55 protein-coding genes and 3 tRNA genes (1 of these 58 only partly in view) are annotated in these 55,671 nt (G+C 67.4%); 17 read left to right on the forward strand and 41 right to left on the reverse strand.

Translation table 11 applies throughout. The features are described from left to right. The 3 genes from ACEQX1_RS00020 to ACEQX1_RS00030 all read right to left on the reverse strand — a co-directional run. Positions 1-126: GTP-binding protein (locus tag ACEQX1_RS00020; RefSeq protein WP_245396639.1), on the reverse strand; the 126-nt coding region annotated here is incomplete at its 3' end. A gap of 160 nt (positions 127-286) precedes the next feature. Further along, positions 287-360 (reverse strand) — tRNA-Gly (locus tag ACEQX1_RS00025). A gap of 27 nt (positions 361-387) precedes the next feature. Then, positions 388-472, reverse strand: a tRNA-Tyr gene (locus ACEQX1_RS00030). Between the two features lie 263 nt (positions 473-735). Between ACEQX1_RS00030 and rlmB the strand changes: the two genes are divergently transcribed. Continuing rightward, positions 736-1,590 carry a 23S rRNA (guanosine(2251)-2'-O)-methyltransferase RlmB gene (gene rlmB, locus ACEQX1_RS00035; RefSeq protein ID WP_370194240.1) on the forward strand — a complete coding sequence of 285 codons (855 nt, stop codon included), beginning with the start codon at positions 736-738 and terminating at the stop codon, positions 1,588-1,590. 25 nt (positions 1,591-1,615) lie between these two features. On the opposite strand, the gene ACEQX1_RS00040 is transcribed toward rlmB, so the two are convergent. Continuing rightward, positions 1,616-1,690 (reverse strand) — tRNA-Thr (locus ACEQX1_RS00040). A 157-nt stretch (positions 1,691-1,847) separates the two neighbouring features. Here ACEQX1_RS00040 and ACEQX1_RS00045 point away from each other — a divergent pair. Further along, positions 1,848-2,621: an NAD kinase gene (locus ACEQX1_RS00045; RefSeq protein WP_024351208.1), complete on the forward strand. Its 774-nt coding sequence runs from the start codon at positions 1,848-1,850 to the stop codon at positions 2,619-2,621. Positions 2,622-2,648: 27 nt separating this feature from the next. Here the strand turns inward: ACEQX1_RS00045 and ACEQX1_RS00050 are convergent, their stop codons facing one another. The 3 genes from ACEQX1_RS00050 to ACEQX1_RS00060 all read right to left on the reverse strand — a co-directional run bounded on the left by ACEQX1_RS00050 (position 2,649) and on the right by ACEQX1_RS00060 (position 5,156). Next, positions 2,649-3,788, reverse strand: a complete 1,140-nt coding sequence (locus ACEQX1_RS00050) for a DUF2336 domain-containing protein (RefSeq protein ID WP_370196377.1) — start codon at positions 3,786-3,788, stop codon at positions 2,649-2,651. A 160-nt stretch (positions 3,789-3,948) separates the two neighbouring features. Beyond that, positions 3,949-4,569 (reverse strand): flavin reductase family protein, encoded by a 621-nt coding sequence (locus ACEQX1_RS00055; RefSeq protein ID WP_370194243.1) that lies wholly within the window; start codon positions 4,567-4,569, stop codon positions 3,949-3,951. Positions 4,570-4,571: 2 nt separating this feature from the next. After that, positions 4,572-5,156 carry a nitroreductase gene (locus tag ACEQX1_RS00060; protein WP_370194238.1) on the reverse strand — a complete coding sequence of 195 codons (585 nt, stop codon included), beginning with the start codon at positions 5,154-5,156 and terminating at the stop codon, positions 4,572-4,574. Positions 5,157-5,318: 162 nt separating this feature from the next. Here ACEQX1_RS00060 and ACEQX1_RS00065 point away from each other — a divergent pair, with 162 nt between their 5' ends. Next, a complete protein-coding gene (locus tag ACEQX1_RS00065; protein WP_029703308.1) occupies positions 5,319-6,476 on the forward strand; it encodes a hypothetical protein in 1,158 nt (385 codons plus the stop codon). A 35-nt stretch (positions 6,477-6,511) separates the two neighbouring features. Here ACEQX1_RS00065 and ACEQX1_RS00070 read toward each other — a convergent pair whose 3' ends face one another. Next, the gene (locus ACEQX1_RS00070; RefSeq protein ID WP_370194237.1) at positions 6,512-7,366 is read right to left on the reverse strand and encodes a 1-acyl-sn-glycerol-3-phosphate acyltransferase; all 855 of its coding nucleotides are present in this window, start codon (positions 7,364-7,366) and stop codon (positions 6,512-6,514) included. Positions 7,367-7,469: 103 nt separating this feature from the next. After that, positions 7,470-9,446 carry a threonine--tRNA ligase gene (gene thrS, locus ACEQX1_RS00075; RefSeq protein ID WP_024351202.1) on the reverse strand — a complete coding sequence of 659 codons (1,977 nt, stop codon included), beginning with the start codon at positions 9,444-9,446 and terminating at the stop codon, positions 7,470-7,472. 154 nt (positions 9,447-9,600) lie between these two features. On the opposite strand from thrS, the gene ACEQX1_RS00080 reads away from it, so the two are divergent. After that, the gene (locus ACEQX1_RS00080; protein ID WP_024351201.1) at positions 9,601-10,092 is read left to right on the forward strand and encodes a Gmad2 immunoglobulin-like domain-containing protein; all 492 of its coding nucleotides are present in this window, start codon (positions 9,601-9,603) and stop codon (positions 10,090-10,092) included. A gap of 24 nt (positions 10,093-10,116) precedes the next feature. Here the strand turns inward: ACEQX1_RS00080 and yidD are convergent, their stop codons facing one another. Both yidD and ACEQX1_RS00090 read right to left on the reverse strand, forming a co-directional pair. Beyond that, positions 10,117-10,509 carry a membrane protein insertion efficiency factor YidD gene (yidD, locus tag ACEQX1_RS00085; protein ID WP_370196379.1) on the reverse strand — a complete coding sequence of 131 codons (393 nt, stop codon included), beginning with the start codon at positions 10,507-10,509 and terminating at the stop codon, positions 10,117-10,119. A 48-nt stretch (positions 10,510-10,557) separates the two neighbouring features. After that, positions 10,558-11,004 (reverse strand): iron-sulfur cluster assembly scaffold protein, encoded by a 447-nt coding sequence (locus tag ACEQX1_RS00090; RefSeq protein WP_024351199.1) that lies wholly within the window; start codon positions 11,002-11,004, stop codon positions 10,558-10,560. 259 nt (positions 11,005-11,263) lie between these two features. Between ACEQX1_RS00090 and folE the strand changes: the two genes are divergently transcribed. The 3 genes from folE (at position 11,264) to ACEQX1_RS00105 (ending at position 13,383) form a co-directional block, all read left to right on the forward strand. Then, positions 11,264-11,887, forward strand: a complete 624-nt coding sequence (gene folE, locus ACEQX1_RS00095) for a GTP cyclohydrolase I FolE (RefSeq protein ID WP_370194242.1) — start codon at positions 11,264-11,266, stop codon at positions 11,885-11,887. Between the two features lie 8 nt (positions 11,888-11,895). Next, positions 11,896-12,327: a phosphoribosyl-AMP cyclohydrolase gene (gene hisI / locus ACEQX1_RS00100; RefSeq protein WP_370194241.1), complete on the forward strand. Its 432-nt coding sequence runs from the start codon at positions 11,896-11,898 to the stop codon at positions 12,325-12,327. A gap of 111 nt (positions 12,328-12,438) precedes the next feature. Next, positions 12,439-13,383 carry a patatin-like phospholipase family protein gene (locus tag ACEQX1_RS00105; protein WP_188076754.1) on the forward strand — a complete coding sequence of 315 codons (945 nt, stop codon included), beginning with the start codon at positions 12,439-12,441 and terminating at the stop codon, positions 13,381-13,383. 51 nt (positions 13,384-13,434) lie between these two features. On the opposite strand, the gene ACEQX1_RS00110 is transcribed toward ACEQX1_RS00105, so the two are convergent. Both ACEQX1_RS00110 and ACEQX1_RS00115 read right to left on the reverse strand, forming a co-directional pair. Then, complete coding sequence (locus ACEQX1_RS00110) at positions 13,435-13,866, reverse strand: CBS domain-containing protein (RefSeq protein WP_024351195.1); 432 nt, start codon at positions 13,864-13,866, stop codon at positions 13,435-13,437. Positions 13,867-13,938: 72 nt separating this feature from the next. Then, on the reverse strand, positions 13,939-14,685 hold the full coding sequence (locus ACEQX1_RS00115; protein WP_370194234.1) for a rhomboid family intramembrane serine protease: 747 nt from the start codon (positions 14,683-14,685) through the stop codon (positions 13,939-13,941). A 406-nt stretch (positions 14,686-15,091) separates the two neighbouring features. Here ACEQX1_RS00115 and ACEQX1_RS00120 point away from each other — a divergent pair, with 406 nt between their 5' ends. The 3 genes from ACEQX1_RS00120 (at position 15,092) to ACEQX1_RS00130 (ending at position 17,580) form a co-directional block, all read left to right on the forward strand. After that, entirely contained in the window at positions 15,092-15,691 is a 600-nt protein-coding gene (locus ACEQX1_RS00120; protein ID WP_051141604.1) for a PilZ domain-containing protein, read from the forward strand. A gap of 285 nt (positions 15,692-15,976) precedes the next feature. Further along, complete coding sequence (locus ACEQX1_RS00125) at positions 15,977-17,239, forward strand: AI-2E family transporter (protein WP_370194233.1); 1,263 nt, start codon at positions 15,977-15,979, stop codon at positions 17,237-17,239. Between the two features lie 128 nt (positions 17,240-17,367). Continuing rightward, positions 17,368-17,580 (forward strand): hypothetical protein, encoded by a 213-nt coding sequence (locus ACEQX1_RS00130; RefSeq protein WP_187389459.1) that lies wholly within the window; start codon positions 17,368-17,370, stop codon positions 17,578-17,580. Positions 17,581-17,748: 168 nt separating this feature from the next. Here the strand turns inward: ACEQX1_RS00130 and ACEQX1_RS00135 are convergent, their stop codons facing one another. The 3 genes from ACEQX1_RS00135 to ACEQX1_RS00145 form a co-directional block, all read right to left on the reverse strand. After that, the gene (locus ACEQX1_RS00135) at positions 17,749-18,123 is read right to left on the reverse strand and encodes a hypothetical protein (RefSeq protein WP_370194232.1); all 375 of its coding nucleotides are present in this window, start codon (positions 18,121-18,123) and stop codon (positions 17,749-17,751) included. A gap of 45 nt (positions 18,124-18,168) precedes the next feature. Beyond that, positions 18,169-18,558 (reverse strand): hypothetical protein, encoded by a 390-nt coding sequence (locus tag ACEQX1_RS00140; RefSeq protein WP_187389457.1) that lies wholly within the window; start codon positions 18,556-18,558, stop codon positions 18,169-18,171. 132 nt (positions 18,559-18,690) lie between these two features. Then, positions 18,691-20,274: an AAA family ATPase gene (locus ACEQX1_RS00145; RefSeq protein WP_370196380.1), complete on the reverse strand. Its 1,584-nt coding sequence runs from the start codon at positions 20,272-20,274 to the stop codon at positions 18,691-18,693. A gap of 142 nt (positions 20,275-20,416) precedes the next feature. Between ACEQX1_RS00145 and ACEQX1_RS00150 the strand changes: the two genes are divergently transcribed. After that, the gene (locus tag ACEQX1_RS00150) at positions 20,417-20,767 is read left to right on the forward strand and encodes a c-type cytochrome (RefSeq protein ID WP_370196381.1); all 351 of its coding nucleotides are present in this window, start codon (positions 20,417-20,419) and stop codon (positions 20,765-20,767) included. A 42-nt stretch (positions 20,768-20,809) separates the two neighbouring features. On the opposite strand, the gene ACEQX1_RS00155 is transcribed toward ACEQX1_RS00150, so the two are convergent. The 4 genes from ACEQX1_RS00155 to ACEQX1_RS00170 all read right to left on the reverse strand — a co-directional run bounded on the left by ACEQX1_RS00155 (position 20,810) and on the right by ACEQX1_RS00170 (position 25,869). Further along, positions 20,810-23,503: a GNAT family N-acetyltransferase gene (locus ACEQX1_RS00155; protein WP_370196383.1), complete on the reverse strand. Its 2,694-nt coding sequence runs from the start codon at positions 23,501-23,503 to the stop codon at positions 20,810-20,812. Positions 23,504-23,610: 107 nt separating this feature from the next. Next, entirely contained in the window at positions 23,611-24,684 is a 1,074-nt protein-coding gene (locus tag ACEQX1_RS00160) for an NAD(P)-dependent alcohol dehydrogenase (RefSeq protein WP_370192774.1), read from the reverse strand. Positions 24,685-24,747: 63 nt separating this feature from the next. Beyond that, on the reverse strand, positions 24,748-25,005 hold the full coding sequence (locus ACEQX1_RS00165) for a hypothetical protein (protein WP_370192773.1): 258 nt from the start codon (positions 25,003-25,005) through the stop codon (positions 24,748-24,750). A 21-nt stretch (positions 25,006-25,026) separates the two neighbouring features. Next, positions 25,027-25,869, reverse strand: coding sequence for a universal stress protein (locus ACEQX1_RS00170; RefSeq protein WP_370196384.1), 843 nt, complete (start codon positions 25,867-25,869; stop codon positions 25,027-25,029). Between the two features lie 175 nt (positions 25,870-26,044). Between ACEQX1_RS00170 and xth the strand changes: the two genes are divergently transcribed. Next, a complete protein-coding gene (gene xth / locus ACEQX1_RS00175) occupies positions 26,045-26,875 on the forward strand; it encodes an exodeoxyribonuclease III (protein ID WP_370192771.1) in 831 nt (276 codons plus the stop codon). Between the two features lie 4 nt (positions 26,876-26,879). Continuing rightward, positions 26,880-27,320: a DUF1810 domain-containing protein gene (locus ACEQX1_RS00180; protein WP_370196385.1), complete on the forward strand. Its 441-nt coding sequence runs from the start codon at positions 26,880-26,882 to the stop codon at positions 27,318-27,320. Between the two features lie 19 nt (positions 27,321-27,339). Here ACEQX1_RS00180 and ACEQX1_RS00185 read toward each other — a convergent pair whose 3' ends face one another. The 5 genes from ACEQX1_RS00185 to ACEQX1_RS00205 form a co-directional block, all read right to left on the reverse strand. Then, entirely contained in the window at positions 27,340-28,284 is a 945-nt protein-coding gene (locus ACEQX1_RS00185; RefSeq protein WP_370196386.1) for an ABC transporter permease, read from the reverse strand. Then, positions 28,281-29,333 (reverse strand): ABC transporter permease, encoded by a 1,053-nt coding sequence (locus ACEQX1_RS00190; RefSeq protein ID WP_370192765.1) that lies wholly within the window; start codon positions 29,331-29,333, stop codon positions 28,281-28,283. The genes ACEQX1_RS00185 and ACEQX1_RS00190 overlap by 4 nt, the downstream gene beginning before the upstream one ends. After that, positions 29,333-30,856, reverse strand: coding sequence for an ABC transporter ATP-binding protein (locus tag ACEQX1_RS00195; protein WP_370192764.1), 1,524 nt, complete (start codon positions 30,854-30,856; stop codon positions 29,333-29,335). Before ACEQX1_RS00195 ends, ACEQX1_RS00190 begins: the two co-directional genes overlap by 1 nt. A 138-nt stretch (positions 30,857-30,994) precedes the next feature. Beyond that, on the reverse strand, positions 30,995-31,981 hold the full coding sequence (locus ACEQX1_RS00200) for a BMP family protein (protein WP_187389445.1): 987 nt from the start codon (positions 31,979-31,981) through the stop codon (positions 30,995-30,997). Between the two features lie 89 nt (positions 31,982-32,070). Beyond that, on the reverse strand, positions 32,071-33,372 hold the full coding sequence (locus ACEQX1_RS00205) for an amidohydrolase family protein (RefSeq protein ID WP_370196388.1): 1,302 nt from the start codon (positions 33,370-33,372) through the stop codon (positions 32,071-32,073). Between the two features lie 231 nt (positions 33,373-33,603). Between ACEQX1_RS00205 and ACEQX1_RS00210 the strand changes: the two genes are divergently transcribed. The 3 genes from ACEQX1_RS00210 (at position 33,604) to ACEQX1_RS00220 (ending at position 38,836) form a co-directional block, all read left to right on the forward strand. Beyond that, positions 33,604-36,087, forward strand: coding sequence for a cation:proton antiporter (locus tag ACEQX1_RS00210; protein WP_370196389.1), 2,484 nt, complete (start codon positions 33,604-33,606; stop codon positions 36,085-36,087). A gap of 170 nt (positions 36,088-36,257) precedes the next feature. After that, positions 36,258-36,764, forward strand: coding sequence for a CinA family protein (locus ACEQX1_RS00215; protein WP_370195417.1), 507 nt, complete (start codon positions 36,258-36,260; stop codon positions 36,762-36,764). Then, the gene (locus tag ACEQX1_RS00220; protein ID WP_370195418.1) at positions 36,761-38,836 is read left to right on the forward strand and encodes an NAD(+) synthase; all 2,076 of its coding nucleotides are present in this window, start codon (positions 36,761-36,763) and stop codon (positions 38,834-38,836) included. Before ACEQX1_RS00215 ends, ACEQX1_RS00220 begins: the two co-directional genes overlap by 4 nt. A gap of 87 nt (positions 38,837-38,923) precedes the next feature. Here the strand turns inward: ACEQX1_RS00220 and ACEQX1_RS00225 are convergent, their stop codons facing one another. The 9 genes from ACEQX1_RS00225 to ACEQX1_RS00265 all read right to left on the reverse strand — a co-directional run bounded on the left by ACEQX1_RS00225 (position 38,924) and on the right by ACEQX1_RS00265 (position 46,969). After that, positions 38,924-39,136 (reverse strand): hypothetical protein, encoded by a 213-nt coding sequence (locus ACEQX1_RS00225; RefSeq protein WP_370193751.1) that lies wholly within the window; start codon positions 39,134-39,136, stop codon positions 38,924-38,926. An 80-nt stretch (positions 39,137-39,216) separates the two neighbouring features. Next, positions 39,217-39,390, reverse strand: a complete 174-nt coding sequence (locus ACEQX1_RS00230) for a hypothetical protein (RefSeq protein WP_370193750.1) — start codon at positions 39,388-39,390, stop codon at positions 39,217-39,219. 67 nt (positions 39,391-39,457) lie between these two features. Beyond that, entirely contained in the window at positions 39,458-40,099 is a 642-nt protein-coding gene (otnC, locus tag ACEQX1_RS00235) for a 3-oxo-tetronate 4-phosphate decarboxylase (protein WP_024351171.1), read from the reverse strand. Beyond that, a complete protein-coding gene (gene otnK, locus ACEQX1_RS00240) occupies positions 40,096-41,352 on the reverse strand; it encodes a 3-oxo-tetronate kinase (RefSeq protein WP_370193749.1) in 1,257 nt (418 codons plus the stop codon). Before otnK ends, otnC begins: the two co-directional genes overlap by 4 nt. 310 nt (positions 41,353-41,662) lie before the next feature. Then, complete coding sequence (locus ACEQX1_RS00245; RefSeq protein WP_370193748.1) at positions 41,663-42,592, reverse strand: ring-cleaving dioxygenase; 930 nt, start codon at positions 42,590-42,592, stop codon at positions 41,663-41,665. A gap of 110 nt (positions 42,593-42,702) precedes the next feature. After that, the gene (locus tag ACEQX1_RS00250) at positions 42,703-43,395 is read right to left on the reverse strand and encodes an ABC transporter ATP-binding protein (RefSeq protein WP_024351168.1); all 693 of its coding nucleotides are present in this window, start codon (positions 43,393-43,395) and stop codon (positions 42,703-42,705) included. After that, on the reverse strand, positions 43,395-44,699 hold the full coding sequence (locus ACEQX1_RS00255) for a lipoprotein-releasing ABC transporter permease subunit (RefSeq protein WP_370196391.1): 1,305 nt from the start codon (positions 44,697-44,699) through the stop codon (positions 43,395-43,397). Before ACEQX1_RS00255 ends, ACEQX1_RS00250 begins: the two co-directional genes overlap by 1 nt. Next, positions 44,696-46,018: a proline--tRNA ligase gene (proS, locus tag ACEQX1_RS00260; RefSeq protein WP_370196393.1), complete on the reverse strand. Its 1,323-nt coding sequence runs from the start codon at positions 46,016-46,018 to the stop codon at positions 44,696-44,698. The genes ACEQX1_RS00255 and proS overlap by 4 nt, the downstream gene beginning before the upstream one ends. A gap of 441 nt (positions 46,019-46,459) precedes the next feature. Beyond that, entirely contained in the window at positions 46,460-46,969 is a 510-nt protein-coding gene (locus tag ACEQX1_RS00265; protein ID WP_370195384.1) for a TetR/AcrR family transcriptional regulator, read from the reverse strand. Positions 46,970-47,053: 84 nt separating this feature from the next. On the opposite strand from ACEQX1_RS00265, the gene ACEQX1_RS00270 reads away from it, so the two are divergent. Further along, positions 47,054-48,127, forward strand: a complete 1,074-nt coding sequence (locus tag ACEQX1_RS00270) for an alcohol dehydrogenase family protein (protein WP_370195383.1) — start codon at positions 47,054-47,056, stop codon at positions 48,125-48,127. Positions 48,128-48,205: 78 nt separating this feature from the next. Here ACEQX1_RS00270 and ACEQX1_RS00275 read toward each other — a convergent pair whose 3' ends face one another. The 7 genes from ACEQX1_RS00275 to nuoL all read right to left on the reverse strand — a co-directional run. Further along, positions 48,206-48,472, reverse strand: a complete 267-nt coding sequence (locus ACEQX1_RS00275) for a DUF1467 family protein (protein WP_024351163.1) — start codon at positions 48,470-48,472, stop codon at positions 48,206-48,208. A gap of 1 nt (position 48,473) precedes the next feature. After that, positions 48,474-48,878: a methylmalonyl-CoA epimerase gene (mce, locus tag ACEQX1_RS00280; RefSeq protein WP_187389434.1), complete on the reverse strand. Its 405-nt coding sequence runs from the start codon at positions 48,876-48,878 to the stop codon at positions 48,474-48,476. Positions 48,879-48,897: 19 nt separating this feature from the next. Continuing rightward, positions 48,898-50,508, reverse strand: coding sequence for a ribonuclease J (locus ACEQX1_RS00285; RefSeq protein WP_370196430.1), 1,611 nt, complete (start codon positions 50,506-50,508; stop codon positions 48,898-48,900). 140 nt (positions 50,509-50,648) lie between these two features. Then, the gene (locus ACEQX1_RS00290) at positions 50,649-51,437 is read right to left on the reverse strand and encodes a biotin--[acetyl-CoA-carboxylase] ligase (RefSeq protein WP_370196394.1); all 789 of its coding nucleotides are present in this window, start codon (positions 51,435-51,437) and stop codon (positions 50,649-50,651) included. Between the two features lie 2 nt (positions 51,438-51,439). Then, a complete protein-coding gene (nuoN, locus tag ACEQX1_RS00295; RefSeq protein ID WP_370196396.1) occupies positions 51,440-52,885 on the reverse strand; it encodes an NADH-quinone oxidoreductase subunit NuoN in 1,446 nt (481 codons plus the stop codon). A gap of 18 nt (positions 52,886-52,903) precedes the next feature. Then, positions 52,904-54,412 carry an NADH-quinone oxidoreductase subunit M gene (locus ACEQX1_RS00300; RefSeq protein WP_370196397.1) on the reverse strand — a complete coding sequence of 503 codons (1,509 nt, stop codon included), beginning with the start codon at positions 54,410-54,412 and terminating at the stop codon, positions 52,904-52,906. Beyond that, positions 54,412-55,671: the 3' portion of an NADH-quinone oxidoreductase subunit L gene (gene nuoL / locus ACEQX1_RS00305; protein ID WP_370196399.1), read on the reverse strand. The gene runs 729 nt beyond the window's last position; 1,260 of the gene's 1,989 nt are visible here — the last part of the coding sequence; its start codon lies off the right edge, out of view; it ends in the stop codon at positions 54,412-54,414. The genes ACEQX1_RS00300 and nuoL overlap by 1 nt, the downstream gene beginning before the upstream one ends.

The raw sequence follows: 55,671 nt of genomic DNA on the forward strand, positions 1-55,671 counted from the left end.
GTACGCACGGTACTCGCCGAAGTACTTCGTGATCGCCGCCGTCAGCGACGTCTTGCCATGGTCAACGTGACCGATCGTGCCGATGTTCACATGCGGCTTGTTGCGCTCGAATTTGCTCTTGGCCATCGTCGGCTCCCAACTTAGCGGATGCGTGAGTCCGGGCGCGACATAACGAGTGCGGCGGCCAATGACAAGCGCCGCGCAAACGTGTCGGGCACAAAGACGCCGCACGCGGACGCGCACGGTTTGATCAACACAGCGGATGAGATCGGGAAAGGCGGAGGTCTGGAGCGGGTAGCGGGAATCGAACCCGCAGATTCAGCTTGGAAGGCTGCTGCTCTACCATTGAGCTATACCCGCGCCTGCGCATCAGCGTTCGACCGGCAGTGGTGGAGGGAGTTGGATTTGAACCAACGTAGGCATAGCCAACGGATTTACAGTCCGTCCCCTTTAACCACTCGGGCACCCCTCCGGACTGCCGTCGAAGCATGCAGGCGCTTGGCCTGGCTGCTGGAAGCGTTCGGCGCGGGACCGAGCGTTTCCGAGCGGCCTTATGATGGCCTTGGCGCGATCTGTCAACGCCGAATGGCACCGGAAATCGCATCGAATCTCACCCGGCGGCCATCGCGGCCGCACGAAACCGGTTGTCCGACCCGCTGCGTCCCCCGCGAAGCAAGGGAGCCCGCGCGGGGATCGCCGCTTTCTTCGCATCGCCGGGTGGGATAGAGAGGCCGCATGAGCGACGATACGCCTTCGGGCACCCCCAAGGACACCCATTACGCCACTCTCAGGCGTGCCCACCGCGACCGCAAGCGCGCCGATGGCGGCGCGGCGCCGGCGGGCGCCCCCAGGCGGCGGCCGCAACCGGGGCGTCCGACACCTGCCGGACGGGTGCGCCTTTACGGCATCCATACGGTCGCGGCGGCTCTGAACAATCCTCGACGGAAGCTCCACTCCCTCTTGGTGACGCGCAACGCCCTCGCCCGCCTGGAGATCGCCGAGGACGCGATTCGCTGTCCGGTCGAGATCGTGGAGCCGAAACGCCTCGACGCCGAACTCGGCGGCGAGGCCGTGCATCAGGGCGTCATGCTGGAAACCGAGCCGCTGCCGGCGATCCGCCTGAGCGACCTCGGCACGGCCCGGCTGGTCATCGTCCTCGATCAGGTGACCGACCCGCACAATGTCGGCGCGATCCTGCGCTCGGCGACGGCCTTCGGCGCCGATGCGCTGGTGACCACGGCGCGGCACTCCCCGCAGGAAAGCGGCGTTCTCGCCAAGGCCGCCTCGGGCGCGCTCGAACACGTCACCCAGATCGAGGTGGTCAATCTCGCCGATGCGCTCAGCGCGCTGTCGAAGCAGGGCTTCCGCACCATCGGTCTCGATTCGGACGGCCCGGAATCGTTCGAGGCGAGCCTCGCCGGCGAGCGCATCGCCATCGTTCTCGGCGCCGAGGGCAAGGGCCTGCGCCAGAAGACCCAGGCGACTGTCGATGCCCTCGCCCGGCTGGAAATGCCCGGCGCGATCCGCTCGCTTAACGTCTCCAACGCCGCCGCCATCGCGCTCTACGCAACGCGGCGCCATCTCGGCTGAACGGACGCTCGACAGTCTGGATGAGTGGTGCCGGATGAGGGGATTGAACCCCCGACCTTCGGTTTACAAAACCGCTGCTCTACCGCTGAGCTAATCCGGCGCGGCTGCGCCATAGCATATCGATCGGCGATTTGCAGCGGGATTTTCGGCCGCGTGCGGACCATGGCCGCGCTTGGCGTGCGGGCCCGGACGGGTTACGTCCTCAGGGGACCCGCGCGCCTCGCCGCCTCATGCCTTCAGAAGTGCCGATCCCGTCCATGCCACGTCTGCCCCAGTCCATCAGCTTCCTGGCCAGCGAGGCCGAACCCGCGCAGGAAGCGGCCCAGCGCCTGTCGGCGCTCTATGGCAACGACCGCCCGGAGACCGCCGAGATCATCGTCGCGCTGGGCGGCGACGGCTTCATGCTGCAGACGCTGCACCGGTTCATGAACACCGGCACCCCGATCTACGGGATGAACAAGGGCACCATCGGCTTCCTGATGAACGACTATCGCGAGACCGGTCTGCGCGAGCGTCTGGCCGAGGCGGTGGAAAACACGATCCATCCGCTGACGATGACCGCGACCGATGCCGAGGGCGAGACCCACAGGGCACTGGCGATCAACGAGGTGGCCCTGTTCCGGCAGTCCTACCAGGCCGCCAAGCTGAGGATCACCATCGATGGTCAGGTGCGGCTGGAAGAGCTGGTCTGCGACGGCGTGATGGTGGCGACGCCGATCGGGTCGACGGCCTACAATCTGTCGGCCCAGGGGCCGATCATTCCGGTCGACGCGCCGCTCCTGGCGCTCACCCCGGTCAGCGCCTTCCGCCCCCGCCGCTGGCGCGGCGCGCTCCTCCCCAACCACCAGACGGTGGAGATCACGGTGCTGGAGCCGGAGAAGCGCCCGGTGAACGCCGTGGCCGACGCGACCGAAGTCAAATCGGTCCGGCACATCACCATCTGCGAATCGATGGACGACACCGGCCTGATCCTTTTCGATTCGGATCACTCGTGGGATGAGCGCATCCTGGCCGAGCAGTTCCGCTACTGACGCATCGGCGCTGGTTCTCGCTGCCGGCTAGGCAGCGAGTTGGCGGGCGTGCTGGCGCGCGGCCTCGCGGCTGGTTTCGCCGGCAAGGCGATGCAGGAAGCGCATGATCTCGTCGAAGCCCGAATCGCCCTGCGTGGTCGGGAACGACCCGGCGACCCGCTGCATGACGACCTGCGGCACGTCCTCGACCGCCACGGACAGGCGTCCGGTGGCGAGTTCACGCCACACCGCGACGGCGCAGCGAAACAGCGGGGCCGAGGCGACGGGAAGCCCGGCCGCCGTCATCAGCGTTCGGAAGGCGCTCTGGCGACCGTCGGCAAGGATTGTGCGGACGCGGCGGTCGGACATGGCCGAAAGCCGCACGAGGGCGGCGGCAAAGAGATCGATATTGCCGGTGCAGACCGTGCGCAGCAGGAAGGCGACGTTGAGCTGGCCGCTGGCGCGCAGATGCTCGACCAGCGCCGGCACTTCGGCCTCGCCGATAGTGTCGGCCAGGAGCGCCGTCGCCCGTTCGCAGGCCTCGAAGGCCAGCCGGTCGGCGCGGTCGCCGCCGACGAGATTGCGCAGCATCGGCAGTTCCGCCAGCGCCTGTCCGGTCCGCAGGATCAGGGTCTGGCGCACGGTGGACGGCAGGTCGTCCCGCGCCATCAGCGCGCCGCGCAGCGCTGCGACCTCGCCATGCCGCTCGGAGATCCGGCGGTAGCTGATGCTGGCGATCCCGGCACCCGGATTGCCGAGCAGCGTGATGCAGGTGTCGGCTGCGGCCAGTTCCGCCAAGGCCGCCGCGACCCGGGCCGAGACAAGGCGGCGCGCGGCGATGGCGCCCCGCAGGGCCTCGGAGCCGGTGGCGACAAGGTCGATCAGGTCGTCGTCGGACAAGGCCGGCGAGCGGCCGGCGACGATGCAGGCGATGCTGTCATTGTCCTCGCAGAGCGCGCGCAGGACGGCGCGCGGCGCCCCTCGCCCGTCGGCCAGTTCCAGCGCCATGGCCTGACGCACCTTCGGCGAGGGATCGTCGAGCATGAGCATCAGGGCCGCGTCGGCGCCCGGGCGCTCCTCGGCGGTGATGCGCCCGTCGAGCAACGCCCGCGACAGGATTGCGGCGCCTTCGGCCCGCTGCGTGCTGGTCGCCGTCTCACACCATTTGACGAACCGCTGAACGATCATGGAACTGGCGACCTCTGCTGCGCACCCAACTGTTGGAGAGGAGTGTGTCAGGCAAAGGTTTAGGCTTCGTTCACCATAACGATCGACGAAGCATCAACCATGTCGGCAGGTCGCCGCCCCGGCGACCGGTCTGTCGCAGGGGCGCGTTTCAGCGGCGCGGTCAGCTGTCGCTGGCATCCTCGAGCGTCGGCCGGCGCATCTGGAACACCTCGTCCGCGACGGCGTAGTCGAGATAGCCGAGCCGCGACAGCGGACGGGCGAGGCCCATGTCCAGCATGCCGTTCCGCAGCACCGATTCGGCGATGTGGATGCCGACGACCTGCCCGATGACCATCACCCAGTCCGACGGCTTGCCGTCGACATCGACCGGCTGGAACGACTGGGTCACCTTGCATTCGAGGGCCGCCGGGCTCTCGGCGACGCGCGGCGCGGCCACGAGGCGGCAGGGTGCCTCGGTCAGGCCGGCCAGCTCGAACTCGCTGCGACCGCGCGGTGCCGGCGCCGAGGTGCGGTTCACCGCCTCGGCCAGATCGCCGGTCGCCATGTTGGCGACGAACTCGCCGCTCTCGATGGCAAGGTTGGCCGAATCCTTGAAGCCGGCCGAGGCGAACATCACCAGCTTGGGATGGTCGCTGACCGCGTTGAAGAAGCTGTAGGGCGCGAGATTGACCGCGCCGTTCTTCGCGCGCGTCGAAATCCAGCCGATGGGCCGCGGGGCGACGATCGCCTTGAAGGGATCATGCGGCAGTCCGTGATCGCCGCGCTCGGGTTCGTAGAACAGCATCAGCCCGCCTCCCTCGCCCGTGCGTCGGTGACGATGTCGGCGAGGTCGGGCCGCGGACGTTCCGTCGGCGCCTCCTGCGGGGTGCCGACATGCACGAAGCCGACGACCTTCTCGTCCGCCGCGATGCCGAGAAGCGCCTTGGCATCTTCGTCATAGGCGATCCATTCCGTCACCCAGTTGGCGCCGTAGCCGCGCGCATGCACCGCGGTGACGAGGTTCATCGCCGCCGCGCCGGCGGACAGCACCTGCTCCCACACCGGGATCTTCACATGCTCGCGGGCCGTCGACACGATTCCGATGACGAGCGGGCTGCGGCTGAGCCGGGTCGATTCGGCGCGCTGGCGCGCCTCGCTCAGCGGTGCGCCCTCGCGTGCCTCGGCCAGTTCGGCGAGCGCCTTGCCCAGGTCGATCGCCGCGTCGCCGCGGTAGAGGATGAAACGCCACGGCGCCAGCTTGCCGTGATCGGGAACGCGCGATGCGATCTGCAGGATCCGGTCGAGCTCGGGCCCTTCGGGCGCCGGTGCCGCGAGCAGCGGAATCGGGATCGAGCGCCGGGTGGCGAGGAATGTCGTCGTGTCGGTCAAGGCAGCGTCCTTACGTGATGGCGCGTTCCAGCTAGCCCCTGGCGGCCGCCAGATCAAACCGGCCGCGCCGCGCGAAACGGCGGATCGGCGCGGCGAATTCGCCGTGGCATGAGCATTCGCCTTGAATTCGTCCATCATCTGGGGTCATGAGAGACGGGGTTTGTGAAAGCAGGGGTCTGGTTCGTGGCGGTCGATGCCCGTCTTGTGGCGATCATCAGTTCGATAGTGGTCGCGACGAGTCCGGGGCTGGCGCAGGATATCCCGATTCCGTCGCTGCTCGATCGCGGCGGCGGCCTGTTCGGCGGCGAGCCGCGCAAGCCGGGCGCCTATGTTTCCCCTTCGGCCAGCGAGTTGCTGCCCAATGCCGCGGATGTGGGCGCAGCGCCGACCCGCGGCCTGCAGCGGTTCGACCCAATCGCCCTGCCCGTCGCGCCCGGCATTCCGAAGGCGCCGAAGATCGAGCTTCCGGGTCTGCCCGCCTACGCGCCGCAGAACATGCCCAGCCAGGACATCATCCGTTCGCGCGCGACGCTGACCCTGAAGGCGCGGCTGACCGAGGATGGCGAGCCGATCCCCAACGGGCTTGTCTGGCGGCTGTTCTCGGCCATTCCGGCCATCGACGGACGCGCGACGCTGATCGCCTCGTCCGAAAGCAGCGAAGCCAATTTCGAGGTCCCGGCGGGCTCCTACATCCTGCATGTCGGCTTCGGCCGCGCCGGGGTGGTGAAGCGGATCGACTTCACCGGCGTGAAGACGCAGGAGACGATCACGCTGAATGCCGGCGGCCTGCGGCTGGACGCCATGGTCGGCGACGGCCAGACGATCGAGCCGGCCCGCCTCTCCTTCGACGTCTACAGCGACGCGGAGAACGAGAGCGACCGCGACCTGATCGCCAGCGACGTGCCGCCCAACAAGGTGCTGCGGCTGAACGCCGGCACCTATCACATCGTGTCCAGCTACGGCTCGGTGAACGCCTCGGTGCGGGCCGACATCCGGGTCGAGCCGGGCAAGGTCACCGACGCGACCCTGCAGCACCGCGCCGCCCTTCTGACGATGAAGCTGGTGCGCGAGCCCGGCGGCGAGGCAATCGCCGACACGGCGTGGTCGGTGACCACGGCCTCGGGCGACCCGGTGCGCGAAAGCGTCGGCGCGTTTCCGTCGATGGTGCTGGCGTCGGGCGACTACGTCATCGTCGCCCGCAACAACGACAAGGTCTACCAGCGGGCCTTCGCGGTGGAACCCGGCCAGAACACCGACGTGGAAGTACTGACGTCGGATCTCGCGGAGACGCCGGACCCGCTTGCCGGATCGGGCGACTAGCCCCCTCGATCATCCCCTTCGGTCTAAGATCCGAATCAGGCGGCGATCGGTTCGAACTCCGACTGTGATTGGGCGGTCGGCCGCGCGAGACTGAACACGGCCTGGCGCAGGCGCTCGGTCAAGAGCCGGCGGTCGCCGATGGCGGACAATTCCCCGGATGTGATCAACGGCCCGATGCAGAGGTCGATGGACCGGCCGTATCTGCGCCGGAACTCGCCGATCAGCAGCCCGACGCGCAGCGTCATCGACCAGCGACTGACGAGATGGAACAGCGGCCCGTTCTGGCCGTGGACATGGATCGGTAGGACGGCGGCGCCGCCCGACCGGATCAGCCGCGCCGTGAACTGCTTCCAGGGCAGATCCGCAGCCTCGCCGAAGATCTTCGGCGCCGTGGCCACGCCGCCGGCCGGGAAGACGACGATGGTCGTGCCCTCGGCCAGGAGCCGCATCGCCTCCACCCGGGTCGCCATGTTGGCGGCCATCGCCGCGCGCGTCTCCTCGAAGGACACCGGCAGCCCATAGGCGGCCATTTCGGGGATCTTCATCAGGTCGGCATTGATCAGGATGCGGAACGGCCGGCCGAGCTGTTCGGCCAGGGCCAGAAGTGCAACGCCGTCGCCGATCCCGAAGGGATGGTTGGCGACCATCACCAGACGCTCGGGCAATGTTGCCGGGTCCGGCAGGCGGCCCTCGATCCGCAAGCTGATCCGCATCAGATCGAGCATCATGCCGAAGGCTGGCACATCGCCGGATGCGAGGTGGCGCTGCCAGACCGAATAGAGCCGGGCGAGCCGGCGGCGGCCGGAGAGCTCTTCCATGGAGCGGATGGCGAGGCGCCGGACGAGCGTGTCCGAGGGACGGGCGTAGGTCAGATGGGTCGTGGTTCGCATCGGCCGGCCATGAACGGTTTTCCCGTCCCTAGCCGACGACCGATGACAGGCCGATGACGAAAACGGGCCCCGGATCGGCTCCGGAGCCCGTCAGATGTTCGTCTCAGGCGACCTTGCGGCGCGCCTCCTGCCGGCGCTTCAGGTCCGGCGGCACTGCCTCGTCGGCGAGCGCCGCGACCGCATCGTCCAGCGCCATCGGCGTCTGTTCGCGCGCGCCCAGACGGCGGATGTTGACGGTCCGCTCCTCAGCCTCGCGCTTGCCGCAGACCATGATCACCGGGACCTTGGCCATGGAGTGCTCGCGGACCTTGTAGTTGATCTTCTCGTTGCGAAGATCGGTCTCGACCTGCAGGCCGGCCTGGCGCAGCTCCTCTGCGACCTGCAACGCATAGTCGTCGGCCTCCGAGGTGATCGTGGCCACGACGACCTGCAGCGGCGACAGCCACAGCGGCAGATGGCCGGCGCAGTTCTCGATCAGGATGCCGATGAAGCGCTCGACCGAGCCCAGCATCGCGCGATGCAGCATCACCGGCGTCTTCTTCTCCGAATCGCGATCGATGTAGAAGGCGCCGAAGCGGCCCGGCAGGTTGAAGTCCACCTGGTTGGTGCCGACCTGCCATTGCCGGCCGATCGCGTCGCGCAGGGTGTACTCGTATTTCGGGCCGTAGAACGCCCCGTCGCCCTCGGCGACCGCCGTGGTGATGCGGCCTGCGCCCTGCTCCTCGATGATGGCGAGAACGTCGCGCATCGAGGCTTCCGCCTTGTCCCACAATTCGTCGGACCCGACGCGCTTCTCGGGCCGCGTGGACAGCTTCACCAGCACGTCCTCGAAGCCGAAATCGCGATAGATCGACAGGATCAGATCGTTGATCTTCAGGCTCTCGGCGGTGATCTGCTCCTCGGTGCAGAAGACGTGGGCGTCATCCTGCGTGAAGGCGCGCACGCGCATCAGCCCGTGCAGCGCGCCGGACGGCTCGTAGCGATGCACGGCGCCGAACTCGGCGATCTTCAGCGGCAGGTCGCGATAGCTCTTCAGCCCGTGCTTGAAGATCTGCACGTGCCCCGGGCAGTTCATCGGCTTCAGCGCGAAGACCCGCTCGTCCTCGGTCTCGGTGACGAACATGTCCTCATGATATTTTTCCCAGTGCCCGGAGGTCTCCCAGAGCGAACGCTCGAGGAGCTGCGGCGCGTTCACTTCCTGATAGCCCTCGGCTTCCTGGCGCCGGCGCACATAGGAGACGAGCGTCTGGTAGAGACGCCAGCCCTTGGGATGCCAGAACACCGTGCCCGGTGCGTCCTCCTGGAAATGGAACAGGTCCATCTCGCGGCCGAGCCGCCGGTGGTCGCGCTTCTCGGCCTCTTCCAGCATGTGGAGATAGGCCGCGAGCTGCTCCTTGGTGGCCCAGGCGGTGCCGTAGATGCGCGTCAGCATCGGATTGTTGGAATCGCCGCGCCAGTAGGCGCCGGCCACCTTCATCAGCTTGAAGGCGTCGCCGATCTGTCCGGTCGCCGCCATGTGCGGTCCGCGGCAGAGGTCGAACCAGTCGCCCTGGCTGTAGATCTTAAGGTCCTGGCCTTCGGGAATCGCGTCGACGAGCTCGACCTTGTAGGCCTCGCCCTTCTCGGCGAAGACCGCCTTCGCCTTGTCGCGCGACCAGACCTCCTTGGTGAAGGGCGCGTTGCGACGGATGATCTCCGTCATCTTCTTCTCGATGACCGGCAGGTCGTCTGGCGTGAACGGCGTGTCGCGGGCGAAATCGTAGAAGAAGCCGTTTTCGATCACCGGGCCGATCGTGACCTGGGTGCCCGGCCACAATTCCTGCACCGCCTCGGCCATGACGTGCGCCGCATCGTGGCGGATCAGTTCCAGCGCACGCGGGTCGTCGCGGGTGATGATCTCGATCGCCCCGGCACGGCCGACCGGGTCGGCCAGGTCGCGGACCTCGCCGTCGAGCGCATAGGCGACGGATTTCTTGAGAAGCGATTTGGAGATGCCGCCCGCGATGTCACGGCCGCTCGTGTCGGCCTCGTATTCGCGCACGGATCCATCGGGGAAGGTCAGGGAAACGGCGTTCGCCATCATGTATCTCTTTCGTTCCAGTCCCGCCTACGATCGCGGGTGGTTGCTGTGACCGGCAACGGCCGGCCGAACGGTGGCAGTCGGGTACGATTGCTCAAGGGGTTCGGGCGGGATATATTTGGATGCGGCGTTCCGATGCAAGGGAGCCAGTTCGATGAACATCGAAATCCTGCAGCCGAAGCCTTTCGATCTTGTCGGAAGCCGGATCCTGATCGCCGGTAACGCGGTCGGCTTCGAGGGGCATCTGTCGATCCTCATCGGCGAAGGCCATGACGAGGTGTCCGCCTCCGCCACGGCGGGCTCGACATCGATCCGCCAGTTCCAGGCGGCGGTCGACATTCCCGACGGGACCGCCTTCACGCTCAACCGGCTGTTCGTGACCGTGTCCGACGACAGCGGCGGCGGCGACGGGGTGCCTCCCCCGACCGTGACGGTGCCGGTTCTCTACGGCCCGCTGATCCTGCCGGGCTTTTCCGGCTACTGGCTGCACCAGGTGGCCGCCGGCGACACGCTGTCGAAGCTGGCGCTGCGCTATTTCGACGACGCCACCAAGTTCCCGATCATCCATCAGGCGAACCAGCACATCGTCGCAAATCCGAGCCTGATCTTTCCCGGCCAGGTGCTGCGGATCCCGCGCGCCTTCTAAGCGCCAGCCAACCGGAGGCGGCCGCTAGTCCGGAGTGCGCTCCGCCGGGCGGCCCAGCCGCAGCAATCGCCACGGCGCCCACCAGCGGTGCTGTGGCGGCAGGGCTTCGGGAACATTGTCGATACCGCTGGTGCCGAACGGGCCACAGCGGCCGACGCGAAAGACGGACAGCCAGCCGCCGCTCCACAGGCCGTGGCGCGCCACGGCCTCATAGGCATATTCCGAGCAGGTCGGCAGATGCCGGCAATGGCTGCCGATCAGCGGAGACAGGGTCAGCTGGTATAGGCGCACGAGACCGAGGCCAAGATACCGGCCGGGCGTTGCCCGCCACGTGCCGGAATAGTTGCGCCCGGCTGCAATGCCGGCGTCGGCGGCATGGCGGGGATGGGCATCGTCGGTGCGGTGGTCGCAGCACATGGGCCTAGCGCCACGCCCTGGCTGACGGCACGACCCGGCCACTCAGGGTCACGCCGCGGCGCTCTTGTCCCGTGCGGCGATCTTGTCCAGCGCATCGACCACGGCATCGAAGGTCAGCATGGTCGAGGCGTGGCGCGCCTTGTACTCGCGCACCGGCTCCAGATATTTCAGATCGGCGAAACGGCCTTCCGGCGGCGTGCCGTTCTCCTTGAGCATCCGCCGCATGGTCTCGCGGGTGGCACGCAGTTCTTCCGGCGTCGCCCCGACGACGTGGCTCGCCATCACCGAGGACGAGGCCTGGCCAAGGGCGCAGGCCTTCACCTCATGGGCGAAGTCCGCCACGACGCCGTCTGCAAGTTTCAGGTCGATCGTCACGGTCGAGCCGCACAGCTTGGAATGCGCCGTGGCGCTGGCATCGGGAGCCTCCAGCCGCCCGATCCGGGGGATGTTTCCGGCCAGTTCCAGTATCCGCGCGTTGTAGACGTCGTCGATCACATGCACACCAATCCATCGCGCAAATGCCGATGGCCCTGTCATTTCGTTCGGTCGGAAATTATATAGGACGCGTGGCACCGGTTCGAAAGTCGCCGTCAGGTCGGCTTCGACATGAAGCGGCCCCTGGCGGCCACCGAAGATAGAGATGAGCGTGACGAAGATTTCGATTGCGGGCCGGGCCGGCCATCCGGCCAAGAATCCCGACCATCATTCGCAGTGGATCGCAGCGCGCATTCCCACGGCACCGGAGCGCAACGACATGGAATCCGTCGTCAAGAAATTCCCCGAAGCAGCCGACGAGCGCGCGGACGACCGGCCGAGCCGGGCCGAGGCCGAGGCTGCCGTCAAGACGCTGCTGCGCTGGATCGGCGAGGACCCGTCGCGCGAGGGCCTGCTGGAGACCCCTGCCCGCGTGGTGAAGGCGTATGAGGAACTCTTCGGCGGCTACCAGCTCGAAGCCGGCGACGTTCTCGGCCGCACCTTCCAGGACGTCTCGGGCTATGACGACATGGTCCTCGTCCGCGATATCGATTTCCACTCCCATTGCGAGCACCACATGGTGCCGATCATCGGCAAGGCGCATGTCGCCTATGTGCCGGACGGTCGCGTTCTGGGCCTGTCGAAGATCGCCCGCGTTGTCGACATCTATGGTCGCCGTCTCCAGACGCAGGAATCGATGACCGCGCAGATCGCCTCGGCCATCGCCGGCATGCTGGTTCCCAAGGGCATCGCCGTGATGATCGAGGCCGAACACATGTGCATGTCCATGCGCGGCATCCGCTCCAAGGGCTCGATGACCATTACCTCTGCCTTCCAGGGCGTCTTCGCCGAGGACGGCGAGTTCAAGTCCCGCTTCCTCGCGCAGGCCAGCAGCCGCTCGTGACCGCCGACCTGTCGCCTGCCCCGCTCTTCGCCGCTCCCTCTTCCGATCACCACGAACAGGAAGAGGGCGCGGTCCTGCGCCCTCGTTTCGACGCCGCCGGGCTCGTGACCGCCGTCGTCACGGACGTGGCGTCCGGCGATCTTCTGATGGTCGCGCACATGAACGCCGAGGCGCTGGACCGGACGCTGGCCACGGGCATTGCCCATTATTGGTCGCGCTCGCGCCAGGCGCTGTGGAAGAAGGGCGAAACCTCTGGCGCCCTGCAGAGCGTTGCCGAGATCCGCATCGACTGCGACCAGGACGCGGTGTGGCTCAAGGTCGCCGTCGCCAGGCCCGAGGACACCTGCCACACGGGCCGCGACACCTGTTTCTACCGCCGCGTGGCGGCCGACGGCCGGACGCTCGACGCCTTGCCGGGCCGGGACTCCGACGCCAGTTGATCCTTAAGCAGTTGATCAAACTTTAGGCGCATCATGATCCATTGATCGTGATTGCCAGCCGGAGTGATGCGGATGCTCGATCGGGTTTTCAGCCGCCGGGAAGGACCGCCGATGGACACCGCGCCGGTCCGGTCCGAGACCGCCAGGAAGCAGCCGGGCATCGCCCTGGCGCTTGGCGGCGGGGCGGCGCGCGGCTGGGCCCATATCGGCGTCCTGCGGGCCTTCGACGAAGCCGGCATTCCCATCTCGATGATCGCCGGCACCTCCATCGGCGCGCTCGTCGGCGGCTGCTACCTCGCCGGCAAGCTCGATGAGCTCGAATCCTTCGCCCTGTCCCTGACACGCCGCGGCCTGATCCGTTTCCTCGATTTCCGTTTCGGTGCCGGCGGCCTGATCGGCGGCATGCGGCTCAGCCGGAAGCTGTCGGAGGCGCTTTCGGACCTGCGGATCGAGGATCTCGACCGGCCACTGGTCTGCGTGGCGACCGAAGCGCGCAGCGGTCATGAAGTGTGGATCGATTCGGGCTCGCTGGTGCTGGCCATGCGCGCCTCCTACGCCCTGCCCGGCGTGTTCGAGCCGCTGGACTGCGGCGGGCGCAGCCTGATGGACGGCGCGCTGGTCAATCCGGTGCCGGTCAGCGTCTGCAGGGTCTACGAGGAACGCTTCGTGGTCGCCGTCAATTTGCACTACGATCTGTTCGGACGCGCGGCGGTGATGCGGCTGCGCGCCGACCCTGCGACCGCGGCGACGCAAGCCGCGGACCTGGCCGCCCGCACGGTGGACGCAGCGCCGCTCGACGATCTCGCCCAGCGGCGCGAGAAGCTCGGCATGGCGCGCTCGATGGTCGATGCCTTTAACATCATCCAGGACCGCATCTCGCGGGCCCGGCTCGCCGGCGACCCGCCGGACCTGTCGCTGCAGCCACGCGTGCGCGACATCGGCCTGTCGGAATTCTTCCGCGCCCGAGAAGCCATCGATCACGGCTACGAGGCGACGATCAGCCGGATCGCCGAGATCCGGCGCATGACCGATATATCGGCCGACGCCACACGCTAGGTCGTTGCGCTCCCCTGTTCCGGGACCCGGGCCGGGCCCCGGCGGTTCCGCTCAGCCGGCGGCGATATACTCGCGCATTTCCATGGCCTCGCGCTCGACCTCCTCGATCCGCTGCTTGACCACGTCGCCGATCGAGATGATGCCGACCAGACGATCGTTCTCGCAGACCGGCAGGTGACGGAAGCGGCCGGTGGTCATCATTTCCATGGCCTGGTTCACCGTGGTCGCCTCGGTGCAGGTGCTCACCTGCGATGTCATCACTTCGCCGATACTCTGGGAGATGGCGCCGACACCCGCGGTGCCGAGGACGCGGACCACGTCGCGTTCCGACACGATGCCGGCGACGCCGCCATCCTCGTTGGTCAGGACGATCGCGCCGATGCGCCGGTTCGCCAGGACCTGCATCGTCTCCTCCAGCGTGGCTTCCGGCTTGAGGGTGACGACGTCGCGTCCCTTGGCTTCCAGTATGTGCCGCACGTTCATGGCTGTTTCTCCCGCTGACATGCCCATTCGTGATGGTGTGCCACCACGACGCAGACGGCAAGAGGCGCCGGTTCAGCGACGCAGCGGCCGGGACAGCGGATCGAACAGCCGGAACAGCAGGAAACCGAAGGCGAAGCCGCCCAGATGCGCCTCCCAGGCGACAGCGCCGCCCCCCATTTCGCCGCCGACGCCGCTTCCGATGAGAAGATTGGTGCCGAAGAACACGGCGATGAAGATCAGAACCGTCCGGTTGCTCAGCGATTCGCCGATCGACACCAGCGGGCCGTTCGACCGGCCCGGCGCCAGCGACACCCTTCCGCCGAAGGCGAAGCGACAGGCGCCGCCCATCAACGCCGAGACGATGCCGGACGCCCCGATGACCGGAACGATCAGCGTCGGGTTCAGGAGGTAGAAGGCGGCCGCCCCGGCGATGGCGCCGCAGGTGCAGAAAGCCAGGAACCACGTCACCCCGACGCGCCGGGCGACCGGCGTGCCGAATGCCAGCAGCCAGACCGCATTGGCGCCGAAATGCGTCCAGTCGCCGTGCAGGAAGGCGTAGCTCAGCGGCGACCAGAGATCGGCGCCGGGCGTGCGAAAGCCGCAGACCGGGTCGACGTCGCCGTAGCAGCCGGGAATGAAGGCCAGATCGAGAAGCGCCTGGGCCGTGGCGACCGGACCGAGCAGATAGACCCGCACGCCGTGAACAAGCGCGAAGATCGCGATCAGGACGAGGATGATCCCCGGCACGTTGAAGGCCGGCGGGTGGGAACGGCGGATGTGGATATCGGCACCGGGCTCGCCATTGTCTTCTGGTCTCATTGCTGTCGCTCCCCGTCGTCCGGTGTCGTTGCCGGTCTGGTGCCGCGCATCGGTCATGTCCTGCCGGCCGCACAGGGCCGCCCGCAGATGGTGCCGCCTCGCCTTATGCCAGTGCCCGCACCGGCGTCCCAGAACAAAAAAACCGCCCTGCGCGGCGCAGGGCGGTTTGAGATGCGGTTGCCGTGACTGGAGGGCCAGGAACCCGGTCGTACTGCTGTGTCAAAATCGGACTGGATATGTCCTGAACGTTGCTAGGCCGGTTCGCCGGCACCGGCAAATCGTTTCGTGCCGGACAGTTAATGGGGTGCAAATCCTCACGGACGGTCTTACCGCTTGTTAAGCTTCCCGCGATAAGGTGGGTCTGCAGCGGAACTCCCCGCCGACGCCCCGAGAAATGGTCGTAGCGATGTCAGCCACAGCCCAGGCGCCCCGTTCGGAACCAGCCGAACGCAGCAGCTTCAGCCGCGTGCGGATCGATCTGCTCGGCCGCTTCATGCGCGAGGACCGGACGGAATTTCCGTGCCGGGCCGAGAACATGTCGCCGGGCGACGTCTCCGTCACCGCCTCCGTGGTGCCGGTCGAGAACGAGCGGATCATCGTCTATATCGACCATATCGGCCGGCTCGAAGGTGCGGTCTCGCGCGTCTTCGAAGGCGGGTTCGACCTCGCTTTCCAGTCGACCCCGCGCAAGCGGGAGAAGCTGGCGGCCCAGCTCACCTGGTTCGCCAACCGCCACGAATTGTCGCTGCCCGAAGACCGTCGCCACGAGCGGAACGCGCCGGAAAACCCCTTCGTCGACATGGTTCTGGACGACGGCCGCCGCTACCCGGCGCAGATCATCGATCTGTCGCTCTCCGGCGCCGCCGTGACCAGCAGTATTCGCCCGGCAGTCGGCTCCCGTATCACTCTCGGCACCACGACCGGACGGATCGTGCGCCACATCGAGGACGGCTTTGCCGTCGAGTTCAGCGCCGAACGCGCCAGGCACGCCCCCAACATCGTCTAGCCCGACACCGTCGAGCCCAACATGGTTTGGCACGGGTCCGTAGACCGTAGCGGTCGCCACGGCTCCGCGGCCGGCTACGCTAGCTCCGGCCCCGCATTCAGCGCGTCCGCCTGAACATGTCGGGCTCCGGCGCCGCTCTGATCCATCCGCATCCCCGACAACGCGCCCTCTCAATGGAACGCACCGCCGTCTCGTCCATTGGGTGCATGACCGCGCTCACGCGGCCGTGAGGCAGCTGTCCCGGCGTCGGTCCGACCGCAGACCATAGATGCGACAGGAGACAGGATGGCCGGGTCCGCCACCACCCCTACCCCCCATTCGGACGACGAAGGGGCGGCACGTGCCGAACGTGTCTCGAAGGTCTCGCGCCTCCCTTGGCAAACCATCGCCATCGGCCTGCTGTCGGTCATCACCCTGATCCTGGTCGGCTGGGCGCTGCAGGCGATGAGCTCGGTCGTCGTGCCCTTCATCTTCTCGATCCTGATCGCCCTCGTCGTGGCGCCGGTGGACAGCATGGTCAAGCGGCGCATGCCCCGGCGGTTCGGCTGGCTCGGCCATGTGGCCGCGATGGGGCTGATCATTGTCATCCTGTTCGTCTTCCTCGGGGGCATCTGGCTGTCGGCGCAGCGGATCTCGGACGCCTTTCCGCAGGTCTCCCAGAAGATCGAGGAGCTGGCGCCGATGATCGCGTCCGGCTCGTCGGGGACTGCCGAGGGGGCGCAAGGCGCGTCGATGGACCGCGGCGAGAACGCCGCCGGCGCGGCCGGATCGACCGGCTCGGCCGGAACCTCCGGCTCGTCGGACGTCTATGCCAGCGTGACGGACCAGTTTCGCGGCGCCGGCGGCCAGCTCGGCAGCAGGATCGCCGAATATGCGTCGAGCTACGCCAGTTCGGTCCTGAGTTCCGCCGGTTCCGCGCTGGCGGCCATGGTGCTGATCTTCTTCTTCACCCTCCTGATGCTGATCGAAGCTCCCAACTGGCGCGCCAAGGTGTGTGCGGTCGTCGATCCCGATCAGCGCAGCGGCGTGTTCGAATCGCTGGACGTCATCGCGCGCCAGCTTCGCCGCTATCTCCTCATTCGCGTCGTGCTGGGACTGCTGACCGCCGGGCTCTACGCCGCATGGCTCTGGTTCTTCGGCGTCGAGCTTCTGCTGGTCTGGGCGATCCTGGCGTTCCTTTTGAACTTCGTGCCGACCCTCGGCTCGCTCGTCGCCGGCGCGCTGCCGGTCGTCCACGTCTATGTGCAGCAGGATTTCCGCACCGCGGTCATCGTCGGCATCGGCATTCTCGTGATCGAGCAGATCATGGGCAATTACGTCGACCCGCGGGTGCAGGGAAAGCAATTGTCCGTCTCGCCGCTGGTCATCCTGCTGGTGCTGCTGGTCTGGGGCTGGGTCTGGGGTGTCGCCGGCGCGCTTCTGGCGGTGCCGGTCACGATCGGCATCATCGTGACCTGCGCCCATCTTCCGCGCCTGAGGCCGGTCGCGCTGTTCCTCAGCGACGAAACGAGCATGGACGATCTCGACGACATCGTGAGCGCCAAATGAGTCCGGGTCCCGGCTGACATATCCCTGTCAGCGAATGCTGGCATTTGTCCCCCGATGACACATATCAATTCGTGGCAGCGTGGTTCGTCTATGCTGCCTTCGACGTTTCGTGAAAAAGGACTTTCGCGATGAGCAGGCATCGACAGTTTCAGGACGTTTCCCCCAACCGCGCCGTGCCGGGCACCGACACCGTGACGGGCCGCAGTCGCTGGCTCGACGGCTGGAAAGGCGAACCGATGCTGGCGGAGATGCTCGACGACCCGATCGTCCAGATCCTGATGTCGCACGACCGGGTCAGCCGCGAGGAGATCGAAACCATCGCGTCGCGCCACGCGGCCTAGGACCGACGGTCCGTCACGAATCCACGACGCAGCAAGGGGTCGTCAGCAGACCCCTCCGACAGACCAAAGCCGTCGCCCTGATCGTCAGGACGACGGCTTCGCTTTATCTGGTATTGGCGGGCCTTCCCAAGTGGGACGGGCTCTGCCCGGGACCGAACTTCGGTCGCGCTAGTCCGCCGGATCGTCCGAACGGATCCATGCGGTGACCAGCGGTTCGGAGACCTCGTCCACAAGGCTTGCCTCCAGGCGCGGAAAACTCGTTTCCATCTGCGCATAGTCGGCTGCGGCCGCGGCCAGCCAGTCGCGCTGGATCCGCAGGGCATCGGCCGGTCCCTCGCATGCGGACAGACCGCGCATCGCCCGGCCATCGGCGAGACACCGCCGGCCGGCCATCTCGATCATCTCCGCCGACAGCCGCGCGGCCGCCTGCGCGGCATGCACGCCGACCATCATGGCGGTCTGCCAGCCCTGCATCTGCAGGAACATGAGCTCGGACGGCGTCAGCCAGGCCATCGTGTCGGGTGTCGTGTTCGGGACGGTCATCGCATCGCTCCATGCGGTCGAGGGGACAGGACGCGGCAGGACCGCTCAGATCGGCCCGACCTTCACGACCTGATAGGTATGGGTCTCGGCGCCGCGCCGGATCGAGACGTATTCCCCCGGCACGAAGCGCTCCTGATCGAAGTGGAAACCGATCTCGTCATCGGCCGGCCCGGCCTCGTAGTCGAAATACCAGGTGCCGCCGGGCTTGCGCCGCAGTCGCCCGATCCGGTCGGTCTCGCCGTCCTGGAAGTGGCGGACGCGGCAGGCCGCCTGATGTGGCTTCCATTCCGCCGGATCGATCCGGCTCTCCGTGTCGAGCGGCACCAGAAGGTCATAGCCGTAGCGGCTGTCGCCGCCGGGATGGTCCTTCTCGCGGGCAAGTTCCAGCCGGACGTGGCGGAACGAGGCGGGAAAGTCTTGCGGCGTGGTCGTCATCGGGGATCTCCTTCGATCCGTACAGCCTAGCCGCGATCGCGGACCCGACATTGATCGGCATCAAGCGCGGGACCGATCGGCACACATCACCGCGCGGCTTCAGCGATCGTGGACCCCCGGTCGGTCCCGAGGTTAATCCGGCAATGTGTCACGCGCGTCTCGCCCCGGTCGGCTGCGCTCCATCCGTTGCGCCCGCACGTCGATGGCGCGGCGAGCCGCGTCCGCAACCGGCTCCGGTTCGCCGTCCCCGTCGATCCGCTCCCAGTCGATGTCACCGGGATCGCGGGCGAGTTGCTGCCTCACGATCGCGGTGGTGGCGTCGGAAGGATCGTTGCGCCGCGCCGCCACCCGGCGCAGCATTTCGGCCGGATCGACGTCGAGCCAGAGACCCTGGAAATCGACGCCGGCGTCACGTGCGGTCGCGGCGATGCGGCTGCGGTCGCACGCGCGCTCGAAGGTGGCGTCGGCGACGACGCCGTGACTCAGCCGCAGGATGCGCTCGGCGTCTGCCGCCATGGCGGCATAGACCCGCTCGGTCATGTCCGACGTATAGGCGTCGGCGTCCAGCCGGGTCTCGGCCGACACGCCGCTGAGGCGCTTGCGGATGCGATCGCTGGACAATGTGCGCGCGCCCGGTGCTGGGCCGATGCGAGGCGCCAGAGCGGCGGCGACCGTCGACTTGCCGGAGCCGGACAGACCGCCGACGGCGATCAGCCGGGCCGGGCGGCGTTCGAGAAGGTCGAGCGCCAGCGCGAAATAGCGTTCGGCCTCGGCGCGGATATCGCTGGCCCGTGGCCCGGCATCCGAAAGCTGCGCGGCGCCGACATGGGCCCTGACCGCAGCGCGCACCGCCATGAAGAAGGGCAGCGCCGGCAGACCGCTCTCGTCCCGGGTCACGTCGAGATAGCGGTTGAGAACGCGATTGGCGAACTCCTCCAGCCCGCGATGCCAGAGATCCATCAGGAGGAACGCCAGATCGTAGAGGGTGTCGGTGGTTCCCAGTGCCTCGTCGAATTCCAGGCAGTCGAACAGCACCGGTTCGTCGTCGACGGTGCAGATGTTGCGCAGATGCAGATCGCCGTGGCACCGCCGCACCCGGCCGGCCCTCGCGCGCTCGTCCAGAAGCGGCCCAAGCCGCGCCAACTCCTGGCGAAACCGTCGATTGAAGCGGCCGGTCTCCTCGCTGTCGAACAGCTCGGTCGCGGCGAACGCTGCTTCGTTGATGTCGAGGACCGCCGCCATCCGCGCGGCGCCGTCCGGCGTCGGGTCGGGCGGGATCGTCTCGTGGAACGCCGCGATGGTCCGGGCGAGACGATCCATCAGCGGACCGGTCAATGTGCCCTCCATGGCGCGCCGGTCGAAGAGTCCGTTCCCGTCGAAGCGGCGCATCTCGACGACCGCGTCGACGAGATCGCCGCCGCCGTCGAGGACGAGTCCGCCGCCGGGTGCGCGCGTGATCCTGCGAACGGCGCGGTAGAGCTGCGGCGCCGTGCGCCGGTTGAGGTCCAGTTCGCGTTCGCAGGCCGCAAGCCGCAGGGCAGGCGTCGAGAAATCCACATAGGGCCGTTTGACCGGCCGCTTAAGCTTCACGGCCGTCTCACCGCCCAGGAGCACGATGGAAATATGGGTGGTGACGGTCTCGCTCCGCTCGGCCGGAACGCCGGCGAAAAGCCGGGAGCGGATGCATTCGAGAATCGCGTCGTCGGCTTCGTGCATGACGCCCCGCCTTTCCGGCAGCCGATCGGCTGCGTGCGCCGTTGCCTCCCCCGGATCAGATCGCCCCGCATTGATCGGCGTCAAGGCGGAGCGCCCCGCGCGATGGTCAGATGCCACGACGGGCAAACACCGGGAGACGACGATGACGCGATCGACATCCATGCGGGGACGGCTGGCACTGATAGCCACGGCGGTGGCGGGCCTTGCCCTGCTGCCCTCCGCAGCCACGGCACAGGACCTCGCACAGATCGCCAACGGCCAGCGTTTCCTCGAAACCAATTGCGCCCGTTGCCACGCCATCGCGCGGACCGGCACCAGCCCGCATCCGCAGGCACCGGCGTTCCGGACGCTTTCGCAGAGCTATCCCATCGCCAGCCTCGAGGAGGCGCTGGTGGAAGGCCTGTGGACCGGGCATCCCGACATGCCGGAATTCATCTTCGGCCCCGGACAGGCCCGGGCGATCATCGCCTATATCGAGAGCATCCAGGACTAGCCATAAAACGGGCGGCGGCCGGCGCCCCCGGCAGCGCTCGCCTCAAGCGTCGGCGCTCCTGTCGAATTCGATGGTGACATGCGCGGTCTCGGAGAAGTCCTCCGTCCGGTCGGCGCGGAAACCGAGATCGCGGGCCATCTGCAACATGGTGACGTTCTCGCGCAGCACCTCGCCATAGACGCGGTGCAGGCCGCGCTTGCGGCCATAGGCGAGGATCTCCGACAGGAGCCGGTAGCCGAGCCCCCGCCCCTTCATGTCCGAGCGCACCAAAACGGCGAATTCGGCGGCCTCGTTCTCCGGGTCGGAGACGAGGCGTGCGACACCGTAGATCGGCCCCTGCCCGTAGGCACTGCCCGGCTCGACAGCGACCAGCGCCATCTCGCGGTGGTAGTCGATCTGCGAGAACCGCGCCGCCGTCTGGTGCGGCAGCGCCTTCATCGGGGCCATGAAGCGCAGCCGCAGATCCTCCTGCGTACAGCGCGCCGCCATCTCGACCAGCGGCTCCTCGTCCTCCGGCCGGATGGGCCGCAGCACGAAGCGTTCGCCGTTGCGCAGTTCGACGGCGCGTTCCAGCTCGCGGGGATAGGGCCGGATCGAGGGCGCGACCCGCGCTGTCCCCGCCGCGTGCAGCGAGATGCGGGCGTCGAGCGCCAGGACACCCTCGGCGTCGGCGAGCAGCGGATTGATGTCGAGTTCGGCGACGTCCGGCAGATGCACCGCCAGTTCGGACAGGCGCACCAGAACGTCGGCCAGGGCATCGAAGGCGACCGGCGCCACGTCGCGATACCCTGCAAGCAGCTTGGAGATCCGGGTGGCGCGGATCATCTCACGCGCCAGGACGGAATTGAGCGGCGGCAGGCCGATGGCCCGATCGCCGATCACCTCCGCTGCCTTGCCGCCTCGGCCGAACAGGATCACGGGGCCGAAGGTCGGGTCCGGCGCGATGCCGGCGATCAGCTCGTAGGCGCCGTCGCGCACGATCATCGGCTGCACTGTGAAGCCGTCGATGCGGGCATGCGGGGCGTATGCGCGCACGGCCTCCAGCATCGCCTCGGCGCTCTCGCGCATCTCCTGCGCCGAGCCGATATTCAGGCGCACCCCGCCGGCATCGGATTTGTGGGAGATCTCGGCCGAGACGATCTTCAGGACGGCGGGGCCTCCCATCGCCTCGAAGCAGGCGACCGCTCCGTCCACATCGCTCGCCATGCGGGTGGTGACGGTCGGGATGCCGAAGGTGGCGAGCAGCCGCTTGGCCTCGTACTCGCTCAAGATCGTCCGGCCATCCTGGCGAACGGTCTCGATCAGCTCCTGCGCGCTCGCGATATCCTCGTGGCCGATGGCAACGCCGGCCGACGGCGTTTCGAGCAGAAGCTCCTGGTTGCGCTTGTATTCGACGAGATGGGTGAAGGCGCGAATCGCCTTTTCCGGGCTGTCGAAGGTCGCGACCTTCTCGGCGGCGAAGAGGTCGCGCACCGGGGCCGCGGAAGTTCCGCCGAGCCAGTTGGTGAGCACCGGAAACCGCGGACGCCGCTTGGCGATGGCGGCAACGCGGCGGCCGGCCTCCATGCCGTCGGCGACGGCGGTCGGGCAGTTGATGACGAGGATCGCGTCGCTCTCGCGCTCCTTCATCAGGATGTCGAGGGCGGCGCCGTAGCGCTCGGGCGTGGCGTCGCCGATGATGTCCACCGGGTTGGCGCGCGACCAGGTCGGCGGCAGCACGCCGTCGAGCTCGGCGATCCCCGCGTCGCTGAGTCTCGCCAGCCGTCCGCCGTCGGATTCCAGCGCATCGACGGCCAGGACGCCGGCGCCGCCGCCATTGGTGAGGATGGTCAGCCGGTCGCCGGAGATGCGCACCCCGCTGGCGAGCGTCGCGGCGGCCTCGAACAATTCCTCGATCTCGCGCACCCGCAGGATGCCGGCGCGTCGGAAGGCGGCGTCGTAGACGACGTCCGAACCGGCCAATGCGCCGGTGTGGGACTGCGCGGCCCGCGCGCCCGCCGCGCTGCGCCCGGCCTTGATCACCAGCACCGGCATGGAGCGGGCCGCCAGCCGGGCGGCCGACAGGAATTTCTGCGCCTCGGTGACGTTCTCGACATAGAGCAGGATCGAGCGGGTCGTCCGGTCGGTCGCCAGATAGTCCAGCATGTCGCCGAAATCGACGTCGGACATGTCGCCGACGGACAGGAGATGGGAGAAGCCGATGCGGCGCTCGTCGGCCCAGTCGATGACCGAGGTCAGCATCGCCCCGGACTGGCTGACCAGCGCGATGTCGCCGGCCCGCGGCATGAGATGGGCGAAGCTGGCGTTGATGCCGGCGGCCGGGGAGATCAGGCCGAGGCAGTTCGGCCCGACGATCCGCATGAGATGGGGGCGCGCGGCGTCCAGCACCTGCTGGCGCAGGGTGGCGCCATCCACCGTCTCGCCGAGGCCGGCCGAAATGACGATGGCGGCGCAGCAACCGCGCTCGCCCAGCGCCGCGATGATGCCTGGCACCGTGCGCGCCGGCGTGGCGATCACGGCGAGGTCCGGCACCTCGGGCAGCATCTCCACCGAGCGATGGCATTGGCGGCCGTGGATTTCGCGCGCGTGCGGATTGACCAGCATGATCCGGCCGGCAAAGCCGCCGGAGACCAGATTGTCGACCAGCACCGAGCCGACCGACCCCGGCTCGTTGCTGGCGCCGATCAGCGCGATCGAACGCGGCGCGAACAGCGCGTCGAAGTTGCGGATGCTCATGCGGCGCCGGCCGTTCGCGCGCCTCGGGTCTGGGTCATGATCGTCCGTCCCTGTGCCGCCAAACTCGCGTCAACGGCGAGGAACATACCATGCCGGAGCCATCGCTTCTAAGGCTGGATGGCGACCTTCAGGACCCCGTCGCGCTGATGCGAGAAGAGATCGTAGGCCTCCTCGATCTCGTCGAGCTCGTAACGATGGGTCACCAGGGGCGTCGTGTCGAGACGCTGCGACGCGATGACATCCATCAGCCGGCGCATGCGCTCCTTGCCGCCCGGGCACAGGGTCGTGACGATCTTGTTGTCGCCGATGCCAGCGCTGAAGGCGTCGAGCGGGATGGTGAGATCGTTGGAATAGACGCCAAGCGAGGACAGCGTGCCACCCGGCCGCAGAACGCGCAGCGCGGCCTCAAAGGTCTCCTGACGGCCGAGCGCCTCGATCGACACGTCGACGCCGCGGCCATCGGTCAGCCGCATGATCTCGGCGACGACGTCCCCCTTGGTGAAGTCGACGACGTGGTCGGCCCCCATCTTGCGGGCGATCTCCATGCGCTCGGGCACGGAGTCCACCCCGATGATCGTGGTGGCACCCATCAGCCGCGCGCCGGCCGTGGCGCAGAGGCCGATCGGTCCCTGGGCGAACACCGCGACGGTGTCGCCGATCCGCACGGTCCCGCTTTCAGCGCCCGAGAACCCTGTCGACATGATGTCCGGACACATCAGGACCTGTTCGTCGGTGAGCCCGTCCGGGATCGGCGCCAGATTGACCATGGCGTCAGGCACCAGGAGGTATTCCGCCTGGGCCCCGTCGATGGTGTTGCCGAAGCGCCAGCCGCCCATCGGCTGGAAACCGTGCTTGGTGCCGGGACCATCCTGCGAATGGCAGCCGCACAGGCAGGCATTGCTGTAGCCGCTGGGCGAGATCGCACCGGCGATGACCCGCTGGCCTTCGCGGTAGCCCTGCACGGCGGAACCGAGCTTCTCGATCACCCCCACCGGCTCGTGGCCGATCGTCAGCCCGCGCTCGACCGGATATTCGCCCTTGAGGATATGCACGTCGGTGCCGCAGATCGTCGTGGTGGTGATCCGCACCAGCGCGTCGAGCGGGCCGACGTCGGGAATCGGCTTCTCATCCAGCACGATCCGGTTCGGTTCGACGAAGATCGCCGCTTTCATCATGGCCATCGGTCTCAACCTTGCATTCGTTACGGGAACTGCGTGTGTCGGACGAAACCGCCTGCCGGGCGGTCAGCCCATGGCGCGACCGGGGCCGGCCGCAGCCGGCGACGGGGTCACGATCCGGGCGGGCAGACCTGCCGCGTGGCGCGGCCGCTCGACCTTCAGCCTCACGGCCTGTCCGAGCCGCGTCACGCGCTTGGCATCGGCGAAGGCCGAGCGCAGGGCATCCAGCCGACGGTGGAACCGGCCATGGGGCGAATGGCAGAAACTGACCTGCCAGCCCTCGCCGCACGGCTCGATGCTGTATTCCAGATGACCGTAATGCATTGCGCGTCTCCGGAAGGATCGTCAGCGTGACAGGAGCAGCGGGACGTCGCAGCGGCTCAGGAGCTCGCGCGTCACGCCGCCCAGCAGCATCTCGCGCAGGCGGGAATGGCCATAGGCGCCGACGACGATCAGATCCGCGGCAAGGCTCTCCGCCTCCTTCATCAGGGCATCGGCGGGATGGCGCCAGTTCGGCAGTTCGCGGGTCTCCACCGTGACGCCGTGGCGATCGAGATGACGGGCCATGTCGGCCATCGGCTCCAGGTGCCGCTGCTCGGTCGCGCCATCCTCGACGACACTTGCCAGAACGACGAGCTTGGCCTGCTTCAGGAAGGGCAGCGCCGCCGCCACCGCATGGGCGCATTCGGGCGAATCCCGCCAGCCGACGACGACCGTCTCCGGCGCCGCGAAGCTGCGCTTGGGCGCGGGCGGCACAACCAGCGCCGCTGAGCGTGCATTGAACAGGATCGCCTCGACCACTTGGCCGCTGAGGGCAGCCTTGCCGCCCTGCTGGACCAGCACGAACAGATCTGTCGTGCCGGCGAGCCGTTCGGCAGCGGCCGACAGATGACCGAAGCTGCCGTCCGCGCGCCGCAGGCCATAGGGGACCGCGACACGATCCAGTCGCTGGCGCAGCTTCTGCTCGGCGGCATCGCCAGTGTCCTTGCCGACCTTGAAGAGCTCGGCGACCAGCATGTCGGAGCCCGGCCCGGCCGGCACGCCGGTGATGTGGATATGGTTGGCGAGCATGCATTCGAGATGGGCGCCGAATGCGCTGGCGATCGTTTCGGCATAGTCGATGGCGACTTCGTCCGACGGCGATCCGTCGAGATAGACCGCCAGGTCCGCGATGGGAGATTTGTGCATGGGATAACCCTTTGCCCGAGTTGCGATCGCGACGGCGTTCGACATGCCGTCAGAGTGCCGGCCGGGCGCACTCCCCGCCTTGATCGAGGTCAAAGCCTTGAACAGGTCTGCGCCCGGCCGCAATTCGGCGCTGCCCGCCTCTCGAAATCAAGCGGCATGACGCCAGGTCTGGCGAATGAAGATCGCCAGTTCCAACATCAACGGGGTCAATGGCCGCCTGCCCGTGCTGCTGCGCTGGCTCGCCGAGGCCGAACCCGACGCGGTCTGCCTGCAGGAACTGAAGGCGCCGGACGAGAAGTTTCCGATCGACGCCATCCGCGAGGCCGGCTACGGCGCGATCTGGCACGGTCAGAAAAGCTGGAATGGCGTCGCCATCCTCGCCCGTGGCACCGATCCGCTCGAGACGCGACGCGGCCTGCCCGGCGACGATGACGACCATCAGAGCCGCTATCTGGAAGCGGCGGTGAAAGGCGTTCTGGTCGGCTGCCTGTATCTGCCCAATGGCAACCCGGCGCCGGGCCCGAAATTCGACTACAAGCTGCGCTGGCTGGAGCGCTTCGCAAGCCATGCCGCCGAGCTCATGGCGACCGGCGCGCCGGCAGTGCTGGCCGGCGACTACAACGTCATCCCGACCGAACTGGACGTCTACAAGCCTGAGCGCTGGGTGGACGACGCGCTGTTTAGGCCGGAGGTGCGCGAAGCGTTCCACCGCCTTCTCGACGCGGGCTGGGCCGACGCGATCCGCAGCCTGCACCCGGAGGCCACCATCTATACCTTCTGGGACTATCTGCGGAACGCCTGGGGCCGCGATGCCGGCCTGCGGCTGGACCATCTCCTGCTGAGCCCCAGCCTTGCTCCACGATTGCTGGCCGCCGGCGTCGACCGCGACGTGCGCGGCTGGGAAAAGGCCAGCGACCACGCGCCGGTCTGGATCGAGATCACCGATGCAGAGGCCGGCACCAAACGGACGGCAACGCGTTCATCGAAACGCCGGCCGAAGGAGTGACGATGTGACGGAAGACGACCCCAACGATCTGGAGCGCTTCGTGGCCGCGCAGGCGCCGGTCTACGCGCAGGCGCTCGGCGAGTTGCAGGCAGGGCGCAAGCGCAGTCACTGGATGTGGTTCGTGTTTCCGCAATTGCAGGGTCTCGGCCATTCCGACATGGCCCGGCATTTCGGCATCGCTTCGCTCGACCAGGCCCGCGCCTATCTCCGCCATCCCGTGCTGGGTCCCCGGCTCGTCGCCTGCACCGAGGCTGTTCTGGCGCATGGCGACCGGTCGCTCGGCGCGATCTTCGGCGCGCCCGACGACATGAAGTTCGGCTCGTCGATGACCCTGGTCGCCCATGCGGCGGGCGACGCCCCATCCGCCTTCCGGGAGGCCCTCGCCCTGTTCTGCAACGGCCGCGAGGACCAGGCGACGCTGCGGCTGCTGGGCATCGACGGCTGACAATCGCCGAGCGAGGATCTCAGCGCTCGCCGCGCCGGTAGGGCTGCATCAGCGCCTGCGGCACCCGGGCGCGCCGCGCCATCACCACCAGCGCCACGATCGACAGAAGGTACGGCATCATCAGGAACATCTGATACGGGATCGCCTTGCCGAACTCGGTCTGCAGCCGCAGCTGATAGGCGTCGAAGAGGGCGAAGAGAATGGCGCCCAGCAGGGCCCGTCCCGGCCGCCAGGTGGCGAAGACCACGAGCGCGATGCAGATCCAGCCGCGTCCCTGGATCATGGTCGGGAAGAAGCTGTTGAAGGCCGACAGGGTCAGGAACGCGCCGCCGACCCCCATCAGGGCGCTGCCGGCCACCACCGCGCCGATGCGGATGGCGATCGGGTCGACGCCCTGCGCTTCGGCCGCATGCGGGTTCTCGCCGGTCATGCGGATCGCCAGCCCCAGCGGGGTCCGGGCCAGCACATAGGCCATCACCGCCGCCACCAGCAGCGCCAGATATGTGGGCGCGGTCTGGGTGAAGAGCGCATCGCCGACGATCGCCAGGTCGGACAGCACCGGCACGTGCAGCGGCTGGAACGGCTCGATGGTCGGCGGCGTGCCCTGCAGCGGCACGACCAGCCGGAAGATGAAGTAGCTCAGGCTCGAGGCCAGCAGCGTGATGCCGAGCCCGGTGACGTGCTGGGACAGGCCCAGCGGCACGGTCATCAGCGCATGCAGCAGGCCGAAGGCCGCGCCGCCCAGCGCCGCCGCGAAGAGGCCCATCCACAGATTGCCGCCCTCGAAGACCGTCAGCCAGCCGATCATGGCGCCGAAGCTCATGATGCCCTCGATGCCGAGATTGAGCACGCCGGCGCGTTCGCAAAGGAGCGCGCCGAGGGTGCCGAAGATCAGCGGCGTCGCGATGCGCAGCACCGCTTCCCACATGCCGGCGGAGGCGAAGATGTCGAGCGCGGCACTCATCGGCGGATCCGGTAGGCAGTGAAGAGCAGCGCGACCAGCATGGTCAGCAGCGACAGGGCGACGGTCACGTCGGCAATGAAGCTGGGCACGCCGAGCGCCCGGCTCATGGAGTCGGAGCCGACGAACATCATCGCCGCAAAGAGCGCGGCGGCGACCACGGCCAGCGGCTGGAGATTGGCGAGCATCGCCACGATGATGCCGGCATAGCCGTAGCCGGGCGACAGGTCGGTCGTGACGTAGCCCTTCACGCCGATCACCTCGATCGCCCCGGCCAGCCCGGCGAGCCCGCCCGACCAGCAGGCGACCTTCACCAAGGTGCGTCCGAGCGGCACGCCGGCAAAGCGCGCCGCGGCGGGGTTGAGCCCGGCCGCCCGCGATTCCAGCCCGTAGGCGGTGCGCGACTGGACGACATGGACGACGATGGCGACGACGACGGCGATCAGCAGGCCGACATGCAGACGCGACCGCTCCAGCAGCTTCGGCAACTGGGCCTCGGTGGCCACCGGGACCGATTGCGGCCAGCCGAAGGCCAGCGGGTCCTTCATCGGTCCCTCGATCATCATCGACACGAACAGCAGGACGACAAAGTTGAGGAGCAGCGTCGTCACCACTTCATCGACGCCGAAGCGCAGCCTGAGCGCGAGCGGCACGAGGAGCAGCACCATGCCCGCCAGCGCGCCGGCGATCATCACCGCCGGGATCAGCGCGATACCGGGGAGGCCGGCAAGACCCAGCTGCGAGCCGAGAAAAGCCGCGGTCAGCGCGCCGACATAGAGCTGGCCCTCGGCGCCGATGTTCCAGACCTTGGCCCGGAAGGCGACCGCGACGGCGAGACCGGTGAGGATCAGCGGCGTCGTCCGCGTCAGCGTTTCGGTCAGCGCGAGGCGCGAGCCGAAGGCCCCTTGCACGATGCGGGCATAGGCTTCCAGCACCGGCGCCCCGGCAAGCGCGATCAGTACGCCCGACAGTGCGAGCGCGACCAGCACGGCAAGGATCGGCGCGACCACCATGAGTGTCGCGGGACGGCTGTCCCGACGTTCCAGACGCATCAGGCGGCCTCATGCGGGGCGACGGCCCATTCGCCGGCCATCATCAGGCCGAGACGCCGGGCGTCGAGGGATTCGATCGGCACCGGCTCCGACAGGCGCCCGCCGACAATGGCCTGCACCCGATCGGCCAGCGCCAGCACTTCGTCGAGGTCTTCCGAGATCAGCAGAACACCCGCTCCCGCGTCCCGGGCGGCGAGGATATCGCCATGGACCGCCGCAATGGCGCCCTCGTCGAGACCGCGCGTCGGCTGCGCCGCGACCAACACTTTGGGGGACCCAGCCAGATTGCGGCCGAAGATCAGCTTCTGCATGTTGCCGCCGGACAGGAGCCGCGTGCGGCTGTCGGCCGATCCGCCGCGAATGTCGAAACGGTCGATGACGTCGGCCGCAAAGGCGCGCGCCGTCGATTGCCGGACGAAGCCGCCCTTCGAGAAGGGAGCGTCGCGCACACGTTCGAGAATGGCGTTCTCCCAGATCGCCAGTTCGCCGATGGCGCCTTCGGTGTTGCGGTCCTCGGGGATGCGGCCGACACCGCGGCGCACGAGGTCGCGCGGCGACAGCGTGGAGGTCTCCTCGCCCAGTACCGACAGACCGCCGGCATCCGGCGCGACGAGCCCGGACACCAGATGGGCGAGCGTCGCCTGGCCGTTGCCGGAGACGCCGATGATGCCCAGCGTCTCGCGCTCGCGCAGGTGAAAGCTGACATTGGAGAGGCGTTTCGCGCCGCCCACCGTAACGCTGACGTCCCGGGCCGCCATCACCGTGTCGCCCGGCACCGCAGCGGCGCGGACCGGACGCGTCACGCGGCGGCCGACCATCAGTTCGGCCAGTTCCTCCTTGGAGGTCGCGGTGTTGGCCCGCTCGGCGACCATCCGGCCGGCGCGCAGCACCAGCACGCGGTCGGCGGCTGCCATCACCTCGTGCAGCTTGTGGGAGATGAAGATCAGCGACAGCCCTTCGGCCGCCATCACCCTGAGCGTCTTGAAGAGGGTCTCCGCCTCCGGCCGGGTCAGCACCGCCGTCGGCTCGTCGAGGATCAGGATCTTCGCGTCGTTGTAGAGCGCCTTCAGGATCTCCACGCGCTGCTGCTCGCCGACGGACAGATCGCCGACACGCTTGTCCGGATCGACGACGAGGCCGAAACGCTCGGCGAGGCTTGCCAGCTTGCGCCGCGCGGCGGCCTTGCCTGAGCGCCAGCGCAGCAGCGGCTCGGTGCCGGTCATGACGTTTTCGAGGACGGTGAGATTCGGCGCCAGGGTGAAATGCTGATGGACCATGCCGACGCCGGCCGCGATGGCGGCGCGCGGCCGGCCGAGCGGCAGCTCCTCGCCGGCCACGAGAACCCGCCCGGCATCCGGCACGTAGTGGCCGAACAGGATGTTCATCAGCGTCGTCTTGCCGGCGCCGTTCTCGCCGAGCAGCGCGACGAGTTCGCCGCGGCGAAGGGTCAGGCTGACGTCGTCATTGGCCGCAAAGTCGCCGAAGCGCTTGGTGATGTGTTCGAGGGACAGGACGGCGGTCATACGGTCTCACTCCCGCCGTTCCGCAATGACCGGCCGTCCGACGGATGCCGGCCGGCCGCGCGGAGAATACCGCGTGGACCGGCCGGATCGTCGGGGCCGTCGCAGATCGGCGAACGGGCTGGCATGCGTTTTCGCGGATCAGGTCGGTTCGGTGAAGTCGATGACCACTTCGAACTCGCCGGCCTTGATCGCGGCGCGGCGCTCTTCCATCGCAGCGACCGCCTCGGCCGGGACCATGGACTCGGCGAAGACGATGTCGTTCCCGCCTTCCTGCATCATGCTGTAGGGCGTGTAGTTCTTGCCGGTGCCGTTCTTCGCCTCGGTGTCGGCGATGGCCGCGTCGAGGATCGGGCGGAAGTACCACATGGCGTTGGCGAAGACCGTCTCGGGGTAGCGCTCGGTATAGTCGGTCAGCGAGCCGATCGCCTTGATGCCGCGCTCCTTGGCGGCGTCGGCCGTGCCGATGCGCTCGCCGAACAGGATGTCAGCGCCGGCGTCGATCTGGGCGAGGCCCGCCTCGCGCGCCTTGGGCGGATCGAAGAAGGTGCCGATGAAGCCGATCAGGTGCTTGGCATCCGGACGTACCGAATCAACGCCGGCCCGGAAGCCATTGATCAGCATGTTGACTTCGGGGATCGGGATCGCCCCGACCGCGCCGAAGATGCCGCTCTCGCTCATCTTGCCGGCGAGCATGCCGGCGAGATAGGCGCCCTCGTGATTCCACGTGCCGAAGGTGCCGAAATTGTCGCCGGTCGGCTCGCCGCTGGAGCCCATCAGGAACATGGTGTCGGGATAGTCCGCCGCGACCTGCCGCGCCTCTGTCTCGACGGCATAGGCCTCGCCGACGATCAGCTGGGCGCCCTGCTCGGCATATTCGCGCATGGCGCGGGCGTAGTCGGTGCCGCTGACGCCTTCGGAGAAGACATACTCGATGGCGCCGTCCTCGGCGGCCTGGACCATCGCCGCATGCAGGCGCGAGTTCCAGGCATTCTCCACCGGCGAGGCATGGATGCCCGCCACCTTCAGCGGCGTCTGCGCGAAGGCGCGCGGCATGCTCAGGGCGAGGCCGACACCGGCGCTGCCCAACAGAAAACCGCGCCGACCGATCCGACCTGACTTCAGCATGAAATTCCCCAACGATCCCGAATGAAACAGGCCGCGATTTGACGGCCTGCACAATTCCTTGTCAACCGCGCAACCCGCACAGCAAACAATCAGCCAACAGATGAATCGCCCTGCGGCGCGTAAGCCGCCGGGTCGACCGTTACCGCGCGGCCCGGCAGCGTGAGCTGGCTCAGGCGCGGCTGCGCCCGTGCAATCACCTTGCCGCCGCGCACAACGGCGAGCCGGGTCGCCTTGAGCCGGATCGCCTCGATCGGGTCGGCCGCCTGCAGCAGCACGCAATCGGCCCGGTTGCCGACCTCCAGCCCGTAGCCCTCCAGCCCCATGATCTGCGCGGAATTGACCGTGACCGCGTCGAAGCACGCGCGGATGGCATCGCGCGAGGTCATCTGACCGACATGCACCGCCATATGCGCCACCTCCAGCATGTCGCCGGAGCCGAGCGAGTACCAGGGGTCCATCACGCAGTCATGGCCGAAACCGACATTGATTCCCGCCGCCATCAGCTCGGGCACCCGCGTCATGCCGCGGCGCTTGGGATAGGTGTCGTGACGGCCCTGCAACGTGACGTTGATCAGCGGATTGGGGATCACGTGCAGGCCGGATTCGGCGATCAGCGCGATCAGCTTGGACACGTAGTAATTGTCCATCGAATGCATCGAGGTCAGATGCGAGCCGGCGACCCGCCCCTGAAGTCCGTGGCGCACCGTCTCGGCCGCCAGCGTCTCGACATGGCGCGACAGCGGGTCGTCGGATTCGTCGCAATGCATGTCGACCCGCAGGCCGCGCTCGGCGGCGATGCGGCAGAGCGCGGCGACCGATTCCGTGCCGTCGGCCATGGTGCGTTCGAAATGCGGAATGCCGCCGACGATGTCGACGCCCATGTCCAGGGCCCGTTCGAGGGACGCCGCACCGCCCGGCGTGCGCAGATAGCCGTCCTGCGGAAAGGCGACGAGTTGCAGGTCGATATAGGGCTTCACCCGATCGCGCACCTCCAGCAACGCCTCCGCGGTGACGAGCCGCGGATCGGAGGTGTCGACATGGCTGCGGATGGCCAGAAGGCCCTGCGCGACCGCGAGATCGCAATAGCGCATCGCCCGTTCGATGAGCGCGTCCTTGGTCAGAAGCGGCTTCAGCTCTCCCCAGAGCGCGATGCCCTCAAGAAGCGTGCCCGAGCGGTTCATGCGCGGCAGGCCCAGCGACAGCGTCGCGTCCATGTGAAAATGCGGATCGACGAAGGGGGGCGACACCAGCCGTCCGCCGGCGTCGATCACCTCGCCCGCCTCGCCGGTGATCGCCGGTTCGATGGCGGCGATGCGGTCGCCCGTCACGGCGATGTCGACGCCGGTGCGGCCGTCGGGCAGGTGGGCATTGCGGATGATCAGATCGAACATCGGGCGGCGGATCCTTTCGCTTCGTCCTGGCGCCCGTTTTGCTGCGAGCGCGCCGCGATGTCGATGGGGTGAGAGGCGGCTTGCTGTACGAAACCCACAGGCTAGGCTAACAATGCCGGACCGACGCCCGGCCGGAACCCGCGCGCCGGCAGCTTGCAGGCGCCGCGGCGCTCCGGAAGCCTTGCGGAGACCGTGGCGGACGCGGAGTCATGATGTGCCGATGACGCCGTTATGAACGTTCCCAACATCGTCGTCCTGATCGCCACGCTCGTCGCCTTCGGCGCCCTGGCGCGGCCGCTGGCCACGCGGCTGCGGCTGCCGGTCTCGATCCTGCTGGCGCTGGGCGGCGCCAGCCTCGGCTTTGCCAGCCTCTATTCCCTCGATCATCCCGGCACGCTGCTGCCGGTCGACCTTGCGGCGCTGATCACCGACCTGCCGGTGGGCTCCAGCCTGTTTCTCTACGTCCTCCTGCCGACGCTGATCTTCCAGAGCGCGCTGGTGGTCGACATGCAGCGGGTCCGCGAGGATCTGCTGCCGATCGTCCTCCTCGCCCTCGTCGCGGTGCTGGCGGCGACTTTCGGCGTGGCGCTGGCCCTGTGGCCGATCGCCGGCATGCCGCTCCTCGCCTGCCTGCTGCTGGCCTCCTTGGTGGCGACGACCGATCCCGTGGCGGTCATCGCCATCTTCCGCGATGTCGGCGCCCCCGACCGGCTGACCCGGCTGGTCGAGGGCGAGAGCCTGTTCAACGATGCGCTGGCGATCTCGCTGTTCCTCATCTTCTCCGCCGCGATCATTGCGCCGGGCTCTGTCACGGTGACCGGCGCTGCACTGAACCTGCTGCTGCTGCCGATCGGTGGCGGGCTATTCGGCTATCTGATGGCGCGCCTCTATCTCCAGCTGCTCCGGTTGATCGGCGACGATCAGGTGACGGCGGTCTCGCTGAGCCTCGCCCTGCCCTATCTGTCGTTCTGGATCGCCGAGCATGTGCTGCAGGTGTCGGGCATCATCGCCGTCGCCACCGCGGGCGTTGCGCTTGCCAGCCTGTCGCCGGCGCGGGTCACCCGCGAGCTCTGGCGCCATCTCGACGACACCTGGCAGCAGCTGGCCTCCTGGGCGGCGATTCTCGTCTTCGTGCTCACCTCGCTGCTCGTGCCGCAGATGATGACGGACCTGTCGCCCTTCGACTTCCTCCTGATGCTGGTCATCTTCGCCGCGACGCTCGCGACCCGGGCCCTGGTGCTGTTCGGTCTCATGCCGCTGCTCAGCCAATACGGGCTGTCGTCCCGGGTCTCGCGACCCTATCGGCTGGTGGTGCTGTGGGGCGGCCTGCGCGGCTCGATGACCCTGACCCTGGCGCTCGCGGTCAGCGAGAACGATGCCGTGCCCCGCCCCGTCGCCGCCTTCGTGGTGACGCTGGCCACCGGCTACACGCTGATGACACTGTTCGTGCAGGGCACGACCCTCAGGCCGCTGATCCGGGGGCTGGGCCTCGACCGGCTGTCAGGCATCGACCGGGCGATCCGCGACCTTGCGCTCAGCGTCACCTCGGCACGGGTCGCGCGCTTTGCCGGCGAGATGGCAGAGCGCTTCGGCGGCACCGACGCAGCGGGCGATGCCGAGAGCGTCAATACGGCCGTCGCCGCGGCCGAGCCTGCCGCGACGAGCCCGTCGGATACCCTGTCCCTCGACGGGCGCACGGCCATCGCCCTCGTCTCGCTGACCGCGCGCGAGCGTGAAATGGTCCTCGATCATTTCGCCAACGGCATGCTGGCGCCGCGGATTGCCCGGCGCCTGACCTCCGACACCCGGCGGCGGCTGGAAATGGCCCGCCACGGCGGCGTCGAAGGCTATCGCGCGGCCAATGGCGAGGAGACACGCTTCCTGTGGTCGGACCGGGTGGCGTTCCTGGTCCAGCGCCGGCTCGGTCGCAGCCGGATGTTGTCGAAACGCCTGGCCCTGCGCTTCGAGAAGCTGATCGAGATTTCGCTGGTGCTGGGCAGGCTGCGGGCATTCGCCACCAGCGAGTTGCAGCCGGTCCTCGGCGAGGAGACGATCGCCGCCGTCATGGCAGTCCTCGACGAGCGGCAGGCGCAAATCGACCGGGAGATCGACGCGGTCCGTTTGCAATATCCCGCCTATGTCGCCGAACTCGAACGCTGCTTCGTCCTGCGGGCCGCCCGGGCCATCGAGATCGCCGAGATCCGACGACTGCGCCAGTCCGGCGTTATCAGCAAGGAGATCGAGCGCGACGTGTATCGCAGCGTCGCCCGGCGCCCCGACCTGACGACACTGAGCCCGCCGCTGGATCTCGGGCTGGACACCCGCCGGCTGATCGACCGCACAGAGATCTTCGAAGCGCTTGGCGACCGCGAGCGCGATGATCTGGCACGGCTGATGACGCCGTTCCTGGCCGCGCCCGGCATGCGGATCGTCTCGCGCGGCGAAGTCGGCGACGCGGCCTATTTCATCTCGTCCGGTGCGGTGGAGGTCGATACCGGCACGCATATCGTCCGGCTCGGTCGCGGCGACATCTTCGGCGAGATGGCGCTGATCCTCGACATGCGGCGGCAGGCCGACGTGACGGCGATCGCCTACAGCACGATGCTGCGCCTGGCGCGCACCGATTTCGCACGCTTCGTGTCGCTGCATCCGAAACTGCGGGCCCGGATCGAGGCGATCGCCCGCAGCCGGCATGCCGACAATGCGAAAGGCTGACAGCCCCGCAGCGGAGCCATGCGTGGCGGAACCTTCGACGGCCGGACGTCATCCCCGCGAGCTTTTCTCGGTAGCCGGTTCCGTATCGGCGAACGATCGCGTTGGGGCCACGTTCATGTTTCCCGCCCGCGGCTCCCGCGGCGGCAACGATCTCAACAAGGAACCGAACCGTGAGCGAAGTCCTGTCGACGACCCTGCCCGACGATCTGGAAGACCGGGTGAAGACCCTTCTGCAGCGCGCCTGCGACCGATCCCTGACGATCGCGACCGCCGAAAGCTGCACCGGCGGCCTCTTGGCCTCGGTGTTCACCGACGTGGAGGGCTGCTCGCGGGCCTTCGACAGCGGCTTCGTGACCTATACCGACGAGGCCAAGATCCGGATGCTCGGCCTGCCGCGCCAGCTTCTTGAGGAGAACAACGCCGTCTGCCGCCCGGTCGCTCTGGCCATGGCCGAGGGGGCACTGGACAAGTCCCTCGCCGACATCACTGTTTCCACCACGGGCTTTGCCGGCCCGGCCGGCGAGGATGACGAACCGGGGCTCGTGCATTTCGCCTGTGCCCGGCGCGGGCGCGAGACGCGGCACCGCGAGGAGCATTTTGGCGACATCGGCCGTGGACCGACCCGCATCGCTTGCTTACGAACGGCACTGGATATGCTCGAGGAGATGATGGATTGAGTTTGCAAAGCCTTCGAGACCGTTCCTTCTATGCGCTGCACCGACACGGCTTCGTCCGCGTCGGTGTCGCGACGCCCGGCGTCTTCATTGCCGATCCGGCCCGCAATGCCGCGGCGACGATCCGCGCGGCGGAAGACGCGGACAAGGAGGGCGTCGATCTCCTGGTGTTCCCGGAGCTTGGCCTCTCCGCCTATGCGATCGACGACCTGCATCTGCAGGATGCCCTGCTCGACGGCGTCGAAGCCGCCATCGCCACCGTCTGCGAGCGCAGCCGTGACCTGCGCAGCGTGCTCCTCGTCGGCGCGCCGCTGCGGCGCAACGGCCGGCTCTACAATTGTGCCGTCGCCATTGCCCGGGGCCGCATTCTGGGCGTCGTGCCGAAGCTCTTCCTGCCCAATTACCGGGAATATTACGAAAAGCGCTGGTTCGCCTCGGGCGCCGGCATGACCGGCCTCGACATCACCGTCGCGGGCCAGGAGGCGCCGTTCGGCATCGACCTCCTGTTCGAAGCCTCGGACCTGCCCGGCTTCGTCTTCCACACGGAGATCTGCGAGGATTACTGGGCGCCGACGCCGCCCTCGACGGACGGGGCGCTGGCCGGCGCCCGTATCCTCTGCAATCTCTCGGCCTCCAACATCGTCGTCGGCAAGTCCGCCGACCGGCATCTGCTCTCGGCATCGCAGTCGATGCGCTGCATCGCCGCCTATGTCTATTCGGCCGCCGGGCGCGGCGAGAGCACCACTGATCTCGCATGGGACGGCCAGGGCTCGATCTACGAACTGGGCGATCTCCTCGCCGAGTCCGAGCGCTTCGCCGATGCCGGACAGCTGATCGTCGCCGATGTCGATGTCGGCCGCATCGGCCAGGAGCGGCTGCGCACGCCCACCTTCAACGACGCGGCGGCGCTCCGCGGCCATCCGGAGACGGCGTTCCGAACGGTGCGCTTCGCCCATGAGCCGGCCTTCGAGGATCTCGGCCTGCGTCGCCCGGTCCGGCGCTTCCCCTATGTGCCGAACAACCCCGAACGGCTGCACCAGGATTGCTACGAGGCCTTCAACATCCAGGTCGAGGGCCTGCGCCGGCGCTTCGAGGCGACGCCCGGCGATCACATGGTCATCGGCGTGTCCGGCGGGCTGGATTCCACCCACGCGCTGATCGTGGCGGCCAAGGCCTGCGACCAGATGGGCGTGCCGCGCTCGACCATTCTCGGCTTCACCATGCCGGGCTTCGCCACCGGCGACGCGACCAAGGCGAATGCGCTGGCGCTGATGAAGGCCCTCGGCACGGGCTGCGAGGAGATCGACATCCGTCCCGCCGCGCGGCAGATGCTCGGCGACATGGGCCATCCCTTCGCGGGCGGCGAGCCGGTCTATGACGTCACCTTCGAGAACGTGCAGGCGGGCCTGCGCACCGACTATCTCTTCCGCCTCGCCAACCAGCGCAGCGGCTTCGTCATTGGCACCGGCGACCTGTCCGAATTGGCGCTCGGCTGGTGTACCTATGGCGTCGGCGACCAGATGAGCCATTATTCGGTCAATCCGGGCGTGCCGAAGACGCTGATCCAGTATCTGATCCGCTGGGTCGTGCGCACCGAGCAGTTCGATGCCGAGACCGGCAAGCTCCTGACCGCGATCCTCGACACCGAGATCTCGCCCGAACTGGTGCCGGCGGATGCCGAGGGCGGGATGCAGAGCACGCAGGACAAGATCGGCCCCTACGAGCTGCACGATTTCTTCCTGTTTCACACCATGCGCTACGGGCGAGCACCGTCGAAGACCGCGTTCCTTGCCTGGCATGCCTGGAAACAGGCCGATGCGGGCCTCTGGCCGATCGAGTTTCCCGAAGAGGCGCGCAACCAGTACGATCTGGCGACGATCGTCAAATGGCTGGAAAGCTTCCTGTTCCGCTTCTTCCAGACGTCGCAGTTCAAGCGGTCGGCGATGCCGAACGGACCGAAGGTCTCGGCCGGCGGCAGCCTGTCGCCACGCGGCGACTGGCGGGCGCCCTCCGACGGGACGGCGGATGCCTGGATCGCCGAACTCAAGGCATCCTTGCCGCAGGATCTGCGCTGAGCCGCACAGGCGCCAACGTGCCGACCCGGACAAAGAAACGGCCGCATCCCGGGATGCGGCCGTTTTGTCATCTGCGAAAGCGATGGATCAGGCCTCGGGGGTGACGTCGACGCCCTCGCCCGCGCTGATATTGTTCAGATGCGCATGACCCTCGCCGCGTTCCGGATGGGGCGAGACATTGATGTCGGCGCCTTCCAGCCACCGGCCGGAGACATCGCCCTGGCCCGGCACGATGCGCCAGCGGGTTCCGTCACTGAGTTCGATGATCCCGTCGGTGCTGGCGATTTTGAGCAGAGCCATGGTCGGACCTTTCACGTTCGTTCGGCTGCTTAGCCTTGGTGTCAGGCAATGCCGCGCGTGCGAGAGGGTTCCAGTCCGCGTTACCGCGCTTCACCGTCCTCGGGCAGATCCAGCATGAAGCGGACCTCGTCCTCCGTGAAACCGGCAGACAAAGCGAGATCAACGTCCGGCCTGTACCGGATCGACTTACGCTGCTTCTCGGCCGCCGGGGCCGTATCGTCCGTGGTCCTGGTCTCGGAACGTTCGTTGCTCATGCCCCAATGTTGCATCCGCAACGATCGGCGTCATTAAAGCACTATAAGTTGTCTGCTCTGCTGAAATTCAGTGGGCGTGCTTTTCTTCGAGGAAGGCACGCTGCTCCGGCGTCAGGCCACGCGGATCGAGCCCACGTGTCAGGATTGCCAGCCGCGCCGTCTCTTCCAGCTCTTCCATGGCAAAGACCGTGGCCGCCAGCTCGGTTCCGGCAACGACCGGACCGTGATTGGCGAGAAGCACTGCGGAACGCTTGCCGGCAAGGCCGCGCACTGCCTCGCCCATCGCAGGATCGCCCGGCATGAAATACGGCAGCAGCTTTACCCGGCCGAGCTTCATCACCGAATAGGCGGTCAGCGGCGGCAGGACGTCGTCGGGGTCGGTGTCGGGCAGGATCGACAGCGCCACCGAATGCGTGCTGTGGAGATGCACCACCGCCCCGGTCGTCGCCCGCCGGGTTTCGTAGAAGGCGCTGTGGAGCGGGATTTCCTTGGTCGGCTTGTCGCCGGACAGGTGCCGGAACTCCTCGTCCAGCCGGGAGATCCGGGCCGGGTCGAGAAAGCCGAAGGAGGCATTGGTCGGGGTGACCAGGATCGTGCCGTCGCCGAGCCGCGCCGAGATGTTGCCGCTGGAGCCGCAGGTCAGGCCGCGGTCGAACATCGACTTGGCGAAGCGGCAGATGTCCTCGCGGAGCCGGGCCTCCTCGCTCATGCCTCGCCTCCCAGGCGGGAAGCCGCCTTGGCGAAGAAATCGTCGGCGCCGAAATTGCCGGACTTCAGCGCCAGCGCCAGTTCGCGGCCTTCGACGCGCACGGCGGGAACGCCCGGATCGATCTCCGGGCCGATCTCCAGCGACTGGACGTCGAGCCCGGTGACGACCGCGCCCGAGGTCTCGCCGCCGGCGGACACCAGCCGGGTGATGCCTGCCTCGACCAGCGCAGCGGCAGTGGCGGCAAACAGCCGCTCAATCGCAGTGGCGACCGCTTCCCTGCCATGGCGCTGCTGGGCCGCGGCGACCGTCTCCGGGTCGGCCGAGGAATAAATCAGCGGCACGCCGGACTGCGCAAGAACCCATTCGGTGAGCGAGGCGGCCGTCACCTCGCCGGCCATCACGGCATCGGCACCCAGCTCGAAGGTCGGGTGACCCGCGTCGCGATGGACACTGACCTGGCGGCGGGTGGCGGTCGAGACCGAGCCGGCAAGTGCTGCCGCGCGGCCGACGACGCCCGACCAGGGCGAGGTCGAGGAGCCGATCAGCCCCTGCGCGCGGAAATTCTCCGGCAGGCCGAGGGCAATGCCCGAGCCGCCGGTGATCAGCGGCAGGTCGCGCGCCGCGTGTCCGGTGGCGTGGAGATCGGCGTCGAGCACGGCATCGGTGACGACGAAGCAGAGGCCGTCGGCGCCGGCCTGGCGAAGCGCGTCGGCGATGGCCGCCTCGCCCTTTGCGACGACGCCGTAGGGCACGTGCGACACCGGCGCATCGGTCTGACGCGCCAGCACCCGGCGCAAATCGGCGTCGCGCATCGGCGTCAGCGGATGATTCTCCATGCCCGATTCCGACAGCAGCCGGTCGTTCACGAAGAGATGGCCCTGATAGACCGTGCGGCCGGTCGCCGGAAATGCCGGGCACACGATGACCGCACCGGCGCCCAGTTCCCTGGCGATCGCTTCGCCGACCGGACCTATATTGCCTTCGTCGGTCGAATCGAAGGTCGAGCAATATTTGAAGAAGAACTGCCGGCAGCCCTGGCTGCGCAGCCATTCCAGTGCGGCGAGCGACTGGCTGACGGCCTCGGCGACCGGGATCGTGCGCGACTTGAGCGCGACCACACCAGCTTCCACGTCCGGCGCGCCATCGCCCGTCGGGACACCGCTGTACTGGACCGTGCGCATGCCGCCCTTGGCCAGCGTGTTGGCAAGGTCGGAGGAGCCTGTGAAGTCGTCGCCGATACAGCCGAGGATCATGGAATAACTGCCCGCTTGATGTCTGACGGGTTCCTGCATGCAGATGCACGAACCGGGGAATGGCCGCTCCATAGCATTCCGACGCGAAAACGACACCTCCCGCCGCGCCGGATCGTCAACGGCCGCCTTCCGGCCTCGCATTCGGACGGCCGAGGTGTCGACCGTTGCCGGCAAAGCCGCCCGCGCGGATCATCTCCCCGCAGCACATTCACCGAGAAACCGGAATCATTCCCTGCGTTTGCGCCGGTATGTTGCAGCGCACTTTTAACGGTAAGAACCTGGGAAAACAGCGAACAACGGGTGTCGGTCGTCAGCCGAGGTCCGGCAGCCGCCCCTCGATCTCTTCACGTCTTGATTCAAGAAACGGCGGCAAGCGCAGGGCCTGTCCGAGGTCCTCCGGCGCTTCGTCCACCGCAAATCCCGGTGCGTCGGTGGCGATCTCGAAGAGGACATGCCCCGGCTCGCGGAAATAGACAGAGCGGAAATAATTGCGGTCCTTCTGCTCGGTGGCGGCTATGCCGTGGTTCTCGGCGAGCTTGCGCACCATCTCGGCCTGCTGCGCATCATCGGCCGCGCGGAAGGCAACGTGATGGACCGATCCGGCGCCGACGCGCGGCTTCAGAAAGCCGCCGACAGCCCGCAGATCGATGATCCGGCCGAAATTTGCATCGCAGACGAAGCGAATGAGCGATTCCTCGCGGCCGATCTCGCGGAAACCGAGGATGTCTGTGAGGATCGCCGCGGTCGCCTCGGCCTCTTCCAGGAGCAGGCTGATGCTGTGAAAGCCGCGGATCGCGTGTTCGGCCGGAATGTCGGAGGTCGCGTGGCCGGGCAGCAGGTCATCGCCGGCGCGTGCGACGAAGGCCAGGCGCAGGCCGTCGGGATCGCGGAAGGCCAGGACGGTCTCGCCGAAGCGCCTGACCAGCGAATCGTGCGGCACGCCCTTCTCGATCAGCCGATGGCTCCAGAAGCCGATCGCCCCTTCCGGCACGCAGAAGACGATCTCCTGGGTCTCGCCGACACCGAGCCGTCCCGGTGCCGCATGGTCCCAGGGAAAGAACGTCAGGATCGTGCCCGGCTGCCCCGTCTCGTCGCCGTAATAGAGGTGATAGGTGCCGGGGTCGTCGAAATTGACGGTCTTCTTGACCAGCCGAAGCCCGAGCGTGCGGGTGTAGAAGTCGAGATTGCGGTCCGCGCGTCCCGCAATCGCCGTCACATGATGAATGCCGTTCACGACCATGCCTCTTCTCCGCTCTTTGCCGGATCATAGGGGCACAGGTTAGGGCGGGGGCCGATCCGGCGCACGCGGAATCCGCGCGCACCGGAGCGTGGACGCGGTGGACGCGTGTGTCAGCCGAGCTGGAGCGGAACGATCTTGCCGTTCTCGAGCGTGATCGCCCGGTCCATGCGGGCGGCCAGCTCGTGATTGTGGGTGGCGATCAGCGCCGCGACGCCCGACTGGCGCACCAGCGCGGTCAGCGCGTCGAAGACATAGCCCGAGGTGGTCGGGTCGAGATTGCCGGTCGGCTCGTCAGCCAGGAGGACATGCGGCGCGTTGGCCACGGCTCGTGCGATGGCGACGCGCTGCTGCTCGCCGCCCGAGAGTTCGGCCGGTCGGTGCGCCGCGCGCTTGCCGATCCGCATATATTCGAGCAGTTCCCGCGCCCGCTCGGCAGCCGCAGACCGCGACTGTCCGAGGATCATCTGCGGCATCATGACGTTCTCGAGGGCCGAGAACTCCGGCAGCAAATGATGGAACTGATAGACGAAGCCGATCGCCCGGCGCCGCATCTCGGTGCGCCGGTCGTCGCCGAGCGTGCCGCAGGGCTGGCCGCCGACAAGCACCTCGCCGGTGTCCGGCCGTTCCAGGAGCCCGGCAATGTGGAGCAGCGTCGACTTGCCGGCACCCGACGGGGCGACGAGCGCCACCATCTCGCCGGCGGCGACGCCGACCGCCGCGTCGTCGAGGATCGTCAGGCGGTCCTCGCCCTGGTCGAAGTGCCGTCCGACCCCGGTGAGCTGAAGTGCGTAAGTCTCTGTCATCATTCGTACCGCAGCGCCTCGACCGGATCGAGTCGCGAGGCCTGCCAGGACGGCAGGATCGTCGCGAGGAAAGACAGGCCGATGGCCATGAGGACGACCAGCACGACCTCGCCGGAATCGATCTCGGCCGGCAACTGGCTGAGGAAATAGAATTCCGGATTGAACAGGATCGTGCCCGACAGCCAGGAGAAGAACTGCCGGATGTTCTCGATGTTGAGGCAGAAGACGACGCCCAGGATCAGCCCGGCCAGCGTGCCGGCGAAGCCGATCGACGCGCCGGTGATCAGGAAGACGCGCATCACCGCGCCCCGGGTCGCACCCATGGTGCGCAGGATGGCGATGTCGCGGCCCTTGTCCTTCACCAGCATGAACAGGCCGGAGATGATGTTGAGGGCGGCCACCAGCACGATCAGCGTCAGGATGATGAACATGACGTTGCGCTCGACTTCCAGCGCCGAGAAGAAGGACTGGTTCTGGGTCTGCCAGGTCACCGTGTAGTTCGGACGCCCCGCCGCGGTCTCGATCGTGCGCTGCAGGTCCTGCACCCGGTCGGGATCGTCGACGAAGATCTCCACCGACTGGGCCAGCCCCTCGTGGTTGAAGAAGAGCTGGGCTTCGGCGAGCGGCATGTAGACGTAGGACGCGTCGTATTCCGACAGGCCGATCTCGAAGATCGCCGCCACCGGATAGGCCTTCACCCGCGGCGTCGTGCCGAGCGGCGTCACGTCGCCGTCGGGCGAGACCAGGGTAATGTTGTCGCCGAGCCGCAGGCCCAGCGCTTCCGCCAGCCGGCTGCCGATGGCCAGCCCGCCGCCCTCGCTGAAGCCGTCGAGCGTGCCCTGCCTGATGTTCTCGGAGACCGGCTTCAGATCGGCGAGATCCTCGCCGCGCACGCCTTTGACCAGCGCGCCCGTGCTGCTGCTGGCAAGGCCCGAGGCCAGGACCTGCCCCTGCACCAGCGGCATCGCGAAGGCGACGCCCGGCACGGTTTCGACCGCGGCGGTCACATCTGAGAAATCGTCGAGCGGCCGGTCGATCGGATACATGACGACATGGCCGTTGACGCCGAGAATGCGGGTCAGCAGCTCGCCGCGAAAGCCGTTCATCACCGACATGACGATGATCAGCGCGGCGACGCCCAGCATGATGCCGAGAAAGGAGAAGCCGGCAATGACCGACACGCCGGCATCGCGGCGCCGCGAGCGCAGATAACGGCCGGCGAGCATCCATTCGAAGCGCGCGAAGGGTCGCGTCGAATGGCGGGCCCCGGCCGACGGTGCGGCGACCGCGCTGGCTTCGCTCATGCCTGCACCCGGGCGAGAACCGACGACAGCGGCAGCGATTCCCGCTCGCCGGTGGCGCGCAGCTTGATCTCAGCCTCGCCGGCCTTGGCGCCGCGCGGCCCGACGATGACCTGCATGGGCAGGCCGATCAGGTCCATCGAGGCGAACTTGGCGCCGGCGCGGGTGTCCTGGTCGTCGTAGAGCACGTCGATGCCCGCCGCCTGCATCTGGCGGTAGAGATCCTCGCAGGCCGCGTCGCAATCGGCGTCGCCGGGCTTCATGTTGATCAGGCCGACATCGAAGGGCGCCACGGATTTCGGCCAGATGATGCCGTTCTCGTCGTGGGATGCCTCGATGATTGCGGCCAGAAGCCGGCTCGGGCCGATGCCGTAGGAGCCCATGTGCACCGGCACGTCCTTGCCGTCGGGGCCGGTGACGACCGCCTTCATCGGCTCGGAATATTTCGTCCCGAAATGGAAGATGTGGCCGACCTCGATGCCGCGTGCGGCAACCTTGTCGTCCTCCGGCAGCTGGTCCCAGGTCGCGGTCTCGTGCATCTCGTCCGTCGCCGCATAGGGCGTGGTCCACGCCTTGACGATCTCTGCGAGGCCCGCGGCATCGTCGAAATCGACGCCCTCGCCCGGCACGGCCAGGTCGAGATAGTCGCGATGGCAGAAGACCTCGCTCTCGCCGGTGGAGGCGAGGACGATGAATTCGTGGCTGAGCTCGCCGCCGATCGGGCCGGTGTCGGCGCGCATGGGAATGGCCTTCAGGCCGCAGCGCTCGAAGGTCCGCAGATAGGCGACGAACATCCGGTCATAGGCGATCTTGGAGTTGTCGTAGTCCAGATCGAAGGAATAGGCGTCCTTCATCAGGAACTCGCGCGAGCGCATGACGCCGAAGCGCGGCCGGACCTCGTCACGGAACTTCCACTGCAGATGGTAGAGGTTGAGCGGCAGGTCCTTGTAGGTGCGCACATAGGACCGGAAGATGTCGGTGATCATCTCCTCGTTGGTCGGACCGTAGAGCAGGTCGCGACCGTGGCGGTCCTCAATGCGCAGCATCTCCTTGCCGTAATCCTCGTAGCGTCCGCTCTCGCGCCACAGATCGGCCGACTGGATGGTCGGCATCAGGAGCTCGATGGCGCCGGAGCGGTTCTGCTCCTCGCGGATGATCGCGCAGACCTTGTCGAGCACCCGCTTGCCGAGCGGCAGGAAGGAGTAAAGCCCGGCCGCCTGCTGGCGGATCATGCCGGCACGCAGCATCAGCCGATGGGAAACGATCTCCGCTTCCTTCGGGGTCTCTTTGAGAATGGGCAGAAAATATCGCGACAGGCGCATGGGACGTCCGATGGATGCGGGGTTCGACTGGCGCAGAGGCGCTTTTGCGCGTCTTAACCGCTCCCCGGGCGATTGGAAAGTCAGTGGCGCGCGCGTTAGCAAGCTCCGCGCCAAATTTGCACCTGCGGACCGCGTCGGGGGCGGCGTGGCAGAATAATGACACGAGCCCGGAAAAACGCGTGACATTGCGAATTCGGCTGGATACGCTCGCGACCATAACAAAAGGCGCCGGCAGGTGCGATTTCTGCGGTCTAGTCTTGGGAGGACGCGATTTCCGGCGCGGCAGTTGCCGCAGCCCCGATCAACGTCATCGGAGCGAAATCCAGACACGCGACTTTGGATGCAAGGCGAAAGCCTTGCATTTTTTTTGCCTTGCGACCGCATGCCCGATTTGTCGTCGCATATTCGCCAGCAGGTCGGGTCGCAATATCCGCCTGCCCGTCAGCCCGCCGGAACGAGCGACCCGGCCAGTCGCTTGGCGCTCGCAACGGCAGCATCGCCGTGCAGCGGCCAGCTCTGCATCAGACCATCCAGGATGAGCGTCACGTCGACCTCGCGGCCGGCGAGATTCGCAACCGCGACCGCCTCTCTCGCCACTTCCCGCTTGTGATGGGCGAGCAGAGCGCGCAGCTTTTCGTCGTGCGGCGCGGCGGCAACCGCCGCATGGAACAGGCAGCCATGGCTTGCCTCGCGGTCCATCCACTGGGCGACTCGATCGATGATCGTAGCCAGGGCCCCCTCGCCGCTCTCCGGCAGATCGTTGAAGACCAGCGCCATGTAGCGCTCGTGACGATGGTTGAGAGCCGCCAGCACCATGGCTTCCCGCGACGACGCGTATTTGTAGAGCGTGCGCAGGCTGACCCCCGCAGCATCGCGCAGGTCCTCGACGCTCGGTTCGGCGAAGCCGTTTGCCGCGAAAGCCCGTTCGAGCCCGCCGGCAATCCTTTTCATCGTATCGGTCATGCTTGACGGTGTAGAATGATCCCTCTACCTGTGCAAGTAGAGTATCCATTCTACCCATTCAGGAGAGACAAAATGCCGATACCCGCGACGATGCAGGCGATGGTGCTGACCGGCCATGGCGGTCTCGACCGGCTGGAATGGCGGGAGGATGTTCCGGTCCCCGCGCCGGCGCGCGACGAGGTCCTGATCCGGGTCGGCGCCTCGGCGGTCAACAACACCGACATCAACACCCGCACCGGGTGGTATTCGAAGAGCGTGCGCGGCGACACGGCATCGGGCGCATCCGGCGGCTACGGGGCCGCTTCAGAAGCCGATGGCGGGTGGTCGGGCAGCCTGTCCTTTCCCCGTATCCAAGGGGCCGATTGCTGCGGCGAGATCGTCTCGGTCGGCGAAGGGGTCGATGCGGCGCGGATCGGCGAACGCGTGATGGTGCGCACCATACAGTCGCGCGGTCCCTTGGGCTCCAAGGATTCGATCGTGACGCTCGGATCGGAAAGCGACGGCGCCTTCGCGCAATATCTGACGGTGACGGCCGGCGATGCGATCCGCGTGGAATCGCCGCTCTCCGATCTCGAGCTTGCGTCGTTCCCCTGCGCCTTCTCAACCGCGGAGGGCATGATCCAGCGTTCGAGCCTCGGCACCGAGCGTGTGCTGATCACCGGTGCGTCCGGCGGCGTTGGATCGGCGGCAATCCAGCTCGCCAAACGCCGGGGTGCGAATGTGACGGCGATGACCAGCCCGGCCAAGGCCGATGCGCTTCTCGACCTTGGTGCCGACGCGATTCTTGCCCGCGATGCCGATCTGCCGGATCGCGCGTTCGACGTGGTTCTCGACCTGGTCGGCGGGCCGCGCTGGCCACAGCTTCTGGAAACCCTGTGCGATGGGGGGCGCTACGTGACGTCGGGTGCCATTGCGGGCCCGATCGTCGAGCTCGATCTGCGGACACTGTATCTGCGCGATCTGACCCTGTTTGGCAGCACCTATCAGCCGCCGGAAATCTTCACGGATCTCATCGGCTATATCGCGGCGGGCGAGATTCGCCCGGTCATCGCCGAGGCATTCGCCTTGCGAGATCTCAAGGCGGCACAGGAGGCGTTCCTGACCAAATCCCATATCGGCAAGATCGCCGTCCGAATCGGCGAATGACCACATCGAAGCGAAGCCTGCCGGGCACGGCGGCTGTCTACGTCCGGCAGCGAGGCCGGGTGGTCCGGCCGGCGCTTGCTAGGTACCGGGAATCATCTTCGGGAAGTCGTCCGGGCTCAGCCCGTAGACCTGGGTGACCACGTAGAAGGCGGCGAAGACGACGCAGGCGAGAATCGTCGTCTGCAGGAGCTTCCAGCCCATACGGTGCTGGGCCGGTGCGCTGTGGGTGGTGCCGAGGGTGATGTCGTCGGCATCGGCCTGGCTGCGCTGGCCGAGCGGCAGGATGACGAAGAGCGATGTCCACCAGATGATGAAATAGATCGCCAGTCCCGAGACCCAGCCCATCCTATACCTCCTCGAGTTCGGTCAGTGTCCCGAACATGTCGCCCGGATGGATGAACACCACCGGGCGGCCATGGGCGCCGATCTTCGGTTCGCCGTCGCCGAGCACTCGCGCGCCCGCCGCCACCAGCCGGTCGCGGGCGGCGACGATGTCGGTCACCTCGTAGCAGACATGGTGCATGCCGCCCTTCGGGTTCTTGGCCAGGAAGGCGGCGATCGGCGAGCCTTCGCCCAGCGGTTCGAGGAGCTCGATCTTGGTGTTGTCGAGCTCCACGAAGACGACGGTGACGCCGTGCTCGGGAAGCGCCTGCGGCTCGGACACCGTCGCGCCCAGCATGTCGCGATAGCGCGCGACGGCGTCGGCAAGTGCCGGCACCGCCAGGGCCACATGGTTCAACCTGCCAAGCACCGGCGCCTCCCCCGTTCGATCAGGACCGCGTCACGAAGACGGTCGCAATGGGCTTCTTGCCCCAGGCCTCGAAGGCCGCACCGCGCACGGCACGCCGCACCGCTTCGCTGACCTTGTCGAGATCCTTGCGGCGCTTCAGCGGAATGCTCTCCACCGCGCCGGCGGCCGCGTCGATCAGGATCTCCTCCATCTCGTCGCCCGCCGCGTCGTCCTCGGGCAGGCCGAGGGCCACGACGTCCGGATCTTCGCGCAGTTCCAGCTTGGCGTCCAACTCGACCAGCACCGACACATGGCCGACGAAGGACAGCCGGCGACGCTCGTTGACGCCCATCGCCTCGGCGGTGCCGATCAGGCGGCCGTCCTTGAACAGGCGCCCGACCGGAACGTCGGCAATGACGCTCGCGGCGCCCGGCGACAGCTGCACCATCTTGCCGTTGCGGGCCGGCACGACCTGCTTGACGCCGAGTTCGCGCGCCAGCTTGGCATGGGCGCTCAGATGCGCCGCCTCGCCATGGGCCGGCACGGCGATCGTCGGACGAACCCATTCATACATCTGGCGCATCTCGCTGCGGCGCGGATGGCCCGACACATGGACCAGCTTCTCGCCGTCCTCGAGGATCTGCACGCCGCGCTCGATGAGCGCGTTCTTGATGTCGATGATCATCTTCTCGTTGCCGGGGATCGCCCGCGACGAGAAGATGACAAGATCGCCCTGCGACAACGCCACGGTCGGGTGCTCGTCGCGCGACAGTCGCGCCAGCGCCGCACGGGTCTCACCCTGGCTGCCGGTCAGGATGATGACAGCCTTCTCCGGCGGGATGTAGCCGAAATCCTGCTCGCCGAGGAACGGCGGGATGCCGTCCATGTAGCCGAGCTCGGTCGACACATCGACGACGCGCCGCATGGAGCGGCCCATCAGCAGCACCTGGCGTCCGGCGTCGCGCGCCGCTGCGGCGATCGAGCGGATGCGGCCGACATTCGAGGAGAAGGTGGTGACGGCGACGCGTCCCTTGGCCCCGCGGATGATCTCCCCCAACGAGGCCGAGACCTCGCTCTCGCTCGGGCTGACGCCCTCGCGCAGCGCATTGGTCGAATCGCAGATCATGGCGAGGACGCCTTCGTCGCCGATCTCGCGCAGACGCTTCTCGTCGGTCGGCGCGCCCAGCGCCGGGGTCGGATCGATCTTCCAGTCGCCGGTGTGGACGACCGTGCCCGCCGGGCTGCGGATCGCCAGGGCGACCGGCTCCGGGATCGAGTGGGTGACGTTGATCGCCTCGATCTCGAAGGGGCCGACCTTGAAGCGGTCGCCTGCCGAGAACTGCGTCACCGGAATCCTGGGTGCGCCGGGCTCGCCCTCGCGCTTGGCTGCGAGCATGGCCGCAGTAAACGCAGTGGCATAGACCGGGACCTTCATCTTCGGCCAGAGGTCGAGCAAGGCGCCGTAATGGTCCTCATGGGCATGGGTGATGACAATGCCCTTCAGCTTGTCACCCAGTTCCTCGATGAAGCGGATGTCCGGGAAGACGAGATCGACGCCGGGGAAATCGGCGCCCGCGAAGGAGATGCCGACATCGACGGCGATCCATTCGCGTGCATGTTCCGGGCCATAGCCGTAGAGGGCGAGATTCATACCGATCTCACCGATGCCGCCGAGCGGCACGAACAACAATTGGTTCAAGTTCAGACTTCTTTCCTGGGTGGGCCGTCCGCGCATTGGCGGGGCGGCATCGTTTCGTTCTTCAGTTCACATTCGTCGTCGGGTGCGCCGCTTCACGCAGCGCCGGCGCCGGACGGCGCCACGCGCTCGTCCCGCTCCAGAAAAAACAGATCGCCAGCCGAGACCGCGGTCACGCGTCCGGCCGCGTCCCGCAGCAACAGGAGGCCGTGTTCGTCGAGGGCCTCGAACCGTCCCGTCAGGACCGCGTCGGCAAGATTGACCCGGCAGGGCTGACCGACGCCAACGGCATGGGCCAGCCATTCGTTGCGTATTTCCGAGAAACCGCGTCCGCCGGCGAAGATCGCCAGCACCCGCTCCATCTCGGCCGCCACGGCGCCGAACACTGCCTCCAGATCGTGCGTCGCGCCTTCCAGCGCAAGGCTCGTCACCGGATAGGGCGTGTCGTCGGGCACATGGGCGACGTTGATGCCGCAGCCGACGACCACCGCCATGCGGCCATCCGGCAGACGTTCGCTCTCCAAGAGGATGCCGACCGTCTTGCGACCCTTGATGAGCACGTCGTTCGGCCATTTGACCGCGACGGTGTCGCTCTCAGCCACGAGCCGCGCCAGACCGTTGCGGACACCAAGCGACGCCACCAGCGGCAGGTTCGACAATTGCGTCAGCGGCGCCGGGTCGATCAGCAGCCAGCTCGCATAGAGATTGCCGCGTTCCGACACCCAGTTGCGACCGCGACGTCCGCGTCCAGCCGACTGCCTCTCGGCCGTCACCCACAAGGGGCCGGGATCACCGGCGCGCGCGGCTTCGAGCGCGATGGTGTTCGTCGACGAGACCTCGCCCAGTGTCAGCCGTCGCCGGCTTGCCGAGGCGCCGAGGGCCACCGTCAGAAGAAGGTCCGGGCCGCCGCCTCCGCCGCCGCGAAGATCGGACCGCCGACAAGCAGATAGACCGGGAAGATGAACAGCGCGGCAGCGCCGAGTACCACCCGCAGCTCGGTGGCCATGGGCACGAACTCGCTGGACGGCTGGTCGTCGAACCACATCACCTTGACGATGCGCAGGTAGTAGAACAGGCCGACGACGCTGGCGAGAACGCCGATCACCGCAAGGCCGTAGAGCCCGGCCTGAACCGCCGCCATGAACACGAAGTACTTGGCGAAGAAGCCGGCCAGCGGCGGCAGGCCCGCCAGCGACAGCATCAGCATGGTCAGCATCAGCGCCATGATCGGGTTGGTCTTCGACAGGCCAGCGAGATCGTCGATCTCCTCGACGACGCCGTCCTTGCGGCGCATGGCAAGGATCACGGCGAAGGTGCCGAGGGTCATGGCGAGATAGATCGCCATGTAGAGGAGGACGCCGCGCACGCCGGAGAAATTGGCGGCGGCGAGGCCGACCAGCGCGAAGCCCATATGGCCGATCGAGGAATAGGCCATCAGCCGCTTGATGTTGCGCTGGCCGATGGCAGCGAAGGCACCGAGCGCCATCGAGGCGATCGAGATGAAGATGATGACCTGCTGCCAGTCGACCGCCAGCGGCTCGAAGCCCTGCACGGTGAAGCGGGTGATCAGGGCAATCGCCGCGACCTTCGGCGCGCCGGCCAGGAAGGCGGTGATCGGCGTCGGCGCGCCCTCGTAGACGTCCGGCGTCCACATGTGGAACGGCACGGCGGAGATCTTGAAGGCGAGGCCGCACAGGACGAAGACGAGGCCGACGACGATGCCGATCGAACGTTCGCTGGTGGCGACCACCTCGGCGATGGCGGTGTATTCGATCTGGCCGGTGAAGCCGTAGACCAGCGACGCGCCGTAGAGCAGCATGCCCGAGGAGAGCGCGCCGAGGACGAAGTATTTCAGGCCGGCTTCGGTCGAGCGGACCGAGTCACGGTTGATGGCGGCGAGGACGTAGATCGACAGGGACTGCAGCTCGAGACCCAGATACAGCGCGATCATGTCGCCGGAGGAGACCATGACCATCATGCCGGTGGTCGACAGTAGGATGAGAACCGGGAACTCGAAGCGGTTGAAGCGCTCGCTCTCGGCGTAGCCGACCGACATGATGACGGCCGCGGCCGCACCGATCAGCACCAGCACCTTCATGAAGCCGGCGAAGGGGTCGAGGACGAAGGAGCCGCCGAAGGCCACGCCATATGGCGTGACGAACACCATCCAAAGCCCGGCAATGATGATCAGCGCCACCGAGAGGCCGGTGACCGTCTGCGCGCTCTTCTCGCCCAGAAAGACGCCAATCATCAGAAGGACCATCGAGCCGACCGCAAGGATCAGCTCGGGACCGATGATCGGAAGGCTCGATGCGAGCATGTTCGAATACATTGGCGTGCGATCCCGAGCTTATTGTGCCAGAGCGACCGAGGAGGCCGCCTCGATGGCTGCGGTGTAGCGGTTGACCATGGATTCCACGGAGGCGGCGGTCACGTCGAAGACCGGCATCGGATAGATGCCGAAGAAGATGACCAGCACGATCAGCGGGTAGAGCAGGATCTTCTCGCGGCCCGACAGGTCGAGGATCGACCGGAGGCTCTCCTTCTCCAGCGCGCCGAAGACGACGCGGCGGTAGAGCCACAGCGCGTAGGCTGCCGACAGGATGACGCCCGTCGCCGCGAAGATCGCCACCCAGCTGTTGACCTGGAAGACGCCGATGAGGGTCAGAAACTCGCCGACGAAGCCCGACGTGCCCGGCAGGCCGACATTGGCCATGGTGAAGATCAGCATCGCGGCGGCGTAATGCGGCATGCGGTTCACCAGACCGCCATAGGCGGCGATCTCGCGGGTGTGCATGCGGTCGTAGACGACGCCAACGCACAGGAACAGCGCGCCCGACACGAGGCCGTGGGACAGCATCTGGAAAATCGCGCCTTCGACGCCCTGCTGATTGGCGGCGAAGATGCCCATGGTCACGAAGCCCATATGGGCGACCGAGGAATAGGCGATCAGCTTCTTTATGTCCTGCTGCATCAGCGCGACCAGCGAGGTGTAGATGATCGCCACGACCGACAGGGTGAAGACCAGCGGCGCGAACTCGGCCGAGGCCAGCGGGAACATCGGCAGCGAGAAGCGCAGGAAGCCGTAGCCGCCGAGCTTCAAGAGGATGCCCGCCAGGATGACGGAGCCGGCGGTCGGTGCCTCGACATGGGCGTCGGGCAGCCAGGTGTGCACCGGCCACATCGGCATCTTCACCGCGAAGCTGGCGAAGAAGGCGAACCACAGCCAGGTCTGCATCGAGGCCGGGAAATCGTAGGCCAGGAGCTCGGGGATCGAGCTTGTGCCCGCAGTCCAGAACATCGCCATGATCGCGACGAGCATCAGCACCGAGCCGAGGAAGGTGTAGAGGAAGAACTTGTAGCTGGCATAGATGCGCCGCTTGCCGCCCCACACGCCGATGATCAGGAACATCGGGATCAGGCCACCTTCGAAGAAGATGTAGAACAGCACGATGTCCAGGGCGCAGAACACGCCGACGACCAGCGTTTCCAGCACCAGGAAGGCGATCATGTATTCCTTCACGCGGCTCTGCACGGACTCGAAGCTGGCGAGAATGCAGAACGGCATGAGGAAGGTCGTCAGGATGACGAACAGCATGGAGATGCCGTCGACGCCCATGTGGTAGGTGATGCCGCCGCCCAGCCAGTCGAGGCGCTCGACCATCTGGAAGCCGGCGTCGCTGTTGTCGAAATCGATCCAGATCCACAGCGAGACGACGAAGGTGAACAGCGTCGTCAGCAGCGCGACATTACGGATGTTGCGGCGCGCGAGCTCGCTGTCGTCCCGGATGAACAGGATGAGCAGAGCCCCGACCAGCGGCAGGAAGGTGACGGTCGAGAGGATCGGCCATTCGGTCATCAGTTCACGCCCCCGAGCATCATCCAGGTGACCAGCGCCGCGACGCCGATCAGCATCGCAAAGGCATAGTGATAGAGGTAACCGGTCTGCAGCCGGACAACGCGGTTGGTGACGTCCACGACGCGGGCGGAGATGCCGTCCGGGCCGAGCCCGTCGATCACCCTGCCGTCACCGGTCTTCCAGAGGAAGGTGCCGATCGCCTTGGCCGGGCGGACGAAGAGGAAGTCGTACAGCTCGTCGAAGTACCACTTGTTCAGGAAGAACTGGTACAGGCCGCGATGGCGGGCAGCCACCTGCCCCGGCAGCGACGGGTTGCGGATGTAGAAGGCCCAGGCGATGGCAAAGCCCAGCGCCATCATCACCGTCGGGATGATCGCGATCCCGAAGGCCACCTCGTGCAGATCGTGCAGCACGTGGTTGTCCGGGCCGGTGAACAGCGAGGCGCCCCAGAACTCGGCATATTCGTGACCGACGAAGAAGCCTTCGAAGACGATGCCCGCAAACAGCGCGCCCACCGACAGGATCAGCAGCGGCGCCAGCATGACCATCGGCGATTCATGCACGTGGTGCATGACGTCGGCCGAGGCGCGCGGCTTGCCGTGGAAGGTCAGGAAGATCAGGCGCCAGGAATAGAAGCTGGTCAGAAGCGCCGAGATCACCGTCAGCCCCCAGCCATACATGGCGAAGGAATTGTGCCCGACGAACGCCGCCTCGATGACCGCGTCCTTGGAGAAGTAGCCGGCGGTGAACGGGAAGCCGGTCAGGGCCAGCGTGCCGATGACCATGGTCCAGTAGGTGACCGGGATGTGCTTGCGCAGCCCACCCATGCGCCGCATATCCTGCTCGTCCGAGACCGAGTGGATCACCGAGCCGGCGCCCAGGAACAGCAGCGCCTTGAAGAAGGCGTGGGTGAACAGGTGGAAGATCGCCACGCCATAGGCGCCGACGCCGAGCGCGACGAACATGTAGCCGAGCTGCGAACAGGTCGAATAGGCGATGACGCGCTTGATGTCGTTCTGGACGAGACCGACGGTCGCCGCGAACAGCGCGGTGGTGGCGCCGACGAAGGTCACGACGGTGAGCGCGGTGTGGCTCAGCTCGAAGATCGGCGACATGCGCGCCAGCATGAAGACGCCGGCAGTGACCATGGTCGCGGCGTGAATGAGCGCCGAGACCGGGGTCGGGCCTTCCATGGCGTCCGGCAGCCAGGTGTGCAGGCCGAGCTGGGCCGACTTGCCCATGGCGCCGAGAAACAGGAG

Origin of the sequence: Aurantimonas sp. (assembly GCF_964217435.1) — a bacterium.
GTDB classification, from domain to species: domain Bacteria; phylum Pseudomonadota; class Alphaproteobacteria; order Rhizobiales; family Rhizobiaceae; genus Aurantimonas; species Aurantimonas coralicida.

Coding starts and splice junctions, on each gene's coding strand:
- ACEQX1_RS00070 (WP_370194237.1), bottom strand. CDS start 7,366: ATGCGAACCACGACCCATCTGACCTACGCCCGTCCCTCGGACACGCTC.
- proS (WP_370196393.1), bottom strand. CDS start 46,018: ATGCGCCTGTCGCGATATTTTCTGCCCATTCTCAAAGAGACCCCGAAG.
- ACEQX1_RS00245 (WP_370193748.1), bottom strand. CDS start 42,592: ATGGTCGTGAACGGCATTCATCATGTGACGGCGATTGCGGGACGCGCG.
- nuoN (WP_370196396.1), bottom strand. CDS start 52,885: ATGTATTCGAACATGCTCGCATCGAGCCTTCCGATCATCGGTCCCGAG.
- ACEQX1_RS00120 (WP_051141604.1), top strand. CDS start 15,092: ATGTCAGCCACAGCCCAGGCGCCCCGTTCGGAACCAGCCGAACGCAGC.
- ACEQX1_RS00230 (WP_370193750.1), bottom strand. CDS start 39,390: ATGAGCAACGAACGTTCCGAGACCAGGACCACGGACGATACGGCCCCG.
- ACEQX1_RS00265 (WP_370195384.1), bottom strand. CDS start 46,969: ATGAAAAGGATTGCCGGCGGGCTCGAACGGGCTTTCGCGGCAAACGGC.
- ACEQX1_RS00190 (WP_370192765.1), bottom strand. CDS start 29,333: ATGCGTCTGGAACGTCGGGACAGCCGTCCCGCGACACTCATGGTGGTC.
- ACEQX1_RS00155 (WP_370196383.1), bottom strand. CDS start 23,503: ATGAGCATCCGCAACTTCGACGCGCTGTTCGCGCCGCGTTCGATCGCG.
- ACEQX1_RS00210 (WP_370196389.1), top strand. CDS start 33,604: ATGAACGTTCCCAACATCGTCGTCCTGATCGCCACGCTCGTCGCCTTC.
- ACEQX1_RS00275 (WP_024351163.1), bottom strand. CDS start 48,472: ATGGGCTGGGTCTCGGGACTGGCGATCTATTTCATCATCTGGTGGACA.
- ACEQX1_RS00125 (WP_370194233.1), top strand. CDS start 15,977: ATGGCCGGGTCCGCCACCACCCCTACCCCCCATTCGGACGACGAAGGG.
- rlmB (WP_370194240.1), top strand. CDS start 736: ATGAGCGACGATACGCCTTCGGGCACCCCCAAGGACACCCATTACGCC.
- ACEQX1_RS00140 (WP_187389457.1), bottom strand. CDS start 18,558: ATGACGACCACGCCGCAAGACTTTCCCGCCTCGTTCCGCCACGTCCGG.
- ACEQX1_RS00050 (WP_370196377.1), bottom strand. CDS start 3,788: ATGATCGTTCAGCGGTTCGTCAAATGGTGTGAGACGGCGACCAGCACG.
- ACEQX1_RS00225 (WP_370193751.1), bottom strand. CDS start 39,136: ATGGCTCTGCTCAAAATCGCCAGCACCGACGGGATCATCGAACTCAGT.
- ACEQX1_RS00285 (WP_370196430.1), bottom strand. CDS start 50,508: ATGAATCTCGCCCTCTACGGCTATGGCCCGGAACATGCACGCGAATGG.
- ACEQX1_RS00145 (WP_370196380.1), bottom strand. CDS start 20,274: ATGCACGAAGCCGACGACGCGATTCTCGAATGCATCCGCTCCCGGCTT.
- ACEQX1_RS00150 (WP_370196381.1), top strand. CDS start 20,417: ATGACGCGATCGACATCCATGCGGGGACGGCTGGCACTGATAGCCACG.
- xth (WP_370192771.1), top strand. CDS start 26,045: ATGAAGATCGCCAGTTCCAACATCAACGGGGTCAATGGCCGCCTGCCC.
- ACEQX1_RS00165 (WP_370192773.1), bottom strand. CDS start 25,005: ATGCATTACGGTCATCTGGAATACAGCATCGAGCCGTGCGGCGAGGGC.
- thrS (WP_024351202.1), bottom strand. CDS start 9,446: ATGGCGAACGCCGTTTCCCTGACCTTCCCCGATGGATCCGTGCGCGAA.
- folE (WP_370194242.1), top strand. CDS start 11,264: ATGGAATCCGTCGTCAAGAAATTCCCCGAAGCAGCCGACGAGCGCGCG.
- yidD (WP_370196379.1), bottom strand. CDS start 10,509: ATGTGCTGCGACCACCGCACCGACGATGCCCATCCCCGCCATGCCGCC.
- ACEQX1_RS00110 (WP_024351195.1), bottom strand. CDS start 13,866: ATGAACGTGCGGCACATACTGGAAGCCAAGGGACGCGACGTCGTCACC.
- ACEQX1_RS00115 (WP_370194234.1), bottom strand. CDS start 14,685: ATGAGACCAGAAGACAATGGCGAGCCCGGTGCCGATATCCACATCCGC.
- ACEQX1_RS00105 (WP_188076754.1), top strand. CDS start 12,439: ATGGACACCGCGCCGGTCCGGTCCGAGACCGCCAGGAAGCAGCCGGGC.
- ACEQX1_RS00200 (WP_187389445.1), bottom strand. CDS start 31,981: ATGCTGAAGTCAGGTCGGATCGGTCGGCGCGGTTTTCTGTTGGGCAGC.
- ACEQX1_RS00300 (WP_370196397.1), bottom strand. CDS start 54,412: ATGACCGAATGGCCGATCCTCTCGACCGTCACCTTCCTGCCGCTGGTC.
- ACEQX1_RS00045 (WP_024351208.1), top strand. CDS start 1,848: ATGCCACGTCTGCCCCAGTCCATCAGCTTCCTGGCCAGCGAGGCCGAA.
- otnC (WP_024351171.1), bottom strand. CDS start 40,099: ATGAGCGAGGAGGCCCGGCTCCGCGAGGACATCTGCCGCTTCGCCAAG.
- ACEQX1_RS00250 (WP_024351168.1), bottom strand. CDS start 43,395: ATGACAGAGACTTACGCACTTCAGCTCACCGGGGTCGGACGGCACTTC.
- ACEQX1_RS00205 (WP_370196388.1), bottom strand. CDS start 33,372: ATGTTCGATCTGATCATCCGCAATGCCCACCTGCCCGACGGCCGCACC.
- ACEQX1_RS00255 (WP_370196391.1), bottom strand. CDS start 44,699: ATGAGCGAAGCCAGCGCGGTCGCCGCACCGTCGGCCGGGGCCCGCCAT.
- ACEQX1_RS00170 (WP_370196384.1), bottom strand. CDS start 25,869: ATGCACAAATCTCCCATCGCGGACCTGGCGGTCTATCTCGACGGATCG.
- ACEQX1_RS00270 (WP_370195383.1), top strand. CDS start 47,054: ATGCCGATACCCGCGACGATGCAGGCGATGGTGCTGACCGGCCATGGC.
- ACEQX1_RS00080 (WP_024351201.1), top strand. CDS start 9,601: ATGAACATCGAAATCCTGCAGCCGAAGCCTTTCGATCTTGTCGGAAGC.
- ACEQX1_RS00185 (WP_370196386.1), bottom strand. CDS start 28,284: ATGAGTGCCGCGCTCGACATCTTCGCCTCCGCCGGCATGTGGGAAGCG.
- otnK (WP_370193749.1), bottom strand. CDS start 41,352: ATGATCCTCGGCTGTATCGGCGACGACTTCACAGGCTCCTCCGACCTT.
- ACEQX1_RS00130 (WP_187389459.1), top strand. CDS start 17,368: ATGAGCAGGCATCGACAGTTTCAGGACGTTTCCCCCAACCGCGCCGTG.
- ACEQX1_RS00195 (WP_370192764.1), bottom strand. CDS start 30,856: ATGACCGCCGTCCTGTCCCTCGAACACATCACCAAGCGCTTCGGCGAC.
- ACEQX1_RS00135 (WP_370194232.1), bottom strand. CDS start 18,123: ATGACCGTCCCGAACACGACACCCGACACGATGGCCTGGCTGACGCCG.
- ACEQX1_RS00160 (WP_370192774.1), bottom strand. CDS start 24,684: ATGGCCATGATGAAAGCGGCGATCTTCGTCGAACCGAACCGGATCGTG.